53 protein-coding genes (1 of these 53 running past the window's edge) are annotated in these 57,671 nt (G+C 38.3%); 44 read left to right on the top strand and 9 right to left on the bottom strand.

Going from position 1 to position 57,671, the window contains the following annotated elements:
- Positions 1-5 precede the first annotated feature (5 nt).
- The 10 genes from CA265_22045 to CA265_22090 all read left to right on the top strand — a co-directional run bounded on the left by CA265_22045 (position 6) and on the right by CA265_22090 (position 9,665).
- Positions 6-680 (top strand): hypothetical protein, encoded by a 675-nt coding sequence (locus CA265_22045; GenBank protein ID ARS42191.1) that lies wholly within the window; start codon positions 6-8, stop codon positions 678-680.
- Between the two features lie 47 nt (positions 681-727).
- Positions 728-1,333: a hypothetical protein gene (locus tag CA265_22050; GenBank protein ID ARS42192.1), complete on the top strand. Its 606-nt coding sequence runs from the start codon at positions 728-730 to the stop codon at positions 1,331-1,333.
- Positions 1,334-1,779: 446 nt separating this feature from the next.
- Positions 1,780-2,184 carry a hypothetical protein gene (locus tag CA265_22055; GenBank protein ID ARS42193.1) on the top strand — a complete coding sequence of 135 codons (405 nt, stop codon included), beginning with the start codon at positions 1,780-1,782 and terminating at the stop codon, positions 2,182-2,184.
- Positions 2,185-2,216: 32 nt separating this feature from the next.
- A complete protein-coding gene (locus CA265_22060) occupies positions 2,217-3,062 on the top strand; it encodes a hypothetical protein (protein ARS42194.1) in 846 nt (281 codons plus the stop codon).
- A gap of 493 nt (positions 3,063-3,555) precedes the next feature.
- Positions 3,556-3,972: a hypothetical protein gene (locus CA265_22065; protein ARS42195.1), complete on the top strand. Its 417-nt coding sequence runs from the start codon at positions 3,556-3,558 to the stop codon at positions 3,970-3,972.
- 375 nt (positions 3,973-4,347) lie between these two features.
- Entirely contained in the window at positions 4,348-4,545 is a 198-nt protein-coding gene (locus tag CA265_22070) for a hypothetical protein (protein ARS42196.1), read from the top strand.
- A 519-nt stretch (positions 4,546-5,064) separates the two neighbouring features.
- Entirely contained in the window at positions 5,065-5,484 is a 420-nt protein-coding gene (locus CA265_22075) for a hypothetical protein (protein ARS42197.1), read from the top strand.
- A gap of 127 nt (positions 5,485-5,611) precedes the next feature.
- Entirely contained in the window at positions 5,612-6,028 is a 417-nt protein-coding gene (locus CA265_22080; protein ID ARS42198.1) for a hypothetical protein, read from the top strand.
- Between the two features lie 238 nt (positions 6,029-6,266).
- Positions 6,267-7,790 (top strand): N-acetylgalactosamine-6-sulfatase, encoded by a 1,524-nt coding sequence (locus tag CA265_22085; protein ID ARS42199.1) that lies wholly within the window; start codon positions 6,267-6,269, stop codon positions 7,788-7,790.
- 201 nt (positions 7,791-7,991) lie between these two features.
- Positions 7,992-9,665: a hypothetical protein gene (locus tag CA265_22090; GenBank protein ARS42200.1), complete on the top strand. Its 1,674-nt coding sequence runs from the start codon at positions 7,992-7,994 to the stop codon at positions 9,663-9,665.
- Positions 9,666-9,736: 71 nt separating this feature from the next.
- On the opposite strand, the gene CA265_22095 is transcribed toward CA265_22090, so the two are convergent.
- Positions 9,737-10,876, bottom strand: coding sequence for a hypothetical protein (locus CA265_22095; GenBank protein ID ARS42201.1), 1,140 nt, complete (start codon positions 10,874-10,876; stop codon positions 9,737-9,739).
- 20 nt (positions 10,877-10,896) lie between these two features.
- Positions 10,897-11,790 carry a hypothetical protein gene (locus CA265_22100; GenBank protein ID ARS42202.1) on the bottom strand — a complete coding sequence of 298 codons (894 nt, stop codon included), beginning with the start codon at positions 11,788-11,790 and terminating at the stop codon, positions 10,897-10,899.
- A 117-nt stretch (positions 11,791-11,907) separates the two neighbouring features.
- Between CA265_22100 and CA265_22105 the strand changes: the two genes are divergently transcribed.
- On the top strand, positions 11,908-12,846 hold the full coding sequence (locus CA265_22105) for a hypothetical protein (GenBank protein ARS42203.1): 939 nt from the start codon (positions 11,908-11,910) through the stop codon (positions 12,844-12,846).
- 71 nt (positions 12,847-12,917) lie between these two features.
- On the opposite strand, the gene CA265_22110 is transcribed toward CA265_22105, so the two are convergent.
- Positions 12,918-14,783, bottom strand: coding sequence for a hypothetical protein (locus CA265_22110; protein ID ARS42204.1), 1,866 nt, complete (start codon positions 14,781-14,783; stop codon positions 12,918-12,920).
- Between the two features lie 26 nt (positions 14,784-14,809).
- On the bottom strand, positions 14,810-15,244 hold the full coding sequence (locus CA265_22115; GenBank protein ID ARS42205.1) for a hypothetical protein: 435 nt from the start codon (positions 15,242-15,244) through the stop codon (positions 14,810-14,812).
- A gap of 179 nt (positions 15,245-15,423) precedes the next feature.
- Here CA265_22115 and CA265_22120 point away from each other — a divergent pair, with 179 nt between their 5' ends.
- The 29 genes from CA265_22120 (at position 15,424) to CA265_22260 (ending at position 47,494) form a co-directional block, all read left to right on the top strand.
- On the top strand, positions 15,424-15,945 hold the full coding sequence (locus CA265_22120; GenBank protein ID ARS42206.1) for a hypothetical protein: 522 nt from the start codon (positions 15,424-15,426) through the stop codon (positions 15,943-15,945).
- Positions 15,946-15,993: 48 nt separating this feature from the next.
- The gene (locus CA265_22125) at positions 15,994-16,440 is read left to right on the top strand and encodes a hypothetical protein (protein ARS43092.1); all 447 of its coding nucleotides are present in this window, start codon (positions 15,994-15,996) and stop codon (positions 16,438-16,440) included.
- Positions 16,441-16,470: 30 nt separating this feature from the next.
- A complete protein-coding gene (locus CA265_22130; protein ID ARS42207.1) occupies positions 16,471-17,451 on the top strand; it encodes a PKD domain-containing protein in 981 nt (326 codons plus the stop codon).
- A 42-nt stretch (positions 17,452-17,493) separates the two neighbouring features.
- The gene (locus tag CA265_22135) at positions 17,494-19,869 is read left to right on the top strand and encodes a hypothetical protein (protein ID ARS42208.1); all 2,376 of its coding nucleotides are present in this window, start codon (positions 17,494-17,496) and stop codon (positions 19,867-19,869) included.
- A gap of 5 nt (positions 19,870-19,874) precedes the next feature.
- Positions 19,875-22,391, top strand: coding sequence for a type VI secretion system ATPase ClpV (locus CA265_22140; protein ID ARS42209.1), 2,517 nt, complete (start codon positions 19,875-19,877; stop codon positions 22,389-22,391).
- A 56-nt stretch (positions 22,392-22,447) separates the two neighbouring features.
- The gene (locus tag CA265_22145; GenBank protein ID ARS42210.1) at positions 22,448-22,894 is read left to right on the top strand and encodes a hypothetical protein; all 447 of its coding nucleotides are present in this window, start codon (positions 22,448-22,450) and stop codon (positions 22,892-22,894) included.
- An 18-nt stretch (positions 22,895-22,912) separates the two neighbouring features.
- Complete coding sequence (locus CA265_22150) at positions 22,913-24,301, top strand: type VI secretion system contractile sheath protein TssC (GenBank protein ARS42211.1); 1,389 nt, start codon at positions 22,913-22,915, stop codon at positions 24,299-24,301.
- A gap of 123 nt (positions 24,302-24,424) precedes the next feature.
- Positions 24,425-24,997, top strand: coding sequence for a hypothetical protein (locus tag CA265_22155; protein ID ARS42212.1), 573 nt, complete (start codon positions 24,425-24,427; stop codon positions 24,995-24,997).
- Positions 24,998-25,311: 314 nt separating this feature from the next.
- Positions 25,312-25,707: a type VI secretion system needle protein Hcp gene (locus CA265_22160; GenBank protein ARS42213.1), complete on the top strand. Its 396-nt coding sequence runs from the start codon at positions 25,312-25,314 to the stop codon at positions 25,705-25,707.
- Between the two features lie 131 nt (positions 25,708-25,838).
- Positions 25,839-26,234 (top strand): type VI secretion system needle protein Hcp, encoded by a 396-nt coding sequence (locus CA265_22165; GenBank protein ID ARS42214.1) that lies wholly within the window; start codon positions 25,839-25,841, stop codon positions 26,232-26,234.
- A gap of 345 nt (positions 26,235-26,579) precedes the next feature.
- Complete coding sequence (locus CA265_22170) at positions 26,580-28,445, top strand: type IV secretion protein Rhs (GenBank protein ARS42215.1); 1,866 nt, start codon at positions 26,580-26,582, stop codon at positions 28,443-28,445.
- A gap of 11 nt (positions 28,446-28,456) precedes the next feature.
- Positions 28,457-31,141, top strand: a complete 2,685-nt coding sequence (locus CA265_22175) for a hypothetical protein (GenBank protein ARS42216.1) — start codon at positions 28,457-28,459, stop codon at positions 31,139-31,141.
- An 85-nt stretch (positions 31,142-31,226) separates the two neighbouring features.
- Positions 31,227-32,009, top strand: a complete 783-nt coding sequence (locus tag CA265_22180; GenBank protein ARS42217.1) for a hypothetical protein — start codon at positions 31,227-31,229, stop codon at positions 32,007-32,009.
- Between the two features lie 51 nt (positions 32,010-32,060).
- Positions 32,061-32,906, top strand: a complete 846-nt coding sequence (locus tag CA265_22185) for a hypothetical protein (GenBank protein ID ARS42218.1) — start codon at positions 32,061-32,063, stop codon at positions 32,904-32,906.
- 168 nt (positions 32,907-33,074) lie between these two features.
- On the top strand, positions 33,075-33,932 hold the full coding sequence (locus tag CA265_22190; GenBank protein ID ARS42219.1) for a hypothetical protein: 858 nt from the start codon (positions 33,075-33,077) through the stop codon (positions 33,930-33,932).
- 4 nt (positions 33,933-33,936) lie between these two features.
- Positions 33,937-34,407 (top strand): hypothetical protein, encoded by a 471-nt coding sequence (locus tag CA265_22195; GenBank protein ARS42220.1) that lies wholly within the window; start codon positions 33,937-33,939, stop codon positions 34,405-34,407.
- Between the two features lies 1 nt (position 34,408).
- Positions 34,409-36,670: a hypothetical protein gene (locus CA265_22200; protein ARS42221.1), complete on the top strand. Its 2,262-nt coding sequence runs from the start codon at positions 34,409-34,411 to the stop codon at positions 36,668-36,670.
- 37 nt (positions 36,671-36,707) lie between these two features.
- Entirely contained in the window at positions 36,708-37,373 is a 666-nt protein-coding gene (locus tag CA265_22205; protein ARS42222.1) for a hypothetical protein, read from the top strand.
- Positions 37,374-37,381: 8 nt separating this feature from the next.
- The gene (locus tag CA265_22210; protein ID ARS42223.1) at positions 37,382-38,158 is read left to right on the top strand and encodes a hypothetical protein; all 777 of its coding nucleotides are present in this window, start codon (positions 37,382-37,384) and stop codon (positions 38,156-38,158) included.
- 397 nt (positions 38,159-38,555) lie between these two features.
- Positions 38,556-38,951, top strand: coding sequence for a type VI secretion system needle protein Hcp (locus tag CA265_22215; GenBank protein ID ARS42224.1), 396 nt, complete (start codon positions 38,556-38,558; stop codon positions 38,949-38,951).
- Positions 38,952-39,095: 144 nt separating this feature from the next.
- Positions 39,096-39,491, top strand: coding sequence for a type VI secretion system needle protein Hcp (locus tag CA265_22220; GenBank protein ID ARS42225.1), 396 nt, complete (start codon positions 39,096-39,098; stop codon positions 39,489-39,491).
- A gap of 105 nt (positions 39,492-39,596) precedes the next feature.
- Positions 39,597-40,148, top strand: a complete 552-nt coding sequence (locus CA265_22225; GenBank protein ID ARS42226.1) for a hypothetical protein — start codon at positions 39,597-39,599, stop codon at positions 40,146-40,148.
- A gap of 1 nt (position 40,149) precedes the next feature.
- The gene (locus CA265_22230; GenBank protein ID ARS42227.1) at positions 40,150-40,737 is read left to right on the top strand and encodes a hypothetical protein; all 588 of its coding nucleotides are present in this window, start codon (positions 40,150-40,152) and stop codon (positions 40,735-40,737) included.
- A gap of 12 nt (positions 40,738-40,749) precedes the next feature.
- Positions 40,750-42,549 carry a type IV secretion protein Rhs gene (locus tag CA265_22235; GenBank protein ID ARS42228.1) on the top strand — a complete coding sequence of 600 codons (1,800 nt, stop codon included), beginning with the start codon at positions 40,750-40,752 and terminating at the stop codon, positions 42,547-42,549.
- 1 nt (position 42,550) lies between these two features.
- Entirely contained in the window at positions 42,551-43,354 is an 804-nt protein-coding gene (locus CA265_22240; GenBank protein ID ARS42229.1) for a hypothetical protein, read from the top strand.
- A 3-nt stretch (positions 43,355-43,357) separates the two neighbouring features.
- On the top strand, positions 43,358-45,010 hold the full coding sequence (locus tag CA265_22245; GenBank protein ARS42230.1) for a hypothetical protein: 1,653 nt from the start codon (positions 43,358-43,360) through the stop codon (positions 45,008-45,010).
- A gap of 11 nt (positions 45,011-45,021) precedes the next feature.
- Complete coding sequence (locus CA265_22250) at positions 45,022-45,468, top strand: hypothetical protein (GenBank protein ARS42231.1); 447 nt, start codon at positions 45,022-45,024, stop codon at positions 45,466-45,468.
- 621 nt (positions 45,469-46,089) lie between these two features.
- Positions 46,090-46,932, top strand: coding sequence for a hypothetical protein (locus tag CA265_22255; protein ID ARS42232.1), 843 nt, complete (start codon positions 46,090-46,092; stop codon positions 46,930-46,932).
- A 16-nt stretch (positions 46,933-46,948) separates the two neighbouring features.
- Positions 46,949-47,494, top strand: coding sequence for a hypothetical protein (locus CA265_22260; GenBank protein ARS42233.1), 546 nt, complete (start codon positions 46,949-46,951; stop codon positions 47,492-47,494).
- 54 nt (positions 47,495-47,548) lie between these two features.
- Here CA265_22260 and CA265_22265 read toward each other — a convergent pair whose 3' ends face one another.
- A complete protein-coding gene (locus tag CA265_22265; protein ID ARS43093.1) occupies positions 47,549-48,442 on the bottom strand; it encodes a transcriptional regulator in 894 nt (297 codons plus the stop codon).
- A gap of 76 nt (positions 48,443-48,518) precedes the next feature.
- Here CA265_22265 and CA265_22270 point away from each other — a divergent pair, with 76 nt between their 5' ends.
- Together CA265_22270 and CA265_22275 are read left to right on the top strand one after the other, a co-directional pair.
- Complete coding sequence (locus tag CA265_22270; protein ID ARS42234.1) at positions 48,519-50,054, top strand: histidine ammonia-lyase; 1,536 nt, start codon at positions 48,519-48,521, stop codon at positions 50,052-50,054.
- Between the two features lie 18 nt (positions 50,055-50,072).
- Positions 50,073-52,079: a urocanate hydratase gene (locus CA265_22275; GenBank protein ARS42235.1), complete on the top strand. Its 2,007-nt coding sequence runs from the start codon at positions 50,073-50,075 to the stop codon at positions 52,077-52,079.
- A 132-nt stretch (positions 52,080-52,211) separates the two neighbouring features.
- Here the strand turns inward: CA265_22275 and CA265_22280 are convergent, their stop codons facing one another.
- Positions 52,212-54,707, bottom strand: coding sequence for a hypothetical protein (locus CA265_22280; protein ARS42236.1), 2,496 nt, complete (start codon positions 54,705-54,707; stop codon positions 52,212-52,214).
- Between the two features lie 96 nt (positions 54,708-54,803).
- A complete protein-coding gene (locus tag CA265_22285; GenBank protein ID ARS42237.1) occupies positions 54,804-55,706 on the bottom strand; it encodes a LysR family transcriptional regulator in 903 nt (300 codons plus the stop codon).
- 99 nt (positions 55,707-55,805) lie between these two features.
- Here CA265_22285 and CA265_22290 point away from each other — a divergent pair, with 99 nt between their 5' ends.
- Positions 55,806-56,435, top strand: coding sequence for an NADPH quinone reductase MdaB (locus CA265_22290; GenBank protein ID ARS42238.1), 630 nt, complete (start codon positions 55,806-55,808; stop codon positions 56,433-56,435).
- On the top strand, positions 56,407-56,691 hold the full coding sequence (locus tag CA265_22295; GenBank protein ID ARS42239.1) for a hypothetical protein: 285 nt from the start codon (positions 56,407-56,409) through the stop codon (positions 56,689-56,691). Before CA265_22290 ends, CA265_22295 begins: the two co-directional genes overlap by 29 nt.
- Here the strand turns inward: CA265_22295 and CA265_22300 are convergent, their stop codons facing one another.
- Both CA265_22300 and CA265_22305 read right to left on the bottom strand, forming a co-directional pair.
- Complete coding sequence (locus tag CA265_22300; protein ID ARS42240.1) at positions 56,692-57,543, bottom strand: EamA family transporter; 852 nt, start codon at positions 57,541-57,543, stop codon at positions 56,692-56,694.
- A gap of 116 nt (positions 57,544-57,659) precedes the next feature.
- On the bottom strand, positions 57,660-57,671 hold the end of the coding sequence (locus CA265_22305; protein ARS42241.1) for a hypothetical protein. The gene runs 336 nt beyond the window's last position; the window shows 12 of its 348 coding nt (coding positions 337-348); the start codon falls outside the window, past its right edge; it ends in the stop codon at positions 57,660-57,662.

Consider the following 57,671-nt stretch of genomic DNA (forward strand, 5'->3'; position numbering starts at 1 on the left):
ATAAGATGAAAATAAACAGAAATAAGTTTAAGAAAGAAATTGAGCAAGGATTAGTGTCACTTGGTTATAGAAAGGTGATTCTGGGTTCATCTGTTGCAGATGCCCTCTATCTAAAGGTTATTGACAACGAACTCTATCTTACCCTTGGCTTTACCTACTCTAATTTTAACGTAGGAAAATTTACAGCCGCTTTCTATCTTTCTAAAGTTACTCTTTGGGGTGCGGTATGGGATGACATCCCTCCTGAATCTTATGAAAGGATTGGATCTTTTTTAGAAGATCCGGAGCGACTTGAATTACTAGGAGAGGAGTATAACGTTAAGGGGGTTGCTGATTCTTGGTGGGATATGAATGATATTAGCGCATTAGATAAATTCTTAAAAGCTGTGCAGATTACTGAGAATAGATTTTTGGCTCAACCAGACATGATTTTGAAAATAGAACAGAGTAAAGCTGTAAATGAGCTTTCCAGATTATCCCTTCTTGTTATTAATGAAGTTGCCAACAATGATGATACATTCAAGTATAAATTTACCCCCAAAAAAGCAAATCCCGAAATCGGAGACAAATGGTTTAAGGCTGCTGAGAGGATATTAAGTTATGAAAAATCAGAAACCAATGTTAATATCGTAGCTAGGTTAGCTTATGATGCCTTTAGGCAAAGTGAAGTGGGTGATTGATTAGTTTTTATAATAAATTACTAAAAGTCCTAGATAATAATTGCAAAATGTTTAAGAAAACAAATGTAAATTCTATAAAAGAATTTTGGAAATGGTTTGCTTCGATTTGCCAAGATTTCGGAGAGGCATTTGATAATTACGACTTAATTGATGACTTGGATAAAAGAATTCGTTCGCTTGGCGATTTTACCTGGGAGTTAGGCCCCGGAATTAATTCGAGCAACATGCTGGTTATTTCTCCAGGTGGTGAGTTAAGTTTATTAGAGAAGACCAAAAAAATTATTTCGTATTCTATAAAGTGCAAAGGGTGGGATTTTTTTTATGCTAAGCCACCAAAGGAATGGGATCTTATTTTTGATTTCTATAGATATTCAGGAGAACAGATTGAAGTAAACGCAAATACATGGGAATATGTCTTGTTAAAATATGATGATGGTGTATTTGAAATATTGATTAAGTGTGAAAATGTTGATAGCCGCCTATCTATTGATGAAAAACAAATTGCCTGTGAGATACTTTTAGATGGGATCTTAGGAGAGGAGTTAAGAATTTTAAGGTTTGAAATTATCGAGGTTGTCGATAGTTTCGAAAGGAAATATCAGAACAAAGTTTTAAATATTAAATCTCTTTCCAGTCGGAGTATTGCGGTATGACACAATTGTTAACTGTAAACAGCAAAACCCATCAGAAATGTTGGGTTTTCTGTTTCTATGAATGCTGGTGCAAGAGTTATTTTTTCGTTGGGATAAAATGCAATATAATGATGATTGGGCATTTTGGCAAAAACCGCAATTCGTCCGCATTTAAACCGTGAGCACAACGCCTGCAGATGAGGTATTTAGACAAGGCCTATAAATAAATTGCATTAGATAGAATTAATATTTCCTTTACTATAGTCATTTATAGTCAAATATATGCAGAAAAAAGGTGAGCATGTAGTGAGCAGGCTACATCGGTATAATTTAAAAAGCTAACTGTCAAAGATATATGAGTAGGGTTCGAGTCCCGTCCATTCCGCAACAAAAGCCTTAACTTGAAAAAAGTAAGGGTTTTTTTTTTTTTGTGGAGTCCTAAAAAAGGTTGACCAAATCTTAACAAAATGGTCAATAATAATTTAAAAAAATTGCAACGTTCACCCCGGAGTTACAGTGAAAGTTTCAAGCGATTAGTGGTAGAGGAGTACGAGAACGGTCATTTGAATAAAGACCAGTTGCAACGTAAATACGATATCCGCGGAAATCAGTGTATTCAGAATTGGTTACGAAAATATAGTAAATTAGCCTATCCAAGATATAAAAGCATTGGCAGGCCTATGAAGGACAACGATCAACAGCGACTCAAAGAGCTTGAGTTCGAGTTAAAGCAAGAGAACAAGGCATTGGAAAAGAAGTTAAGGGAAGCAGAACATCAGCTTTCCATGTACAAGAAATTTGTTGAGATCGCGGAGCGGGAACTGAACATCGAGATCCGAAAAAAGTCTGGCGCCAAGCAGTTCAAGAAATAGCACTTTTATCCAGTAAGAACACTATTACTAAGTTGTGCAAGCTGTTTGGCTACACGAAACAGGCTTTCTATAAGGCAAGATCCAATAGCTCAAAAAAGACTGTTGCAGAGCAGGAGATCAAAGAGATGGTCCTGAACATTCGACATAAGCTACCGCGGACCGGGGTCCGTAAGCTGCATGTGATGTTACGGGAAAGCATGTCCCGCAAGAACATGTGGGTTGGACGCGACAAACTTTTTGGGATATTAAGATCACAGCATCTGCTGGTCCAACGGAAACGCAAGTATACCAGAACAACTGATTCGAAGCACTGGATGAGGAAATACCCCAACCTAACTAAGGACCTGGAACTAACCATGCCTGAACAGCTATGGGTTTCAGATATAACATACCTACAAACGGTTGCAGGAAATGAATATCTGCATCTGGTTACCGACGCAGGCTCGAAGCTAATAATGGGGTATGAAGTCTGTGGCGATATGAAGGCTGTGTCTACGAAAAAGGCATTGGAGATGGCCATAAGCAAGAGGGAGTATGAGCATCAGCTCATCCACCATTCTGACAGGGGACTACAGTATTGCAGCTATGATTATATCAGGCTTTTATCGCATAACAACATCACAATCAGTATGACTGAAAATGGTGATCCATATGAAAATGCAGTCGCAGAAAGAGTCAATGGGATTTTAAAGGACGAATTTGGATTGGATGCAGTCTTTAAGGGGAAAGCCCAATTATATAAACAAGTGCACCAGGCGATTGAATTATATAACCAGATGAGATTACACTCTTCAGTAAATATGTTAACGCCGAGGCAAGCGCACTCAAAACCTAAGATATTTGTAAAACGGTGGAAGAAAAAAGAACCATCAAAATAGATTTTAATGGTTCTTTTATTTTTATAATTTAGTAAAATAAATAGTCAACTTTTTCAAGGACTAGACATTTCGATCATTATAAGCCTTAAGCCCGATTCTTTGTAGCGTTTTAATCGCTTTGACCATCTAGTCTTAGCGTCTCGCTAAGGCCAAAACGGAGGCAACAAAAAACTGAATATGTAATAAAACTGCCCTCATTTACAAACATCAAATAAAAGGTGGATCTTGCATAAGAAAAAAACAGAGGGCTTAGAAAGTTTTTGATAAAGGAAGTATTATTCCTAGAAATTGGTTGTTATTTTTTTCTAATTATTGGTGTAGTATATTTTTTTAAATTTATGAGTTTTCAGATTTTTATTGGTTTTTTGGCACCAGTCTTAATTATTTTTTTAGGAATATTGCTTAGGTTTTCCATAAATGATGGCTGGTCGTCTTACAGAAAATATTGGCTGTTTTTCGTTGTTATTGGTATACTTTTATTTGTCTATCAATTATGTTGTTAAAAGGGTTTAAACCAGAAGAGCTAATATTTGGAGGAATAGCTATTTCATCAATTATATTAGAAACAGGCTCTGTTGTTCCAGCACTAGTATCTTGTTGCTTGTTGAGTTTTTATTATTTGGCTTTTTGTTGGTATTTGTTCGCTGTGAAAAATGAAAAAAGGATTTTTCGCTCAATATCATTTGGGATCTTATATGCTTTAATCTGGTTAATTATTGGTGCTTGTACAGTTAAAATGTTTGGAGAACTGGGCTGGTTCTTTTATCTTATAGAAGCCTTACTGATTTTATCTGTTAGCTTGTATATATTTTTAAATAGAAAAAACAATAGTGATGTTTTTAATTCAACAAATTATTGGAGAATATCTGTAATTATAATCCTTAATATTTTTATTCTTATTTTTAAATAATAGAATTAATCTCCAATCTGGCGCAAGTGTTAAGTGCAGGGTGACTTCTGCCTAAGACAAAATCAAAGTCCAGCAGTTTAAAACTGTTGGGCTTTGTTATTTTTGTAAGAGTTCCAGTTTGATTAGCCTGGCTTTGAGGCTCCATATGTTCGGGAATATAGTTTGGCGAGTTGGGTGCCTTTCTGGTCTTAGCGTCCCCATCTAGTCTTAGCAGGCAGAGCCTGGTAGAAGATGGTCACCATATAACTATGGATTTGATAATCCTATTAAGTTTACTAATCCTGATGGAAGGTGGTAACAATTTCTTAACAGGGGGGCAATAAGTGGCAAAAAGCATGTCTGAAGAATTGATGAAAAAGAAAGACAAAAATTAATATGAATATTCAATTTTTCATAGTTGGTATTATAGCTGCAATATTGGGCGTGGTTTTGATATTGAACCATAAGTTTTACAAATATAAAACAAGCGATATGCTGTTTGTTGCTAAATTGAGGGTGTTTTTAGGTTCTTCAGTTTTAACCTTGTTTGGGCTGTTGGTTTTATATGATGAGCTAAAGAAGGTTGTCAATTAGTATTACTTTAAGCTCGGCAGCCTACCTTATTATGGATAAATAAAGTATGGACATCACACTTTTTTCAATAGGTTTTGTTACCATGATAATTGGAATAATCTTAATGATTAGAAACAGATTCTATAAACATAAATCAAGCGATATGCTATTTGTAGCGGAACTGAAAATATTTTTAGGAGGATTGATTTTAACGGGAATGGGAATAGCAATCTTAATTAATGAGCTAAATAAGATGTGAGTTGATTGTTGCGAAGCCGTTACAGGCCTATGGCTTGTGAAGAATAAAAATAAAATTAGTTTGAATGCCTAGGCGGGTATTCTTGTTTAATGAGCGTATAACGGTGAGTAGTAAAGATTCCCATTTATCATAAGAATCACACTAGCCTTAAGATCTCGCTATGACCTTTTTCGCTCTATAAACAATCATCTAAAGGCATTACAATAATAGCAGGAAAACCTTATTATATTGGTCCGGCAAATCACTTACCTGAACCTTAAATATTGGCGTAGATTTTCAAAATGTTTAAAATACAATACAAAAAACGGGTAGCTCAAACGAATTTGTCAAATACTGACTTAATTAAAAATATATTATTTGAACTTGATAAGTCAGGTTATAATGTAACTAGACAAGATCAAAAGGGTATAGACTTTAAGGATAATATATGGCGATTGGGTTCCCGGAGTGAAACCTTTCGTCGTGTAGACGGAGGAATATTCGAAATTAACCCTGAAGGTGGAAGTATCACTTTTACTTTTTATATCACTTTAACCTTTGAAATCCTATTAACAGGCATTATTGTACTGATTTGTCTTTTTCAGGACCCCTTTATTTTGATTTTTATAGTTTTTATCTGGTTGATGTTTTTGGTAAGGCTATTTGCAGTGAAAGATGCGGGTACAAGAATGCTGGTTAACGTGTTAAAAGCTTCTTGGTGAAAAAGCTATCCGTCACAAATACCCGATACGGCTAGAAATCAAACTATTATTCGAAGGTCATTTTCGTAGCTAATTATTTGTAGCGTTTTAATCGCTTTTGTCGTTTCTCCTTAAAAACCGGAAAACGATGAAAAAAATAACGCTGCTATTATTAATGGGTATGGCCCTGCTTTCGTGCAAAAAAAATAAAACTTCTGATTGTGAAAAGAAAATGTGTACTTACCAGTTTGCCTCGGTAGGGATCAGGTTTGTAAACAACAAAGGCGAGGCTACCGAAGTAAAAGACTTTAAAGTAGTCAACCAGCGAACCGGAGAGAAACTGCAGGCCAATTCTAGCATTTCGATTAATACCATAAAAGGAGCCTTTGTTGTAGTTGATGATGGTAATATTCAAAGCTTGTCTGAAGAAGGGGATGATTTAAAAATTACGGGTACATCAGTAGAAACTAGTCAGACTAAATCTGGTATCATTAAAGTTAGCGGCGGCAAGTGCGCGTGTCACATCGATAAAATCTCAGGTCCGCAACAGATTGCTTTCGATTAACAAGTATTCTTTATAGATTTTGATGGACTTGGCTTTTATAAGCTGAGTCTTTTTTGTTTTGTGATTTTCTACCGGGATTTTATTTTATCAATAATTGAATTAATTTGTTGAGTAACAATAAAATTGGTCAATCGTTTGCGTGATTTTTAGGCTTGATTAAGCAGATTTCTGGTGATACTTTTATTAGAAATCTTTATTGCTGGTTTAAGTGAGAAGCTGGTAATGTAAACCTAAAATTATGACCGGATTAAAAAAGTGTCTGTTTTTTGCTGCTGTAATGATGATGGCGGTATCGGTATTGGCGCAGCAAAAAACAAATAAGGCAGGCAAAAGACTACCTAATATCATTTACATTTATGCAGACGACCTGGGTTATGCTGATATCGGCCCATATGGACAAACAAAAATAAAAACACCTCATTTGGATCGGTTGGCCAAAGAGGGGATGAAATTTACGCAGCATTATACCAGTACGCCCGTTTGTGCACCCGCAAGGTGTATGTTAATGACTGGTAAACATGGAGGGCATTCCTATATCCGCGGAAATTACGAAATGGGTGGTTTTCCTGATAGTTTAGAGGCCGGACAAATGCCTTTGCCCGAAGGCGTTTTTACAATTCCTAAAATGTTGAAGCAAGTTGGTTACGCCACAGCATTAACGGGAAAATGGGGGCTGGGAATGAATAATACCTCAGGTTCGCCCTTAAAACAAGGTTTTGATTATTATTACGGTTATTTAGATCAAAAGCAATCGCATAGCTTTTACCCAACCCATTTGTGGGAAAACGATCAGGTGGTTCCATTAAACAATACATTTATTGATGTTCATCGCCAGTTAGACAGCACAAAAACACTTCATGATGCCGACTGGGATTATTTCAAAGGAAAAGAATACTCGCAAGATCTGATCACTAAAAAAGCGGTCCATTTTATTGAAGGGCATAAGGACGCACCATTTTTTCTTTACATGCCTTATACTATCCCGCATGTTTCGCTACAGGCACCAGAAGCATACATCAAAAAATACATAGGATTGTTTAATGAAAGGCCATATTACGGACAAAAAGGTTATGCCGCTACTAAATATCCCTTATCAACCTATGCAGCAATGATTACGTATTTAGATGATCAGGTAGGCATTATTTTAGCGGAAATTAAGAAGCTGGGGCTTGATGATAATACCATCATTATGTTCTCGAGTGATAATGGGGCTACTTTTAATGGCGGCGTTGATGCGAAATTTTTTAATAGTGTTAACGGTTCAAGGGGTTTGAAAATGGATGTTTATGAAGGTGGAATAAGAGAACCTTTAGTTGCCCGCTGGCCAGGCAAAATCCCCGCAAATTCAGTGAGCGATTTTGCATCGGTACAGTTTGATATGATGGCTACCTTTGCAGAAATAACAGGAACAAAAGCCAATAACACCGATGGCATTTCATTACTGCCAACTTTGTTGGGAACACCTGCCAAACAAAAACAACGCGAATATATTTATTGGGAATATCCCGAAAACGGAGGTCAGCTCGCCATCAGGATGGGTGATTGGAAAGGTGTTAAAACAGCCGTGCGTAAAAACCCGAAAAATACCGCCTGGCAGATCTTCAACATTAAAAATGATCGTTTTGAAGCGCAAGATGTAGCTGCCGAACATCCGGAACTGGCAAAACGGTTTGATGAAATTGTAAAAAAAGAACACCAGGTAGCGCATCTATTAGAATGGGAGTTTCTAGACAACCGCGGGCCTAAAAAAACCGGTAAATAGACCCGTTTAATATAGATATCAGCCGTTATACAGTTTTAAGTTATTTAAGGCGACAATATACCTAACAATTATTGAGTAGTATTAAACACGCTAGTATGTAGTATTTTAAGAAATAAAATTTTGTAATTGTCAATTCGTTTGTTTAGTTTAGTTAAACAAAATTGTATTTTATGTAAACAATATTTTAACCTTAACTTAACTATGAAAACATTAAAACTTTTACCATCCCTAATTTTGTTAACGGCTTTGTCCATCATGTCCTGTAAAAAGGCCGGCACGACAATTCAAGAAGAAAAACAAATTTCAGATGAACAATCTTTAGCAAAGAGTGCATTGGTTGTGAAACCTAAAAAGGTTTTGTTTATTGGTATTGATGGCTGTGTATGGAAAGCAATTACGGCCACAAACGCACCAAACCTTAAAACCTTAATGGATCAGTCGTACACCAGTACCAATGCATTGGCCCAGGTGCCTACATGGTCATCAAATGGCTGGTCGGCATTGTTTACCGGTGTGGGCGTAGCCAAGCACAAAGCATCCGATAATAGTTTTTCGGGTTCTGATTTTGTAAACTACCCGTCTTTTTTTAGGCAGATTAAAACCAGTTTGCCTGCGTTGCGCACCGCATCAATTGTTACCTGGTCTTCAATCAATAGCTATATAGTGGCAACCCCTGATGTAACCGTGAAACAGAACAGCGCAAATGATAATGCTACCGAAACCAGGATTATTCAGGAAATTACCACCAGCAATACCGATGTTGCATTTTGCCATTTCGATAATGTTGATCATGCCGGTCATGCCAGCAATTACAGAACCACAACGCAAATGTACATGGATTCGGTAAAAGCGGTCGATTTGCGCGTAGGAAGGATATTAACTGCTTTAAAAGCAAGACCAACTTATAATAATGAAGATTGGTTAATCGTTGTGGCAACAGATCATGGTGGAGATTTAAGTCATGGTGGTGCAAGTTACCTGGAACAAAATGCATTTATCATTTTAAACAACAGTGCCATTGCTCCTCAATTGGTTAATGCTTTACCAACCACCTCAACAGAATCGACGCCACACAGCATCTCTACTGTTAATTTTAAAACCAATGTTTATGGTCAGTTGCCTACGCTCAGTAGTCTTAATCTTAGCGCAACCAGTAGTTTTACCATCGAGTTTAGGGCAAGGGCAACAACTGCCACAAGCGATCCGGTAATTATCGGAAACAAAAACTGGGCAAGTGGTTACAATAAAGGAATTATCATTGCCAATAGAAACGGGGTAATCAGAGCAAACTTTGGCGATGGCACCCATAGGTTGGATATTGATGGTGTTGATTTAACCGATCAGTTGTGGCACCAGGTGGCGATAGTGGTTAATCGCAGCACGCAGAAAGCAACCATGTACGATGGCGGGGTTCAGGTAGCCGAAGGTAATATCTCGGCAGTTGGCGATTTGCAGAGTAATATTGCCTTTCAGATCGGGCAAGATGGTACCGGAAATTACAGCCCATACTTTACAGGTAATATCTCAGAAATCAGGTTGTTTAAATCTGCACTGCCTGCAACAAGCATTAGCGCTTACAGCTTTACTGCTTTAACTTCAGCACACCCGCAATACGCTAATCTGGTTTTATACACCAAAGGAAACGAAGGAAGCGGAACCACCTATAATGGAAGTTTGGTTACCCCTCAAATTAGCATCCTCACCAAAAACAGCGCAACGGTTACATGGAGTGCTTTAACTACACCTATATTTAAACGTAAAATAACCGATTACCATGGCGCACCTTATTTATATAGCGTGCCACCAACCATATTAAAGTTTTTAGGAATTACTGCGCCTAGCTATTATGATGGGCAAGCCCTGGTTAATTTCTAAATTTATAAGAAAAAAAAGCTGTACCTGGTTATGGGTACAGCTTCATTATCAATTTACTCCGAGAAATAATTTTAATCGAGCAATGTCCAGGTTTTTCTGGCCTGTACCTGCTGTACAACCTGCTGTTCGGCAACCACAATATTTTCTTTGCGCTGGCCAATATATTCTAATCCACTCAACTTATTCCAAAGCGCCACCAGTACATTCATAAACTCGCTGGCCATTAGCATACTGTTATTAATTTGTTTATGATCGTAAACCAGTTCGATGGTTTTGGCTAATAGCTCTTCAAAGTTTCCTGGAGTTACATCTTTCCACTCGTAAAAATACTTAAGCAGTTCTTCTCTTTCACGGGGATCAATCAGTTTAATGGCTGTAAAAAAGATATGAGCCAGACTGGAGAAATAACCGGTTAGAACTGCCGGCGATTCACGGTGTGCAATGTTTCTGTATTCGTAAAATAAACCTGCAATATAATCTACAATTTTCTCCGAGATCAAACGGATATTCTTGCCTAGCGGGGTAATATTATCACGTCCTCCCGTTTTATCAATAATTTTAAAAGCCGCCAGCTGTAAATCATTTAGTAAAACACTAAAAGATTCATAGTATCTGATCAGGGCCGGATGACTGGTTATGGTTGAACTGGGCGGTATATAATTGTTGTTGATCGTTAATCTTCCGTTCTCGTAATAAACCTGCCCGATAGTTAGAAAATAACTGTCGGCAGTTTGTGTGCTTACTTCGCTCTCAGGTAAAACGGCAATGGAGTAGCTTTTTGCCAACTCCGGATAACGGATTGGGCTTTCTTCGGGATTTGGTGTGCCTGTTGGGACGCGGTTAAACGGACTCACCACCAATAAAATAACGTAGTTACGCGGTTCTGACTGACCAAAATAATGGTTGTGTACCAGCGTGTCCATGTTATCTGATTGTACAATATCAATGTGGCAGCCTTCAGGTGTAATGGCATTACAATATCTTACCCTTACCTCGATATGGTTGGTTGCTTTTTCAATAATCTCAATATCATGCGAACTTTTGTAACCGGTAAACGGCGGTAAGAACCCATAATTGCTATTATTTAAATGTATAGATACGGCATCCCGAACAAAATCCTGTAAATAGAGGTCGCTTACTGTAAAATGATCACTAGAAAGCTTCATGCCATTAATCCAGTTAATGGATTTATATTTTAGCGGCTTTATCATGGTAAATGTTTTTATATAGGTTAGATAAAGATAGCACTTTCTCCAACTTCATTAGGCTTATTTACATTTTCTGAAACGCGTTTGGCATAAATCGTCATTTTTTCGGTAATGCCATTTTCTACAATATCCAGATCCGGATCAATAAAAATATTGCGTTTAAAAAAGGAGGTTTTAATAAAGAAAATCCATTTATAATTCTCCTGGTCATCGCCTTTAAACGCTACCGGGCTTTTGGCAAACTTCAGGTTATAATCGTCAATAAACTTATGGAACCAGGTACCAAAATTCATGTTTTCTACCGCTTTAACTTTTACTTTAAGGGGCTCTGGATCGGTACTTTTTTTATACAGTTCCAGTTCCAGTACCAATAGCCTGTTAAAATCGACATGGTCCATATTGATGTCCAGGGGCGTATCAGGATATTTCCAGATTTTATAGATTTCCGAAGGGATGCCGAGCAATGAAACATAAGCCCACCAAAAAATAAGCGGAACAAAAAAGCAGGTGATGCTGCCCGCACCAAACCACCCAAAATTTACTGAGCTTAACCAGTTAAAGGCCAGCTGAAATAAATAAACAGCTAAAATAGCCGAGATTAGTGTGGCGAAAAAGATAAAAACCTTGCGTTCCAGTAGGTCTTTTGGGTAGTATTTAGTTAACAGGTAAACGAAAACTGTACCCATTAAAAGATAAAAAATACAGCAAATAATATAACCCCAGGGCATAAAATTAAAGTTCAGAAAACCCAGGAAACCTGGAGCAGCTAAAATAATACCGATGAGCAGAACACTTACGATAAGTCTTTTGTTATTAAGAAACTGGTTCTTTTTATTAATGATGGAAAGAACCGCCGTTGAGATAAGGAAAATCAGCGGAAATAAGAGAAAGCGAATAAAAAATGATTGAACGTCCATTAATTTTTATAGATGTGATGTATTACAAATATAGTATCTTTAGTATTTGATTATAATCCTATTTTTTTTCGATAATATAAATTTAACCTATAACAAATAAGCAAGCTTAAAGTTTAAATGAAAAAAGGAACTTTGATTAATAACGAACTCTTTACCGATTATAAAGCGGTAGCCCATGCTGCCGACTTAATAGAGCGTGAAGTAATAGATGCTGATCGTGTTGAAGTTATCCCAATAGGGCCAGATAAGCGTGCTTTTGCAAAAGATATTGAAAACACCAGTACCTATTATACTGAAAGAAGAAGGCACGACCGTATCCGCATCAACACCAATAGAGAAAGTTTATATGATATGCTGCCCGAAGGGCTTTTTCATCGGCCGCCAACAGGCAGTGCAGGGATGGATGAGGAGTCGATGATTAAGGATATCAGGGATAGGAGAGAAGAAGAAAAGCAGGCGAGGTTGTTTTTCACCCCCTTTGATGCTGAAATTAATCATGTAAGGATTATGACCGAGCTTTATGAAAACAGGCTCGATAAAAAAACTACTTATTCTGATTTAAGCCAGATATTCGAATTTGGCTGGGGTGAATTTAACCTATTGAATAAAGAACAAAGCATCATCTGGATGCATCTATTGCCCGAAATTCAACTAAAAAGAAATGATATTGGCTTTGTATCTAAAGTGCTTACCGCCTTGTTTAATTTGCCGGTAAACCTTGTTGATACTACGGCTAATATTGGCCCGTTAAAAATTGCAGATGAACTGCAGATGGAGCTTGGCACCAGCGCACTAGGCATTGATACCATTATTGGGGATAGTTTTATGCCAGAACATGAGGCTTATCATGTTAATATTGGTCCCACCACACCACAAGAGCTGATTGGCTTTATTCCGGGTCAAAAGAACAGGGCCATTTTGGATATGGCGCTGAGTTACCTCATGCCGCTTGATGCGGAGGTAAGTGTTGAGCTGCTTACCGCAACCGATTTTCAGGAAACAGTATTGAGTGCAGATGGCGAAAGCGCCTATTTAGGATATACGGTATATATTTAATTGCAGGAAGAAACAAAGAAGCAATTCATTTTTACTAACTACTTACAAACCAGCATATCCATCTTAGCACCTTAAACCATTTTATATACCGTTGGCTTTAATAGTAAGCGGTAATGCACATTCATGGTGCTCCTTAATTTTAATTTAGCCAGGGTAAGGCCAAGCAGTTCTTCCCAGTCTTGCGGCGTAAGGTTTAGGTTATCTGCCGGCTCAATTATAATATCGGTGGTTTTAATAAATCCAGCATTGGGCCTGTTATCCATCACAATACCTTTGGCTAAAGTAATGCCTTTAAGCTTTTGGGCCAATTCGTAACGGCAAAAGTTAATTACATCTGCCCTGGTAATAATTCGATCTGCAGTAGTTAGTCCATACTTGTAAGCCTGAACGCGGTTGGCCGCATTTAGCCGGCTGCGGCCTCCTTTTGTTTGGCTCAATAAAAAAATGCTCTCTGCATTAACTTTGCTATTATCGTAGGTCACTAATCGGCTGCCTGCATTAATGTGGTTAGCCTCTTCGGCCTGTGTAACCCAGATATCCAAAAATAGAATATCGGCATCATCAATCGGTTTTAAAACAATATAGCTGGGTAATTCTTTGATGTCTTTTAATGCCGAACGGCTCTTTTGCTCAATTAGGGCAATGTTTTGCTCTAAATTTTTGAGCACAGTACTTAAAAAATCAGGGCCATAGGCAGAAAAGGAAGCCTTTTCATCTCTCAGCAATTCAAACAAATAATCGACCAGTTCTTTTGCATTTCTCGTATCGAAACGCTCGGTGCCACCATATCTGATTGAGAACGAACCATCACCCTTATCGTTCTCATTGGTGTATGGAATTTCGTTATAACTTTTGCCTTTATTGTCTTTCAGATTTTCTACTGCCAGCATTTGGTCCATCGCTTCGGTTTTAATCGGGATGATGTTATTCATCGTTTTAAGCCGGTGTTTTATCTGGCTTAACCTTTTATTCACCACCGGAAATGCATTGATGTAGATATGAAGTTCGTTCAGCATTTCCTGATTGATGGCCGCAGGAAAAACCACTTTAAGCCATTTCACTTTTTCATCAATCTGGTTTAAGCTGGCTGACTGGAAAATGTTTTCAAAAGCACCTGGCAATTCTTTGCTTTCATCAATGTTAAAGTCGTTGAGATCGCCAAGGGTAATAAACCTGTTGCTGTAAAACTGGAGCACATCAGCCTTAATCAGATTAAGCAGTTGTTTATGCTGAAAAGGCGCCTCTTGTTTTCCTGTTAAAGGCTCGTCCATAAAGCGTTCGGTATAAGCACTAAGCTCATTGTCTTTGTAGAACCATTTCCCTAAGGATAACAGATCGTAAGTATTTTCAGGCACCGAATAATTTTTCCAGTCAAAAAATAAATTCAGTTTATTAAAATCCATCCAGTTTTTTATACCACTAAAACCAATGTAGATGGTATTTTTTTCTATTGCTGAGCCGGGTAAAGTGTTCAAAACAGGTTGCTTGCTCAATTGCTCAACATTAAAAAGGGTATTTCCGGTGGCAATATATTTTACAGCAGCATTTTGAACTTTTACATGGTGTAAGGGACTAAAGAAAATATCGATTTTTTTTGCCTTATCATTTTCTTGCTGAATATTTTTCTTAAAGGCAAATTGTGTATAGGGCGAAAGGTAATCCTCATCTTCGATTGGCCTGGCGTGGATAATCGCATGTGCGGGCAACGATGAGGTTAAATGATCTGGAGCTAAAATGCGGCTGATCTTATCAAAAATTCTATTCTCAAGATTTTTAACATCATTGGCCACATTAAAAAGTTCGTTACTTAAGGCTTCAATAATCAATTTTACAAGCGGATCGAAATCATGACTATCCTTAACGTTCCAAAAATCTTCGGCATTTTTTAAAATTCTGTTCCGGATTTCATCTTTTGATGAATAAAAAACTGGTTTCATGTGTAGAATATTTTGGGCGTTTTAGATTATGTTGATAGTGGGCTAAGAAATAAAGCGGTGTTGAAAAAATATTTTTCTCCTGTGGTTTTTATTAGTGCGCTAACACTAATATCTACCTTTTTTTTAATCTCGGTTATCTTACGCAGTGGGTATACATTTTCGACCTCAGTAATACGTACTTCTACCTCGGTATTATATATCCTGAATTCATAATCAATAATGGATTTTAGCAACGATTTGCGGAATTTTTCCTCCCAAATGCTCTCGCTTACGATTAATTCAAAATCCAGATCCCATATTTCACATCCGAAATCACGATGGAATCTATGCTCTCCAAAACGGGTGAAAATAATCAATTCAATGTGGTTAGAAATCGATTTTCCGAGATTAGTTGCCTGTAGGCCAGCACCTGAAAAGATGGAGTTAAATCTGAAGGGTTTGTTGAAAAAATTTTCAGACATAGATGTTTGGCTTAAAGTTTGTTAAAAGTAAAAGAAATAAAATCGTTTTTAATAACCAAACAACAAATATTAAAAATTGTTATAGTACAATGTTAATTTGAAAAGGTTTGCATGATTTTTAGTGAGGTTGATGTCAGATTAATTATTAGTCAATTGCTATGTGAAACTATTAAATCTATATGAAACCCATTAACGCCACTGAAATTAGGAATTCATATACGAAGTTTATTTTAAACTTTGTTTTCCTAACACTCTTCTCCATTCTTTGTATTTATCTCTTTTTTGCAGCTTCTGATTATGAGTATACTTTACTCGATAAAAAAGTAAAAGAAACTGAAAAACTATCCTATTTACGAAAAGATATCAATACCAATTTCGATCTGATTTTAGTCCGCTTTAAAGAGCTTGCCCAATACCGCGATTATAATGCAAATGAAATGAGCAAACAAAGCATTTTATTGGGCGACATTCAAACCGCCAACAACAGGATAAAAGATTTGATTACCAGGAAAACCGAAGCGAGCCCGAGTTTCGATCTCTACGGAAAACTCAATAATAATGTTGGTGCAATGGCCGATTTACAGGATTCTCTGATCAAATCGAGAGGGGATATTCAAAGATATAAAGAACAAATAAACGACTGCCATCGGGCAAACCAGTCGGCAGCGAACAAAATTAGAAATGGCAGATACGGTCGATAATTAAAGATTATGATAAAACTAAGCATAAAAGAAAGACGGGAACAATTCTTGTTTTTTTTAGCCCTATTTGTTTTTACTGTCGGGCTTTTAAGCTTTGGCATTTTTTACAGCGGTACATCCCGGTACGAAATTTCTAAAGAAGAACTGGAAGTTAAAATTAGTGAAAACGAGGCCTTTGAAAATATGGTAAAAGAAACCATGCCTACGGTTGACACCACCTTTAAACAAATTACACGCTATAACCCAAATGTACAGGCGGTATTTTTAAAGAATGATATTCAGCTTTCGTTAGGCTCCATTAAAGCCGCATTTGATCGCAAAGCATCAGATTCACGATACAAAATCTTCGTTCAAACCTCGCAATTGTACGACAGGTTATTTTACGATAGACAAGAACAAAATAGAAACATAACGGATATCGAACTGCACAAAAGGCAATTAGACGACTGCATTACCAACAGACGTCAGCTGCAGCAAACCATATCTGCAAGATAAACATCCCACAACCTATAAAAAACGCTACCTATGTCTGACACAAACACCAAGCAAGTTAACTCAAATTCGCAAGGCTACGTTATTCTCTACATCCTTTTGGCTGTGCTGCTCTTAACAGGCCTGATTTTTTTATTTAAAAGCTCTTTGTTCGAAAAGAGAGCTATTGATGCACGGATCCTTAAAGATGAAATTTATTTAAACGAGGATTTGGTTTTTACCGACAATACGCCCAAAGCCACTAAATGGTTATGGGAGTTCGGTAACGGCGAAAAAGCAACTACAAAAACAGGCTCCTATCATTACACCAAACCCGACACTTATATTGTACGTTTAACGGTAGACGGCGAACTGCGCCAGGAATTTCCAATAACCGTACGAGATACTGTGAAAGCAGCGGTGATCGATAGCGTACTCACCATAAGCGGGCCAACTGCTGGTCTGGTTAATGAAGAAATCAGGCTGGAGGGCGATGGTGAAGGAAAAGATTTCGAATGGTCTTTTGGCGAAACCGGAAGGGTTGATGTTAAGGGAAAAACCGCCCTATACACTTACCGCGCTCCAGGAAAATATGTCGTTAAACTTCGCTCAGATAAAGCACGTAAGCCTGCTTTTTTAACCATCCTGATTACCGATCCCAATGCGGAAATAGTGGAAGATCTGGTTGCACCCGGCGATGGTGAACGTAAAACCATTGATGATATCAGGGCCCGCTTACAGGCCATTGCAAATGGTGCCGATTTCAACTCCAACTATTATTACCTCATTAACAAATACATGTGCAACAATGAAAAAGTAACGGTAAATGTGGAGATGAACGGAAAGAAAAAGCAGACCGATATTTATTCTTATTGCATGGGGCTAACTTTTGGTGGCGAAATAGCCGTTGATGAAGCGCAGTTAACCATTAAGCCCAATTCTACCTGTGCCAGTTTGTTAAACATTAAACAACATTCGGGAACAGCCCAGCCTGCGGCAACAGCAACTACTGATGCTGCGGCGAAAACAAAATAGATTTAACATCTGAACCTAATTTTAAAGCTCATCTACAATATTATGAAAAAATATTATGCCTTAACCATCCTGTTTTTAGGAATATCCTTTGCGTATGCACAATCGCCCGCATCGTTTGGCAAAAAAGTAAAATACATGCCTAAATCGTATGAAAGGCCAGCCGAAACCATAAATGTTAACGATAATACCAGTAGCAGCAGTTTACCCTGGATTGTTTTTTCCGACCGCGAAGATAATTATACCACTACTGCTCCAGGTGGAAGCCTGATTATGAAAAAAATAAGTTTTATGGAGCCTTTTTATGTTTCAAAAGAAGAAAACGGTTACCTGAAACTAATCAAGTACAAGGCGGGAATGATCAGGGGAAGAAAAATAAACGATAAAAAAAGTGCCATCAGTTATGGTTGGATAGCAAAATCTAAACTGCTTTTATGGCAACGGGCATTCTCTAATCAAAAAACAGGTTATGCCGAAAAAGCCATTGGCATTATCAACGGCAAAAATGCACTAACCGAACCAAAATTCTATTTCGATACCACCGATTCGATCCTGGTTTACAATACTCCTGAGCTTAAAGACAGGCGCACCAAAGTGCGGTTGCACGAAATTGCTTATATCTACAAAAAATCGGAAGACGGTAAAAAATACTTAATCGGATCTGACGATCAGCTGGTTGCAGATACCGCCTTAAAAAGTATTTACGGATGGGTTTCTGCCGAAGCAGTACACAGCTGGGGAGATCGGTTGTATATTACATCTGTTAAGCCTGGTAATTATGATAACGATGATTCTACTTCAACAGCGATTAAAAATGGAATAAACAACGGAACAGCTTTCGTGGTAGATCCTTTGTTACCAAGAGAAAACCTGATTTTAAGAAGTGTTCCTGTGGTTTCTGATGATGCCGGTGCTTATGCGGTGGGTATAGCTGCCGATGTTTACAATAAAAAGGACAACAAAATATTAACCATTAACGGTTCAGCATTATCATATCAGGATTATTTAAAGCTCCGCAAAAATAAAAGCAAGGTAAATGTGGTTTTTGTGGTAGATGGCGGAAGCCCGATGACCAAATATCTTGCGGGAATGACCAATACCATTGCGTCTTTCGAAAGCATAATGGGCGATTTTGGAAAAGGAACCAAAGTAAATTATGGCGGTGTGGTATATCGTGGCGAAACCGGATGCGCCTTGCAGGGAATTTTTGTTAGTCCGATTCAGGATGATTATCGCCAGTTGATGACTTTCCTGTCAAACCAGGCTAAAAATACACTGAGGTGTAATGGCGAAATTACGGAAGAACCTGTTTTTGCCGCGCTAAAAGCCGGATTAAATTTATTTAAAGCCAAAAAGAACGAAACCAATCTAATTATTTTGGTTGGCAGTACAGGCAATGTAGGGGGTACCAATAATTACCTTATTAATGAGCTGAGCGAGCAGGTGGCACTGGCAGATGCCCGGATTTTAGCACTACAGGTTTACAGCGATTTTAACCCGTCATTTAACGATTTTGTAATTCAATCTCGTAAATTGGTATCAGAATCAGCCATCCGCGCTGCTGAATACAGAAAAAACACGATGGTTAAAGGCGAGGGTTTAAAAAGCTTCCAGCCATATAATACCAGCCTTCAGGATTCGATTTCTTACTATTTGGATTATCCTAAAAACAGTTTAATACAAGGTGGAGTGGTTTTTCCCACTAAAGGATCGGTAAACTCGAACCAGAGCATGACCATTGCTTTACGCCGTTTTGTTAAAGAAACCAATATGGATATTTATAACCAGATCAGTTCTTTAGACAGTGCATTCCGTTTAACAGGTATCACACGCAAAAACCTATCAGCTGATGTAGAAGGTTTATTACCTGCGCCGGTTGGAATAGAAGTAGCCGATCGCATGCCACATAACGCCTTTAAATATTACAATACGGCGAACCTGTCGGCCGATGTGGTAAAAAACAATCGTTCTACCTTACAGTATGCCATTGTATTAAATAATATGGAATACAAGCAGATTGTAGATGTTTTTTCTATTATGTTAGGGCAAAACCTGCAGGCCGATCAGTCTTCTTTCAGAAGCAAGCTGGTTAAAAATTACGTTAAAATGCCTAAGCAACTACTGGGCATGAAAATATCATCAGGCGATATTAAAGCGATGACTTTGGCCAACTATATTAAATTGGTAACAGGTTTGCCTTTAAATAACGAATTCTTATCAAAATATGCGGTAAGCGATTTGAAGAACACGTCTAAAATGCCGCTCGATCAGTTCGAAAGTTATATCAAATTGTTAAGCCAATCAGTGCAACAAATTAAAAGGGCTACGCAGATTGAGCAACAATTTGTATCAAACGGAAAAATATATTACTACATCACCGAAAATAATTTTAACCCGGCAGTTTTGCCTACAACCAACTAAGGGATATGGCAATTACAAATTTAAGCGAATCGGTAAAAACAGCCCTGCACATTGCACAGTCTTTAGCAAAAGAATACAGGAACGAAACATTTTCTGCGGCTCATTTGCTCAAAGGCTTAATGCATAAAGATGTGGGTTTACGGTCGTTTATCACTTCCATTGGGAAGGATGAAGAATACATTAGTGAGTGGGCTGAAGTCCGGATTGATGAACAGACCAAATCGGCAAGTTTTAGCGATACCGTTAGTGGTGCACCAGAAATTGCCGTTGTTTTTGAAGAGGCTGATAATGTACGCATTAAACTGGGCTTGGATTTGATTACACCCGTGTGTGTGTTAACTGCATTGGCTAAACCTGGAATCGGTTTTCAACCCGATCAGTTAAAATCTTTTCCGATAAAGGAACGGGAGATTTTGGACCTCTATGTAAAGGATGAAGAAATTTCAAGGGTAGTTTCGCCGGATAAAACAACCGCTGGTGCCGAAAGTAAAAGTACAGGCAATGCACTGCATAAATATTGTATAGACCGGTTACAGCTGGTTCGTGATGGTAAAACTGATCCGATTATCGGCCGCGATAAAGAAACGAGGATGATGATGGAAATCCTTTGTCGCCGCACTAAACCAAACGTAATTCTTACTGGCGATGCCGGTGTAGGTAAAACCGCATTGGTTGATGGTTTTGCCATCGATATTGTCAATCAGAATGTGCCCGAAAACCTTAAACCGGTTCAGCTTTTTGAGTTGGATTTAGGTTCGTTAATCGCAGGCGCATCGTACAAAGGAGAAATAGAAGACCGGTTAAAAAACATCATCAAAGAAATAAAACAGTTTGAAAAAGCGGTGCTCTTTATTGATGAAATCCACACGCTATTGGATAGCAAAGGCCCGTTGGGTGCCGGAATTGGCAATTTACTAAAGCCAGAACTCGCCCGTGGCGAAATCACGGTAATTGGTGCAACCACTATTGACGAATATCGCAAAATTATTGAGCCAGAACAGGCTTTTAGCAGGCGCTTCGAAGTGCTTCAGGTAAATGAGCCAAATGAGGAAAGCACCATAAAAATGCTGCAGAAACTGGCGGTGAAGTATGAAGAGCACCATATTTTAACCATCGAACCCGATGCTTTGGGCGAATGTGTTCGTTTAGCCAAACGTTACATGAAAGACAGGAGGTTACCCGATTCTGCTTTTGATTTGCTGGATAGAACCATGGCTGCAATGAAAATGATGAACGATACCTCCGACGCCGTAATAAATAGCTTGGAAACCGATCTGGAAGCATTAAATACCAATAAAGATCAATCAGAGGCAGAGCGCTTTGCCGATTATAAATGGCTTTTCTCTTTGCTCCAGAATAAATTAAGTCCCGTTTTATTAGGGCGGCTAACCGACGAAACACAAACAGATGCCTTCGAAACAGCCGATGAATATCAGGGTTACATTAACAGTAGCCTGCAGGAACTAAAAAAATACGCTGCCGAAAAAAGCAACCGGATTACCAAACAGGATATTGCTTCGATTGTGGCTTATAAAACAGGTATCCCAATGGGAAAACTGCAGGCAGGTGAAAAAGAAAAATTGCTGAATATGGAGCAATACCTGAAAAAACGTGTGGTAGGGCAAGACCAGGCACTTAAAGCGGTTTCTGATGCGATATTGGAATCGCGCAGCGGACTGAACAAAAAAGGACAGCCCATAGGATCTTTCTTTTTATTGGGACCTACCGGAACAGGTAAAACCGAACTGGCTAAATCAATAGCCGAATTTTTGTTCAACGACGAAAAGGCAATGATCAGGTTCGACATGTCTGAATTTAAAGAAGAACACAGTGCCGCATTGCTATATGGAGCGCCTCCGGGTTATGTTGGCTATGAAGAAGGTGGCTTATTGGTGAACAAAATCAGGCAGCAGCCCTATTCGGTATTGCTATTTGATGAGATTGAAAAAGCACACCCTTCAGTATTCGATACCTTTTTGCAGATTTTGGATGAAGGCCATATGCACGACCGCTTGGGGAAAGAAGGCGATTTTAGTAATTCCCTTATTCTTTTTACCTCAAATATTGGTAGTGAATGGATAGCAGAACAAATTAGCAAGGGTATTATTCCGGCATCAAATCAGTTGATGGAGGTAATGGCAGGGCATTTCCGTCCGGAGTTTTTAGCACGGATTTCAGAAATTGTTCCCTTTGCACCGATTAACGAAAGCAATGTGGTGCGCATTTTCGAAATACAGCTGAGCAGTTTGGTGCAATCGTTGAATAAAATGGGTATCGAATTTGAAATAGCAGATGATGCTAAAAAAATGATTGCTTTAGATGGTTTTACCCCTAAGTATGGAGCAAGGCAGCTATCGGCCGTAATCAGAAATCTTTTACGCAGGCCAATCTCGAAATACATTATTTCAGGCGAACTCAAAAAAGGATCGAAGATACAGGTGAGCAAACATCCTAAAGAAGATACATTGCAATGGAATATTATTCAGCCAGAAGCAGTAACATTGGAACAAAAATTGAGCTAAAACGTTAACTATTATATTATTAGAATAAATTAATCGTAAATCTAAATCTACATACTATGTTTAATTATGAAATTGGTGGTAATGAGCGGAAAATTGATACCTCAGAAGCTTTCGCAGAAATTGCCCACAACAAAACGCTTTTTGTACAAAAACTTACCGATAACGATCCCATTAAGCCCGAAAAGGTAGAAGGATTAAAAACCGTAAAAGAGGTATTTGAACATTATAAACCAAATGTTAAAGTAGCTTTCGAAAAGCAAGATGGATCTACCGTGGGTGAAACCCTGAACTTTAACGATCTGGGCGATTTCGGCGTGAAAAATATTATCAATCAAAGTAACTACCTCACCAATGTCAATATCGAGAGAGAAATGTCTTTGAATGTAATTAAACAGTTAAAATCGAACAAAACCTTAAAAGCTACGCTTGATGATGAAGAAACTAAAGCGGCATTCATAAGTGCTTTGAAGAACTTTGTTGATGAATTGGAGCAAAATAAATAATCTAAACGCTGAGAAAACATGTCAAATCCTCAAGAATTAAAAACAGACCAAAATACAGCTCAGGCAGGGTTTAAACCTGCAGAAGGCAAAACCATAGAAAAAACATCGCTTAAAGATAACTTAGAAAAACTGGCCAGGGTTGGTGGTTTCGATCTGTTAGAAGCAACTGTTGATGGACTTCAGAATTTAAATCCGGAAAGAAAAGCAAGAAAACAGATTTTCTTAACGGGTGATGAAAAGAAGAAGGAACGTGAAGAGTTGAAAAAGAAAATCCAGCTTTGGATAGATGTGCTTGAGTCTTCCACCTCGGTAGCCAATATGGTTGAAAAAAGCACCGAAAAACTCAATGCTGCAGAAGAAAACTTAAATAAAAACATTGGTACAGCGCTCGAAAGTACAAGAGAACTGGAACAGGCATACCGATCGGTTCACTTATTCTATAAAAACACCGAGTCTGATAAACTGAAAAATGTGGTGCTGTTAAATGCATCGATGGATCAGGTAAAAGATCTCGATAATCCACGTTTTATCGAATACGTAGATGATGAATTAAAACAAAACTACGATCGTTTAGATCTCCGTAAAAATTATTCGTTAATGGTTGTTCCCGGTTATATGGGTTCTAACAAAGTGTTAGAAAGATGGGCTAAAATAGCACATAACAATAAAGCGATGCTGGTAACAGATTTTGCCGATTTAGACCAGCCTGATGATGTACTCGATTTATTTACTGCAGCTAATTTTACAGGTGGCGATGCATTTAGATCGAACGTAATTATGACCTGTAACTGGCTGGTAGGTCGTGGTAAGGTAGCAGAAGTAGGTGAGGAAGATGATCTTACCGTTCCGGGATCGGCCGCTCTTGCAGGTAAAATGTATTACACGTTAATGTCGCAGGTTACCGCAGGTAAAAAACATGGTGCAATAAACGAAGTTGACGGTGTAAAATTCGATTTAAAGAAAAGTGAAATCTCTCATTTAGAGCGCGTAGGTTTAGTGCCAATGGTTAACGAATACGGTAAAGTAATGGCTTTTTCGGCTAAAACCTTGTTCAATGGCGACAATATTGGTTTACAGACTTATTCAGTTGTTCGGGTATTCGATTATATCACCAAAGTTTTGTTCGATTTCCTGAACAGAAGGGCCTTCGAAAACTGGACTTCTAAAACAGAACAGGATTTGCGCAGCCAGATTGTTAAATTTTTGGATGGAATCCAGGGTGCAGATCGTTTAATCGAAAGGTTTAAAATCATGCGTTTTGAGAGAGACGAACTTCAAAAAGACAGAATCCACCTGGATATTCACATCACGCCGTATTTTCCGGCTAAAAGTTTTGTCGTAAAACTCGACGGCCATAAGGGTGAAGATGAGAATACCACCTGGAATACAGAGTACAATCAGCAGTAGTTTTTTGAGCGCTGAAATAAAAACCCAACCTTAGCGTTGGGTTTTTTTATGGGTTATGCATAACACTTAACAAATTCTTTATAATTTTGTAATGCATCGGCCAGATCAGATTAATCAAAAAAAATGAAGCAAGTACTTATCCTGAATGGGGATATTGAAAAAAACGCATCTACAAATTTCCTGATTAACGCGTATAAGCAAGGTGCTGAAAGTGCTGGCGCAACGGTAAGAGAATTGGCCATCATCGACCTGATATTTAACTCGAACAAGCAGTTTAATAACAGGCAAATTGCCGAGTTAGAGCCCGATCTGCAAAAAGCTTTAACCGCAATTAGGCAAAGCAACCATGTGGTACTTTTTTGCCCGGTGTATGTAGATCATATTCCGGCAAAGATTAAAGGTTTTTTCGATCGCTTATTTTTGCCCGACCAGATTTTTACTACCCAGCAACAAAACGTAAACAATAACTTTAGTGGCCGTTCGGCGCGGATTGTGTCTATTTTAGATGAAGCAACCTTTAAAGAATGGAAGGCAAATAAAAAAACAACTTATCTCTCGATTAAAAAAGTAGTTTTCGAAAAATGCAGAATGAGCCCCGTGCTCACCAATACCATTGGCGAATTACATTCTCTGGAAAATCATTACAGCCAAAAATGGGTAGCTAAAATGGAAAAATTTGGAGCGCAGCTCATTTAGTCATTCAAACTAAGGTAAATTTTTGTCCTAAAACACTACAACTTGGGTGAAATAACTACAGTTATGTAAGTTATTCATGGGGATGTTGTATGTGTAACACTAAAATTATCTTAAAACTTATCCACACTTTTTCCACAATAATATTTGTTTAACTAAGCGTTTAGTATGATTTATTGATTTTGCCCTGGTTTTAAAAATAAGATTATTCGCTATAGATGAGCGATATAGGGAGTTGTTGGCCTGATCTTTGGTTAAGACATTCGTGTAGCGGAGGCTACAATAAATCAAATTTTTAACCTTTAAATTTTAAAACTATGGCTTTCAAAGCTAGATTAAATTTTTCGGGCAAGGAGTACGATGTGCTTCATTGTGCCTATGCGTTAAACCGCGATGTAGATGCAAAGGGAAGACCTTCTTCCGGAGTTTACGGCGGTACCATCGACATTGAGATCGAATCAACCGAAGACACCTCAATTATCGAGGCGATGGTAAACAACCAATACAAACCCATTACAGGAACACTTCTGATCAAGAAAACAGAGGAAGATGCCAAAATGAAAGAAGTTAACTTCGAGGATGGCTACATTGTTAAGTATTCCGAAGGAATCAACATTGTAGGCGATCACCCGATGACGCTTAAGTTCCAGATTTCTGCAAGAAAGCTTAAATTAGGAAACGCCGAGCACCTTAACGACTGGCCAAAAGCCTAGAGAAAGGTTGAAGGAAAAAAGGTAGAGGGTGTAAGGTTTAGGGCATGAGGTAAATAAATGCCAAACGCCATGCGCTCCACGTCAACCGTCAACCGCAATTCATTCATTTCAAAACATTTAAACTTACTACAATGGCATTCAAAACCCGTTTAAACTTAGGATCAAAAGAATTTGATGTACTACAGTGCAGCTTTTCATTAAATAGAGATGTTGACGCAAAAGGGCGTCCATCATCAGGTGTTTATGGTGGCACCATCCACATCGAAATCGAATCAACCGAAGATACTTCTGTGATCGAATCGATGGTAAACAACCAGTACAAACCGCTTTCCGGAACCTTGGTGTTCAAAAAAGGCGAAGAAGACGCAAAAATGAAGGAACTGTCGTTCGAAGATGGCTACATCATCCAGTATAACGAGGGTATTGCGGTAAACGACAATACACCTATGACATTAAGTTTTGTGGTATCGGCCCGTAAGCTAAAACTGGGCAACGCAGAACATGAAAACGATTGGCCTAAAGCTTAATCGTAATCAAGTATAAAATAAACAAAAGCGACCGGTTTATGCTGGTCGCTTTAAGTTCATCTCCATTTTCATCATCCTAAAATACTAAATAATGCGTTTAGTCTTACAGTCATTAGCTTAAGGCTATCTCAATCAAATTAAAGCTCAACCATGTCTAACCAGTTCAAATATATTGTCGTAAAAAACGATTACCGCCCAGGTAAAGTATTTGGTTTGGTACAAGCACACAATTTTCATCTGAACATGCCGCCCATAAAAATAAACTCATTTTTATGAGGTGGTCATGCAAAAAAACGCCGCATTAGGCTTAGCTAAGGGCAATTGTTGTGATCAAGATTAATCAATATGGAAAAGAAACTCATAGCAGAAATCAATATAGAGGATAAGGGAATTACTCATTTTGCTTCCTTTAGCCTTCAGCAGGCTTTTAACGAACATCATTATTTCGAGCTGCGTTTTAACCACGATCAAATGGGCGCACCGGGACTGATCAGTTTAGAGGATAGCCGGGATTTTGTAGGCAAAACCTTAACCGCATCTTTTGGTCATTCGCCAGAAGGCATGCAAAATTTTGTTGGACTGGTTTCGAAAGTAGAACTGTCTCAAAGCCATGGTTACCATGGGGTTTTAATTGTAAGTGGCTATAGCCCAACGATTTTGATTGACCGCGGACCAGATCTTGGGTCTTATTTGGATAAAGATTTAAATGAGATCGTAAAACTGGCAACAAAAGATACACCTGCCAATGATTTAAAGGTTGTGGCGAATGCAGCCAGAACCTCATCAATCGATTACATCATTCAATATAGAGAAAGCGATTTTGCTTTTTTGAACCGGCTTTCGGCCGAATACCACGAGTGGTTTTTCTATGATGGTAAGCAGCTTAATTTTGGAAAACCCAACACGCAAAAAGAAATAGCTTTATTTTACGGCAGAGACGTTCAGGAAATGCAATATGCAATGGAAATTGCACCGATTAAAAATAAACGCTTTTCTTATAATCCTAAACAGGATGAGATGCTGCAGAGTGAAAGTACAGGAAGTGTTGATGGTACACCCGATTTATCACATGCCGTTAAAGCCTCGAACCTTACTTTTAGTAAAACATTTAATCAGCCTTCAGCCATCCGGGTTGATAACAATAGCGATATTTCAAATCATGTAGAAAATCAGGAAAAAGCAAATGTGAGTGAGTTGCTAAAGGTAACCGCTAAAGGAGATAATGCAGGTTTAAGCATTGGTGGGATTGCCGAAATTACCATGAGCTTACGCAAAGAACTGGCTTTCACATCAGAAAGTTTAGGCAAATTCCTGATTACCAGTATAAAACATCATATCGATGAAAATGGCAAATACCATAACACCTTTGAGGGGAAAATATCGACCACAGAAAGGATACTGGTAAAAAACTTCGAAAAACCACAACCAGATATGCAGCTTGCCGATGTAATCGATAATAACGATCCAAAAGGCCAGGGGCGTATTAAAGTGAAGTTTAAATGGGAGTGCTTAACCAACGATGTTACAGAGTGGCTGCGCGTAGTTACACCAAGTGCAGGTGTAGGCGATAGAGGAAACAACCGTGGCTATTTTGCCATACCAGAAATTGACGATCAGGTGATGATCGCTTTTGAAGAAGGAAATATTGCAAGGCCAGTGGTAATGGGAAGTGTTTACCACAGTGCCAGTGTAGATAGCAGCCCTTTGATTAAAAACCATTTAAAGAGTATTATTACCAGAAGCGGCCACCTTGTTGAGTTTGATGACGATCCGAATACGCAGGGCATCAAAATTACCGACATACACGAAAATATTATCCATATTGATACCAAGGGTAATAATATTACGATAACAGCACTAGAGAACATGACCTTAAACTGTAAAAATATGCAGATTAATGTGCAGGAGAATATGAATACCAAAGTAGGTAAAAATATTGCTGAAAGCGCAGGTGAAAATATTTCTACAGATGCCGGAAACAACATTAGTCAGATTGCTGGTCGTGATATGCAAATCGTAGCCACGGGAGATATTAAGGAAAGTTCTGATAAACGAATGGAATTTGCAGATCAGGAGATCCGCAGGCAATCTGATAACATGGAAACACTTGCGAATAATGGAATCAGCATTTTTAGTGAAAACGATAAAATGACTTTGCAGAGCAAACAGACTGTAGAGCATAATAGTGCAGAAAAATCGATCTCTTTCTAAAGAAATTATTTATGGCCATTACAAAAAGAGCAAAAAATATTTTCATTACTTCCACCGGCGATTATACTGTAAATACCGGAAGTTTAATAGAAATTGCCAATAAGGTAAATATCGAAGCTAAAAATGACGACTTATCGTTTATAAGCCATAAAACAATCCATATTAATGGTGAAGAGGGAATAAAATACAATAAATATGCGCCATCCGATCTGGTGATAGAAAAAAGTGAGTATAAATTAAAAAGTACTTATGCACACGATCAGCTTTGCATTTTAGCCGACGAAATGGGCGAGAAAATGTTTATGTACTGGGCGCTTTATCTTTTTGGCCACGACATTAAACCAGAAGCCTATAGCAAATTATACCGGGCATTAAGTGATAGAAGTTTTCAGGCTCCCGAAATAATTGTGGTAAAAGGTGCAGTTGGGGGGCACAAAGCAGCATATAGCAATAAACGAAAGCAAATTCTGGTTTCGGAAAATGTTTTAAAAGAGGCTGTGGCGAGCAACGATGGCAAAACAGTACTTTTTGCCGCACTGGTAGAAGAGTATGGTCACCACATTGATAATTTATTGAGAACAGACTTTAGTCCTGAACCAATTGCTGATGATGATATTATCGACGAAGGGGCCAGGTTTGCTTATAACTTTTTCACCTTTAACATATTTGAAGAAAGCAGCATTACTTATGCCGAAGCAGAAACACCTGAGTTTAATGGAAAGCTGGTTGTTGACTTTGCTAAGGAACACGAACAGCTTAAAGCTTTTGTAAACGAAGAGCAACAGTACGATGGTATCCCCTTGGCAGATGTAGAATATTTTGGTGCTGGTTTTCTTGATGCGGCACATGGTTATGGCCATGGCACTATAGAGATGGAAGCACTTGCCGGTAGCAAGAGTAAAATATTTAAAAAAGATGAGGTATTGCAGATTTATTTTGGTAACTGGCTACGCGACTATTCGCAAATGATTGTTGGCGCGACTATTAATGCTTCTGGTACAGCAACTACTGCTAGTAAAAAAGTGGCACCTAATAATACCCTAAAAATGTCGCACCAGGGATGGGTTGAGTTATTGGAGATTTTTGCAGCTAAAGAATTTGTATATGATGTGGCTGTAGAAGAAGCGAAAAGAACCAAAAAGCCCGTCACCGAAAACTATCAGGCACACCTCGATGCCTTCAGAAAAAAGTTTAAAAAGCTTACCAAAGAAATTTTAGGCGTTTACCGCCCCGAAGAACATATTGATAATGCTTTTAAACTTCCGGATGAGAGTAAAGCCATTGATCTGGCCTCGAGCAGCGCCGTTGCATTTACATACCAAACACCTGAAGGAAGTATACAGAAAAAACTGTTTTATGGCCAAAGCAGTTCCAGCCCGATCGATCCTGTACGTAACATGAAAAGCTATATTCATGGTAAAGGATATGATGCCGAAAAATCAAATGCCGTAAATCCATCTGCTGTTACCTATATGAAACAGCAGCTGATACTGGCCTGCCGCAAAGGGAAAAATAATGAGGGTTTTATGCATTTTGGTGCGGCCCTGCACGTACTCGAAGATTATTTCTCGCATTCTAACTTTTTAGAGGTTGCCCTGATCAACAATGGTGCTCCTATGGTTTATCCATGGGTAGAAAATAAGCAGGGTAAACCTGCTAAAGATATTCCGATTGTAACCGGCATTTTCTTGTTAGATGATACCGTGGCCAGTGTGGCGCCAAAAATGGCTGAGGCCATGTTCCCGATAAAACCCAGACCTTACGAAACCCGTAAAAAGGGTGAACGTACCTTTCCCGAAGGTTTTATGTTAACCATGCTCACCAATTTATCCAAATCGCAAAAAGGAGATCATACCCAAAATAACGTAACTTATAAAGGGATTGCCGTTAGCGGTTTGTTAAAAAGCTTAAATCTATGGTTAAATTTTGTCGACTGGAAAGCCGACTTTATGGAGAAAAATAAAAATACTCCACTTGGAAAAGGGATGACAGTTATTGATAAACAGATGAATAGTTTGGGCAATAACCTCGCCTTTGTAATGAATGTTTCTTTTAATATTTTTTTGGATGTTACCGATGATGGGATTAGAATTATACAATCACTATCTTCAGGTTATGGCAGCGATCCTACGCATACGCAGATTGCCAAAGATGACCCGAACCATCCATTGCATAAACTGGCCGCAGAGCTGGCCATTATGGCCGTAAAAGATGTTGGTACCAGGTTTAAAAACGGTGCCAGCGGCGAAGCATTGGCCAAATATGTAGCCGATACTTATTTTGTACATCCTGCCCTGGTGAAGAATGAGTGGATTACTCAGGTAAATGATATACTAAAAAAGTGGAAAGAAAAAAATCCTTTGATTATCAATAAACTTAAATTTCCTACCATTTATCATGAACATGCACCTGCGGTAATGAGGGATATCAAGAAATTTGGAGAGACGGTTGACCAAACCTATAATAATGCCAAAAGAGAATTTGAGGCATTTAAAAAGAATCCTACCGGTTATACCCGCAGGCAGGCGGTTGAAGTGAAAAAAACAATTGTAAGGGGTATAACGGAAATGAACGACCAGATGGCGGATAAAATTAATAAAAACCCAACATTAAAGAAAAGTAACGATTGGTTGCTCGAACAGCGGAAGAAAATGGAAAATACCATCGAAAAGATAAAACACATGACACTCGATTAACCAAGTGTTAAATGAAAATCTAAATTTATCTGTCAAAACAAAATAACGGATAAACTTTTTTCATTTAACAGATAAAACTATGCCAATGAAAAAACTACTTATTATAACCTTATCATTATGTACCACGCTTTTTACCAATTGCCAGCAAATGCCAAATAAAGACTTAGCCACTATCGACCTGAAAAATGCTTTAATTACAATTGACGATTGCGGGGTATTGTACAAAGGAAAAAGATTACCCTTCGGCAAGCCCTTAAAAGAATGGGAAAAAGCATTGGGGCAAAAAAGCAGCAGACCTGAAATTGGCATGTTTGACGATTTGGGCGTTGGTTTAAGTGCAGTTGAAGACGAGACAGATTTTTATATTTTTTTCACCAATCTCGATTCTCCGGAAGGTAAAGCTGGTAAATTAAATTTTGCTGCTAAGTACGAATCTGGCGAGCACATAGCTGCGAGAAATATGGAGGGCGGAAAATCGCTAATAAGCGACGAAAAAATAAAAGAATTCAATAAAGAAAATGAACTGACAAAGAAAGAATTCTTTTATCCATTTAAAACCTATCAAGGGGTGGTAAATATCCAGGGGGCTCCGGTAAAGGGTGATATGGATCTGCAAACCATTAATGCCTATAGGGAGCAAACTGAAAAGCTCGATATTTTTACCTTTTGGGATCGGAATGTAAACAGTAAAGATGAAACCTTAACCACAAAAGGAGAAAGAGGCGAATATTTTCAGATTACTGATAAAAAATGTGGTGGCAAACTATACCGGATAGTACTTTTCTTTACCGATTATAAACTGGAATATATTATGGTTTCCAGTTTATCAAAAAGTGAAATGGAAACCTATGATGAGTTAAGGAAGTAACAGGGTATATAGCTGGAGTAAAAATAGAATACATGAGGTAATGCGTGTTTTATGAAAAACAAAATCACTTTTACAATTTTTTTATTAACGGTATGTTTATTTGCCTGCGCACAGGGAGAAGATGACAGATTGTACCCATTTAGATCGCCTGTTACTGGCAAAGTTGGCTACATGAATAGTGAAGATAAAATTATTGTTCCCGCAATATATTCGGCTGCAATTAAATGTAATTTTTTACCATTGGGCATAGTATCTATAGGTGAACCCAATACCGAAGAAGAAAGAGTTGGTTTAGTGAACTTAAAGGGCGAATTCATATTGGATGTTAAGCTTGGTTACGAATTTATTGGTGTAGGCAATTATGAGGACGGGCTCCTTATGGTCGCTAAAAACAATAAATACGGGTATGTTGATTTACAAAATAAAGTTAAAATCCCTTTGGTATATGAAGATTTGGAGATGTTTATAGATGGAATTGCTGCCGCTAAAAAGAACGGAAAATACGGATTCGTAGATTTAAAAGAAAATGTGGTAATCGATTTTAAATTCGATCATGTAAATTCTTTTTCAGGCGTCCAAAAGGATGGTCAGGAATATGCAGCGGTAGAGGTGAATAAAAAATGGGGGTTTATTAATAAAAAAGGCCAATTCATTATTCCACCAACTTACGATTATGCAAGAAATTTTAATAATGGTACCGTAGAAGTAAGAAATAAAGGCAAAGTTGGAAAAATCGATATAGCTGGGAAAATTATTATCCCTCTTAGTTATGATTATTTAGACGAAGAGGAAGTATCTGGCGAAACCATTATTAAGGCGCGCATTGATGCACAACCGCAATATGAGTTTTTGTATCATACTGATGGAAGATTTATAAAAAAGAGAAAAATGTACTAACTCAAGTTCGTCAAACAAGTTTTTATGATTGATCAAGCAGGAATCCATGAACAAAAGACCCAATTAATCGGGTGCCCAAACCTAGTTTTATTAAAACTTAGGCCACCGCATTTCAGCCGATCGTATGGGGTTTTGATTTCGTTTACAACTGCTGGCCAGGTGACCACCATGAAATATGAAATGATGGTAACTTACGTTAAAACATTGGTAGATGAGCAGGTAAGGATTTTCAGTTTAGAACGATTAAGCCCTGTTTATATTAACGATTTAGCACCTGAAAGCACAGTAGATCAACTGGCTTACGAAACGGGAAAAGTTTTTTACCCCTTACTGGTTCAGGTCGGATTTGATGGGGCATTTATCGGGATTTTTAATCATGATGAAATAAAAAAAAGGTGGGTTGAAACCAAAGAAAAAGTGATGGAGTATTTCACTGGGGAAGAAACTGAAAAATATTTAGCTCAAACAGAGCTGATGATCAATGATGACTTTGCACTTGATATCTGTTTCAGGAACGACTGGTTTATTAACACTTTTTTTGCGCCTATTTATAAATCCTATGGCGAGGGGCGTGAGGTAAAAAATGTCAGACGTTTTGCACTTTCACCAAATGCCACCCCAGAGCACTTTGATGTTATCGAAAATATAGATCCTTTTCTGAATCATTACAATGCGATAGAAATACACCATAAGGGAAAGATAGACCAAACAGAGCTAAATCTTTTTAGCGATGGTGAAGATGGAGAAGGCATTCCTGTTGAAGCTATTTATGAAGCCGATATTGTACTTCAGAAAGAAACAAAGTCAATCGATGCAATTATTGCCAATTGGAGCTGGAGCGATGGTCAACAAAAGTCGATAACATTACGTGTTTTCAATATGTTCGACGAGCCAATTGATGCTGATGGGATTAACGATAACCTAGGTAACAATCTCATGTTTTTGGATAAAACCGAAAGCCGTAATGGAAGTGGTTTTGGATACTTTTTCAAATCTATTTTTAAAAAAACGAATACAACGAGCTAAGCATATGGAAAAACATTTGGTCGTTCACGGAGCAACATGTCTGTGCAATTTTGGCACCGCTCCAGATAACCTGGTTGTGTTAACGCACAAAAAAGAATATGCCAATGATAAAGATGGCGCGAAAAAGTTAATTGCAAGTACTAAAGATATTGGTTCTACATTACAAAAGAATTGTTTTGGTTCTTGCTCAAAGAAGAATAATAGTCCCTGTACCGCAGTAATTACCGAATGGGGTGCTTTTTATGATAAAGTTACATTAACGCACGGTGGCAATCTGTTATTGGAAGATAGTAAAGCAACCTGCCCGGTCGGCGGAAAAGACTGCATAAAAGTGCTAAAACATGGTCAACAGGCTGATGTTAGTGCTCAAAATATGAAAAAGGCAGATCCAAACATTCAGCAGGTATTAAACCCCGCAGGTGTTAGTAATCAATCATCTGCTGGTGAAGGAATTATAGTAACTATAACCAACTAATATGGCTAGAGGAATTAAAAGAATTAGTTGTATACGTGGCCTTTATTATCCTAAATCGAGCAGGCCTAATAGTTTGTATGTAGTAAAACCAGATCAAGGGGTAGTTTTTGCTGTTTCAGAATGGTATCCTGATACGACAGCTGCAGATAAAAAGAAAGATATTACCTGGATCATCCAGACTGCCGATAGGAAAACAATATTGAATCAGATTCTTGCCGCGCCCAATCAAAATTTAAACTTTGTTATTCCTAAAAAGTTATGTGGAAATCTTACCTATTATATCGAAGCAAGTTTAACGGGTAATAGAGATAAAGCAGAAACGGGATTACAAGTGCGGGGTTTATGCACACCGCTGATTGTGTCTTCTAAATGGAGTACGCAAGCTGGTGGCGGAAACATCAAAAACCAGGCAGGCATTATCAAATACGGGCATGTTGTTCATTTAAATTTACAAACAGAAGGCTTAAGTCATAAAAAATTAATCATCGATGTTTACAATAGGATCGGCTTAAAAAGAAAGGATTATGTTGTAGGCACCTATACTAATGTAGATTGTATAGATGGCGAAGTTAATTTAGAAATTAGGAATACTTTCAGTTGGATGGCCCTCGTTAAAAACATTAAAACAGACGAAGATTTTTATGTAATGGTGAAGGACGCGGCAACCAATCAATACATAAAAGATAGTTTGGGGCAAGAATTGCATGCCGTATATCTAAAAGTCAGAAATGAGCCAGTTACCACAGTAATTGATGGGGCCAGAAACAATAAGGTGGCCAAGGTTGGCCAGGCACAACCTAATCCCATCAAATACGAGCAATGTAAATTTAATAAAATTGATGTTAGCGAAGTAGAGATTAAGGATGGTAAAGCTAAATCAGACATTACCAACGTATTTAAGGAAGGTGCAGCCAATTCAAAGGGTAGTGGGGCAATAAGCTACAATACGGTAGCACCAGATCGTACAGTAGGTAAAGATGTCATTGTAGATATAGGGGGATTTAATACGCAGAAATGCGGATCGAAAAAGCACCTTGGAAAAAATGTAATCTTTAGGAACGTTGGTCAGGAACTTGGAAAAGATGATAAATCAATAGTAATTAAAGGACAAAGCACGGTTAAAGAAAAAGTATATTCAGATTTATCTAAATTTAATCTTCTTCCGCTACAATACATCTGGCCAAGTAAAACTACACCCAATCAGTTTTGGTATTACATTAATAGTTGCCGGTATTATGACGAACCAACCAGACCTACAGTTATAGTAAATGTTTATCCAGATATTAAATGGACACTAGAATTTAAATGGAACCACAAAATTGCCTTTGCATATACAGCTGGCAATCAACTCCATCCATATGATATCAATACCGGTGCACGAACTGTACTACTTTCCGAAATGGATCGTACATTTTCAAGAGAAGATGGAGAAATGGCCCAGTCTTTTGAGATGTCGCTGGAGGCCAAATGGAATACTGACAAGCAAAAGCTCGAAGTTGGTAAGGAGTGGGGGGAGAAAATAGCAAAAACGCTAAAAATCTTCAACAAAATGAAGGCTGCTACTGATGTGATTGCTAGATCTCCAGTTAATGGTGGTAAACTGAGCTTTGAAATTAAAGCGCCTGTAATTGCAGCTTCATTGAGTTGGTATGCTGAAAAGCTAGAAGGCAAACCAGATTTAGGCACCAATATAACATTAGGTGTCGAATCAAAACCATTGGTTGAGGCCGAAGGGAAAATAAACCTTTGGAAGATTTTTAGAGAATATGGTCCTAATGCAATATGTCCGGGGGCGGGTACTATTATTAATTTTGTGATAGAACATCTTGAAGGCAATGTTGGCATCAGTTTTATCGTAATATTTACAGGTAGCATAAATGTTAAGGGACAAATACAAGGTAATACCGCAGCTCCAAAGGATACCAAAGGTGAATTAGAAATTATAGGAAAAATACAGGTAACTATCGAATTTAAGGCCTGGGCTAAGGGCGATCTTGGTATGGCAGGCTTTGAAGGTTACCTTACCGCAGATGTAAGCACATTTATTTCTGGCGGGTTAAAAGGAGAAATTAGCAAAGATGGGGTTTTAGGCTACCCCGTTTTAGAATTTGGTGGAATTATTGCAAAATACGTAGCGGTAGGTACGGTGAAATTTGGCATTTTTAAAAGAACCTATTCTAAAGAAGGTAAATATGTAATTGTTGAACCAAATAAGTCTGATTTTAAAAAAAGGTACCTTTTAGGACCTTATGCCGATAAATAAATTAAATAACATGAAGCGAACTATAATTTGTCTATGTATGTCTTTGATCATTCTCGAAGGATGTAATTCACAAACACTCGATTTGGATAAGATAGACTTTAATGATAACCCTCACCTGGAAAAATTAAAAATATCGAAGGTAGAAAACCAAAAGGGACATTGGGTTTTAAACCAATCAGGCAGTGATGTTGGTTTATCCCTTTCGGGTGTAGAAAGTAGTGTGCAATATACGCTGAGGACACCAGAAGAGCTTGCCAGGGTAACTTTTAACAATTTACCATTAGATAACATTGGTGCTAAATTGGTAGCGTACAAAGGTAAATTGGCTTTTGCCAGACTTTCTGTAGATAAAAGCAAAACATTCGACTTATTTAACCACCTTAAACAAATGCTGGGGAAACCAGATCAAACATTTGATAATCTGGCCTATGATAAAAATAACGCTGAGGTTAAGCTACTTGAAACAGGTTTAAAAGGAGATGTTAAAATAGTTAAAGATGAGTATGATGATGAAATGATTGCCTATCCCTATCAAAATGTATGGGTTAAGGGCAACCTGATTTATCAATATACGCTGGTAACGGCAAAAGATTCTTTTTCGAACACCTTGGTTATTATTTCTAAAGAAGCGTTAAATGATAAAATTATATTTGGATATCATAACCCTGAACATGATCCAATTTTAAGTAAATACGCAAAATAAACACGATAATGAGATTTGTTGAGCCTTACTATTTGGTAGATTTTGATATGTCAATCTGCAATTTTGAGATATTGATTAATGATATGCCCGCTTTCAGAAATACTGATGGAGGATCATTAAATTCACATGTGCCGATTAATCAGTTAATATTGGCTTCTGGCATTCAAAGAATAGCCTTTCGCATTCTGCCATTAAAAGGAGAAACAGTTTTAAGGAAAGACAGCTACCTTAAAATTAAAATAAATTTATTTGATGCCAACAGCGGCAACTATGATAATCTTGTTGAGGTATTTAAATATGAAACCCCATCCTTTAAAGAAATACAAAGCATTGCCATTGAGGAGTATGGTAACTTTAAAGCCGATGTGCCTTACCGTTTGGATGGATGGAGCAATTCGCAAAACGTAAAGGAAATAGAAGAAATTGAATCCAGGGCTACGGCTTTCCTTAAAAAAGTTCATCAGCAGATGATTATCAATCCTGGTGCTGTATTCAGTATGTTTGAAAAAAAGTTTTTAGAAGTGGATAAATCCCTTTATTTAAATGATGACAATAAAAAGGGTTGGCAAAATTTACTTACCCAACTAAATAAGGAAAATTTTACCTTGCAACCATTTCCAGCCAATACACATGTAAGGTTATATGGAAACAAGAATGTTTTCGAAGTAGTACGTGCAGATGGTTCGGCAATTATTAGCTATAAAAATGAAGCAAACGATGAGTTTGAATTGCCAATTTATATCTGTCATCAAGCTGGTAAAAGCGATTTTGAAATAATTAGATAAATAGAGTGGTTATTGAAATATGCTAGTGTTGTTAAATATCGCAAAACAAAAACAACCAGATCAAAACACTCAGACATATAATAAATGGTGAAAATTACATTTCGCCATTTGTCTTAAATTTCGTTTCAAAAAGTAACATCTTGCCTAAAAAAGCTACAGTATTTTAAGTTATGTGGTGTAGTGGGAATGAGACGTGCTATTATTTCAAAAAAAATACAATTTTTTTCTTGTCAAAATCTGCGTTCTGATAGTCATGGGGGCAATATTTTAGAATTGATGGAGTGTGTTAGTCGTTATATATGAGTTACATACGCAATAATTGGCTTAATATTTGGTTTATAATTAATGTAGCGGAGGCTACGATAAATCAAATTTTTAACCTTTAAATTTTAAAACTATGGCTTTCAAAGCTAGATTAAATTTTTCGGGCAAGGAGTACGATGTGCTTCATTGTGCCTATGCGTTAAACCGCGATGTAGATGCAAAGGGAAGACCTTCTTCCGGAGTTTACGGCGGTACCATCGACATTGAGATCGAATCAACCGAAGACACCTCAATCATCGAGGCGATGGTAAACAACCAGTACAAACCCATTACAGGAACACTTCTGATCAAGAAAACAGAGGAAGATGCCAAAATGAAAGAAGTTAACTTCGATGATGGCTACATTGTTAAGTATTCCGAAGGAATCAACATTGTGGGCGATCACCCGATGACGCTTAAGTTCCAGATTTCTGCAAGAAAGCTTAAATTAGGAAACGCCGAGCACCTTAACGACTGGCCAAAAGCCTAGAGAAAGGTTGATGGTAGAAAGGTTGAGGGTAGAAAGGTAGAGGGTGTAAGGTGTATATCTCCTCTATGCTATTCGCCAACCGCCATGCGCTAAGCTCCAGGCTCGCAAGAATTCATTCATTTCAAAACATTTAAACTTACTACAATGGCATTCAAAACCCGTTTAAACTTAGGATCAAAAGAATTTGATGTACTACAGTGCAGCTTTTCATTAAATAGAGATGTTGACGCAAAAGGACGTCCATCATCAGGTGTTTATGGTGGCACCATCCACATCGAAATCGAATCAACCGAAGATACTTCTGTGATCGAATCGATGGTAAACAACCAGTACAAACCGCTTTCCGGAACCTTGGTGTTCAAAAAAGGCGAAGAAGACGCAAAAATGAAGGAACTATCTTTCGAAGATGGCTACATCATCCAGTATAACGAGGGTATTGCGGTAAACGACAATACACCTATGACATTAAGTTTTGTGGTATCGGCCCGTAAGCTAAAACTGGGCAACGCAGAACATGAAAACGATTGGCCTAAAGCTTAAAATTTTCAGTAGACCAGGCCATAGATTTCTATGTGTGGCCTGGTCTTATGTTCTTTCCTTTAATCAAATGGAATAGAAACGCAATAAACATTAAATACCCTCCTCATGGCAGATGTATTTGCTTTTAAAATCAATAAAATTATACGGAGGCTAACAAAAAGATATGTGTATATCTTAATATGGGCTCTTTTAGGCATAGGTTTCGCCGCATGCCAGCAAAATAATAAAAAGCAGAGTGTTTTATCAACTACCGTTAATAAAGATTCTTTGGCTTTAGTCAACACAAATAAGCACCTGGAAGGCGAAAAAAATCAAGATCCGCCAAAAGAAATGGTGCATGAGCTTAAAAAGGAAGCAGGGTACATCCTGCTGGTAAATATTACCAGGGTTGACTCTGTTTACAATGCTGAAAAAGTTTTTAGTGCGAAAATATTGAAATCGTTTAAGGGGAAGCTAAAACCTATGGATAGCCTGAAGTATATGGTAATGAGTGACTTAAAATATATTAAATACCCAAATGATACGCTGATTGTTTTTCTCCAGAAGGCTAAATCATCGCTTTCATTTTCCGGAAGCAAGGATGTGTTTTTCTATGCACTCGAAAATGCATCATTTACAAGTACTAAATATCTTGATTCACTTCTAACCAAAAAATAGCATGCCACTTTCATTGCCAAGTTTTACCGATTTAAGGATAAATTACCCCGCAACAAGTAGCGAACTGGTAAAGGCAACAATTGGTGGTGCTGTTAATGCAGCGTACATTACCAATACCTGTGTGGTGAGGATGAGCAGGGCATTTAATTATCTGGGTATTAATAACAAGGTTTTTAGCCTAAGCCTGCCTAGCTGGAAATATACCACAAAACAGGATTTTCTAGCCCAGGAAAAGGTGAAAATCCATGCCATACCCAGTCGATATCCGTATACTAAAAAGTTCGAAACTATTGCTGGAGCTGATCAAAAGCGCTATTGTTTTCGTGTGAGTGAATTTTTCGACTACCTCAACCATAAATATAAAAAACCTGATATTAAAGTGGAAAAAGGAGTTAGAGAGAAATGGATAGCACATCATGATTTAAGGGCGTTTCAAAATAAAATAGACGGCGTATCGGGGATCATCTGCTTTAAAACCCAGTTTAGTGATGCAACTGGCCATTTTACCTTGTGGGATGGCTATAAATGTTTATATCAGGATTATTTCTTAGACCCAAGAACCAGCGGAATTTATTTGTGGATTTGCTAAAAGATCGAATTTATGGAAAAGAAACTCATTGCAGAAATTAACATAGAAGATAAGGCAATTACCCATTTTGCCTCATTTAGTTTAAAACAAGCTTTTAATGAACACCATTATTTCGAGCTGCGGTTTAATCATGATCAGATGGGTTCGCCAGGGATGATCAGTCTAAACGACAGCCGCGATTTTGTAGGTAAAACTTTAACCGCATCATTTGGCTACGATTCTGGCAATTTGCAAGGTTTTGCTGGTTTGGTAACTAAGGTAGAGCTTGCACAAAGCCATGGGTACCATGGTGTGCTGATTGTGAGTGGTTACAGTCCAACCATTCTGATCGATCGCGGGCCAGATCTGGGTTCTTATCTTGATAAAGATTTAAATGCGATTGTCAACCTTGCCACATCTGATGTGCCTTCAAATGATATTAAAATAGTAGCGAATGCTGCAAGAAAGGAACCTATTGATTATCTGATTCAGTACCGCGAGAGTGATTTCGATTTCCTGAACAGGTTATCGGGTGAGTACCACGAATGGTTTTATTATGATGGTAAACAGTTAAATTTTGGCAAGCCGGATGATCAGAAAGAAATTGCATTGATTTATGGGCGCGATGTACAAAACCTGCAGTATGCCATGGAAATTGCGCCCATCAAGAATAAACGTTTTGCCTATAACCCTAAACAGGATGAGATGCTGCAAAGTGAAAGTAGTGGGCAAAGTAATGGATCACCAGATTTAGCGCATGCCATACAGGTATCAAATGCCATGTACAGTAAAACTTTTAATCAGCCATCACTTATCCGTGTAGATAATAGCAGCGACATTAAAAACCACGTGCAGAACGAAGAAAAAGCACATATCAGCAATCTTTTAAAGGTAAATGCCAGTGGCGATAATGCTGCTTTGAGTATAGGCAGTATTGCCGAAATTACAATGAGTATCAGAAAAGAGCTTTCTTTTAATACAGAAAGCCTTGGTAAATTCCTGATCACCACCATTGATCACAATATCGATGGTACAGGAAAATATTACAACACCTTCGAGGGTGTGGTAGCCACAACAGAACGCCTTTCCGTAAAAAATTACAGGAAGCCCAATCCAGATATGCAACTGGCAGATGTAATTGACAATGCTGACCCGCAAGGACAGGGGCGCATTAAAGTAAAATTTAAATGGGAATGTAAAACCAATGATGTAACCGAATGGCTGAGGGTAATTACGCCAGATGCCGGAAGCAGCGAAAAAGTGAGTAAAAACAGGGGTTTTGTTTTTATCCCCGAAATTGGCGATCAGGTCGCTTTAACTTTCGAAGAAGGCAATATTGCAAGGCCAATTGTATTGGGATCGGTATTTCATGGCAAAAGCGGTAGTGGCGGTAGCGCCAGCAATAACAGCAAAAGTTTAACCTCTAAAAGTGGACATACCTTAACCATGGATGATGGTGGAGGGATGCTGCTAAAAGATAAAACTGGTTTAAATCATATTTCAATTGATGGAAAAAATGCTATCGTGGTTACAACAGATAATAGTATTAAACTTCAAACAGGAAATGTGATGATTATTATGGATAAGGAAACAGATAAGATCATTATTCAGGCTAAAAATATAGAAATCCGTGCAGCAGATGATTTTAAGTTAACTGGAGATGGCGCACCAAGTAAAAACGGAAGCATGGAGTTCGAAACGAAATTATCTATTGTCTCTAAAAACGAACTTTCGCTAAATGGAGAAAGCGCCGCGAGTTTAAACGGAAAAGATGTGAATATTGTAGGGAGTAAAACCGTTATCGATGGTTCACCGGTTAAAATAAATTCTTAATATGGAGAAAGTATTTGAGAAAAATTATCAATTACAGGTTAAGGGAAACGTTAAAATGCTAACCATGATGGATAGTTTTTCTACCATAGGAAAGTATATATTATCATATTTTGGGCAGAATTCCATTAAACCAGAGCTACAAGATTATTTAATAGAAGAAAAAGAAGTTGAGTTAACCGAGTATTATGATCCAAACACGTTTCAGCTGATAGAATATGTAAATAAGCTCGCCTATATCTACAGTAGTCAACAGGTTTGCATAAATAGTGATGGAAATATAAAAGGATTGTTAAATCTCCCTGAGATTAAATCAAAATGGGATAAGCTTAAAAAGGAATTAATGCAAACTAACCCTATTGCAGCATTTGAGATTATCAGACATAAAGAAAGAGAACTATCAAATCCGCCAGAGCTATTAGAAAATTTAGAAAATACTCATTTTATGCATTTATTTTTATATGCTTTCAACTATACTGCTGATGGCGTTGAGTATCAAAAAAAAAGAAGTGTTAGAGACCGGATGGGGATAGGTTTTTTAATTCCGGTAAACCAAACTTTTTCTTCAGAAGTGATTGAAAATGGTTATGTGATCAATGCCGAAGCTACATTAGATGATAGGGGTAAGATAGATACACAGATGATAGCAAAGGTTACCGGGCAAAAAGACTTTGATATTAAGCACTACACACAGGCATCATTTACTTATAATGTATCTGGTATCTTGCAAAATGCTGAGATGAAAGTGTTTGAACAGATAAATAATGATTATAAATCAGATTTATATTTAAATCTGAATAGCATTTAGTTTATGGCTGATGAAGATTTACAATGGCTAACTGAAAAGCATTACCTGGTTTGTCCCAAGGGCGCTATGTTTAAACAAATGAAGGTTACCAGTCAGGATCAGGTAACCTTTAGCGGCAATAAGGTAGCTACAACAGCAGATACCATGAAGGCCAATGTTTTTATATGTTTGGGCAGTATGGCATTTATGGCAGGTGCTATAGCAGGCCTATTAGTGGCGGCTCTGGCCTTGTTGGCCGTACCGGTTGCTGGATGGGCATTAGCTTTAATTATTGGTGGTGCTTTATTGCTCGCTATTGGGGCAGGATATATGAAGTGTAAAACCAACGCTGCAGCCAGAATTTGGGTAAATTCTTCTCCAAATCTCATCATTCATAAAAATGAAGGTTTGGTTGTTGGCCAAAGCCAGTTAAGCTGCCCGCCAGAAGGTGCACTGATCGATATTAAGGAAACGTTTTGGGAAGCCATGATGAGTACCACCATGAATAATGTTGGGCACATAGCAAACTTTGCCTTTGGCTTTTTGGCAGGCCGCGGTATGGGTAGTATGGCCGGTACATTGGGCTCGCAGGGAATAAAAGCAGCGGGGGCAGAGTTTCTTGCTGTTGCCCGTACAGAAATGGGTGCCATGTTTAACCCTGCCTCGTTATTTGGTAAAATGAGCTGGTTTTGCAGAGCTATGCGGGGTTTAGGAATGTTTGGAGCCTACAAAGGGCAGTACGACATTTGGACTAACGAAGAAATGAGTGTTACCGATAAGTTGCTGGCCAGTGGGCAGGAACTTATTTTAGCAGTTTTTGCTGCAAAAGGAGCTTCGCTGGTTTGTTTCCCGGCAGGTACAACCGTGCATACCGGCAACGGCTTAATGTATATTGAAGATATTGTGGTAGGTACTTTAGTGTGGACGGTAAGTGAAAAAAGTGGACAAAGAGAATTAAAGCCTATTACACAAACACATCGCCGTACCACATTAACCATGATGGTTGTTGAACTGCAAAATGGAACTATATTTGAGGTAACCCCAGAGCATCGTTTCCTTGTAAATGAGGAATGGAAAGAAATCCAATCTATTTCTGTTCTGGATGAGTTGGAACTGGTTGATGGTGAGAAAATTGCAGTCAAAAATATCGGTTTCATCAGCAAAAGTGCTGTTGTATACAATTTTGATGTGCAGGATAATGAAAATTATTTTGTTACAGAAGCTGGGGTGCTGGTGCATAATGGGTATAAGGGGCTTGAACCCGGTACGCCAGAGCATAAACTGGCGAGATGGGAAGAATATCAGCAAAATGGTGGTAAATGGGATTATGATCGTTGGAGTAAAACTTACGATGCCAATTTATTAAATGCTAAAAAAGGAAACGCGGCAGCAGATGCATATCATCAAGAACTTGGTTGGGGAAAAAGGGAGGTAACGGTTGATGTTGATGGCCAGGCAAGAAGATTGGATATTGCTGATGTAGATGACATGAGAGGTGTGGAAGTAAAATCTGGAAATTATTTCTCAAGAACTGAGGAAATTCGATCAGAAATAGCACGTGATAAAAAGCTTGTGGAACAAGGGTGGGATATTGAATGGAGAATAGAGGGAGGGGCAAGCCAGCCACTATTAGACGATTTGCGTGAAGCCGGAATAACTGTAACACAAAAACCATAAATAATAAACAAATGAGTGAACAAAGACTTAAGCTAACTAGAGATGATTTTGAAGAATGGTTGTTTTCCCTTCCAGATAAACAACAAGAATTTAAGACCTTATTTTTTGATAAGACAGGTGTTAAACTTGATTACTCTATAGAAGCTCTTGATGATATTGAAGCTTGGTTACTTAATAGTTTCGAAAAGAAAGAAGACTTATTAAAGGAGGACAATAAACATTTGTTGGATTTGATTGTAAGTTATGTGGGCGGGATTTTTAGGGAAAATCTGAATGCTAAGTGGGATATTGACTTAGAAAATGAAAAAAATGCATATTATAGGCTACCCATAATCACGAATGATCAGATGTCAGTTCCGGTATCTCCACATACACTTATTACCGCATCAATAGGAAGAAAAAAGGGTAATTTTATATCTACTGTACTCAAAAACACAATTAAAAATCTAAATAAGTAAAAGCCTTAATTGGCAATTTGCATAATCTTTTAATACATTATTTGATATTTAATATGAAACGAAGAGGATTATAGCACTGAGCGTATTAAAATGGTATTTGAACAAACAGAAGCTGGGATTTAAGTTTTGAGAATTTAATTAATTACGAGCTTCCAAACGATTTTATTAGACATTATTTGTTATACAAGGGGAGGATAAGCCTCAATTGAAAAAGTAAAAAGGGGTAACCATGAAATTGAGATGCGAGATAATTCTGTTAAAGATATCCGTGTTGAGATTCTGATGTTAGGAGATGGTAGGCTAGATAAATGGGGGGATATATTATCGACTACCGGTTTTTATGTTACAAAAAATCATTGGCCTGCTGAACCAAGAACGGTTTTAAAAATATACTAAATGAGTATATTCCAGAAATCAAACTCCCACATATTTACCCGCCCATTTCCTTGGGGAGAGAAATTACAGATTCAATTATATTGGAAAATAAAAAGATACATTTTCTATTAGCAACCATTTCAGATACAGCATCAGATTTCTCAGAGCAAAAGGGATACACAGCATCAGAAGAATTTTATATTGAGCATAACATTGATATCCTAAGAACTGGAAACAGAAATAATAATGGGCCACGAAAAGCTAATTCAAAAATTTAAAAAACAAATTAAAGATTTAAAAACTGAAGCGTTTACGGAGGCCTCTTTAAAAAAAGTTTTTGATGATATAATCAGGTATATTGATGAAGACGTTAAGGATAAAGCGTTTGATAGATTAGCATCAAATCTCACCATGGGATTAGGTGTACATGCTGGCGATTATCCCAAACATCTAATCTTAAATGGAGATAAGGATGGCTGGAAATACATTACCAGATATTTATTGTGGCAAGATCATATCCTGTATAAGCTTTTCAATTACAAAGAAGTAAGCTCTAGATCGGTTGGCTGTATTATTGCCCTGGCTACAATATGGAAAATGGAAAAACTGGCTCAGTTATCAAGAGATTATTTCCAGCTTTTATTTAATCAAGATAAAAAAAGTTATACGCATGATGAAACCCATCATTTGTTTGTGGCCACACTTTTTGATCTATACTCAACCAAAAGCATCAACCAGGATTTTTATGATACGCTTCCCAAAGAACATGTCTACAAAAAGTTTCTAGATCATTGGAACACAGAAAATCTGGAAGTGTTAGCCACTATAATTTTTGATATCTGTGATATGCACATCTACAGTGCTTTAGATCTAAAAGATAAGTTTAGTGAAATATTATCATTAGATCTCATTCCCTATGAAATCAGACTAATTCAGGTATTGAGAGAACAAAACGGATTAGCTATGCCAAAAGTGTCGCACCCGCTTTTAGAAACTCCTCTCGCTGAAATTCCTGCTGAAAAACCAGAATGGGATTTATCTAAAGATCAGGTGTTTCAATATCTGATTTCGAAAGAAAAGGCAGATTAAGATAAAAATAAAAACTATGAGTTATTCGGTTCAATGTTATCTCTGTGAGGCCATTAAAATAAAAGAGCTCTATGCCAGTAAAAATCAGGCATCTTTTGAGAAACTTTCACGAGCGCTTTCTGAAGAACTGAATGGCTTAGACAACGATTTCGAAGATGAAATCGACTCCCGGAAAAATGCCAAGGAAATTCTGAGAGATTTTATTAATGGAGAGGTTAGGTTCCCTGATTTAGCTTTTATGTATGGCTATGTCTACGAAAAAATTTGTGAATACTATGGTGAACTAATTTCACCGCCTAGTGGTGATTTTTCCACTGCTTATTATTGGTCATTAAATAAAGAAACGTATAAAATATTTGTCCCGATTCCAACACCAGAAGATTTTCCAGAGATCTACAGTATTTCTACATCAGAATTGTTAAATGAAAGTTACAGATTCCTATCTGGGCCGAAGCGTGAAAATATTGATCAGGAATACCTGGAAAGTGAAAAAGAAGATTTTAGATTCGCATTCGACAAGGCCATTCAACAAAATAAGGATTTAGTGTTTTTTTTATACTAGACCCCAATTATGATGTCGAGACCTTCATTATTATTGCCAAAATATGGGTGTTAGCTAAACCTTATCCTGCAACAATAGTTTAATTACATTTTTTAGGGCGGGGTTTCGGTTAGACTCTTTCCAGATCATGTAGAGCTCGGTTCTTTGCGGAATATGCGTAAGCTCTACAAACTTTACGTTTTCCTGATAACCGTATTGCAAGGCGGTGGGCACAATAGCGATGCCCAAACCTTCTTCTACCAGCTTGTAAATGGTGAGCGCATTAACCGATTTATGATAAGTTTTGGGTTTAAAACCATGGTCCTCGCAAATACTCATCATCAGGTCATAATAAAAGGGACTGTCATCACTCGAGAAAAAGATAAAAGGTTCTTCGCCTAATTTTTTTACTGCTTCAAAATTGGCCTTTTTCATGGGGTGGTTTTTAGGCAATACCAATGAAAAAGTGTCCTGGTGAATCATGCGTTTAGAGATACCCGGTTTAAACTGTTGCATTCGCACAAAACCCACATCAAGCATATCTTTTTCCAGTAGTTCGATCTGTAGCTTATTGGGCATTTCATCCAGATTGGTTCTGATCTCCGGAAAATCTTTGTTAAGTTTAAAAATAACTTCGGGTACGATTTTTTGCGCCGCTGAACCTAAAAAACCAATGCGGAGTTCGCCCTGTTTTCCTTCGGTAATATTGCTTAATTGTTTTTTGATGTTCTCGATATGGCTAAACAGAAAATCTACCTCATCTTTAAGGTATAGGCCTGCCGCGGTAAGTTCCACCTTTTTCTTGTTGCGATCGAACAGTGGTGCATTAAAAATTTCCTCCATCTGTTTAATCTGCCGGCTTAGGCCAGGCTGGGAAATAAAAAGGCGGTCTGCGGCTTTTCTAAACTTCAGTTCCTCGGCCAAAACCTGAAAATATTTTAAGTGTCTAAGCTCTATCTGATAACTCATGGTTATTACATGATGATGTAATTGGTATTTATAGGTATCAAATATAGGGCTTATTTTTGTGTAAAACCTTTCTAACATGAGCGAGCAACAGATTTTTAATTACGGAACAGATCATTTAACCGCTAAACTGGCTTTAGCCATCAGTAATGGCCAAATAAAAGGTGTATTGAGTCAAAGTACCCGCGATAAAGTGCTGGAAAGTAGCCAGGTGGTTGAACGTATAGCGGTTTCCGGTAAAGCCGTTTATGGCATCAATACTGGTTTCGGACCACTATGCACGTCCATGATTTCGGCGATTGATACCCGTAAATTACAAGAAAATATTCTGAAAAGCCATGCTGTTGGTGTAGGTGAGCCGATAGATAGCGAAATATCAAAACTGATGCTGGTTTTAAAACTGCAGGCTTTAGCGCAGGGATATTCAGGTATTAAAATCGAAACACTCGATCGAATGATCTGGTTTTTAGAAATAGGTGCCACACCGGTAGTACCCAAACAAGGTTCTGTTGGTGCTTCAGGCGATCTTGCCCCTTTATCTCATCTCTTTTTGCCTTTAATTGGCTTAGGAAAGCTTCATTACAAAGGCGAAATTATTGCTACAGCTCAACTTTTACAAGAATACCAGATGAGTCCACTGCAATTGGGACCGAAAGAAGGCCTGGCTCTAATTAACGGCACGCAGTTTATCGCTGCACACGCCGTTAAAGTGGTGCAAAGGTTGGAAAATGTATTGGATTCTGCCGATATCATTGCGGCAATGATGATTGAGGGCCTACAAGGATCTGAAAAGCCCTTTCATGCACAGCTTCACCAGTTGAGGCCTTATCCGGCAAATATTGCGGTTGCAGAGCAGGTGCGTAAGCTGTTACAAGGTTCTGAAATTATGAAATCGCATGCCGATTGCGCCAAAGTACAGGATCCCTATTCGTTAAGGTGTATTCCGCAGGTACATGGTGCTTCCAGAACCGCATGGTTACATTTAAAGGAAGCTTTAGAAATTGAACTGAATTCAGTAACCGATAACCCGGTCATATTTAATGATGATTTAACCATTAGCGGGGGTAATTTTCATGGTCAGCCATTGGCTTTACCGCTCGATTATGCCTGTTTAGCTGCTTCGGAAATCGGGAATATCAGCGATAGACGGATTTATCTTTCACTGGAAGGAAATACTCCTGGCGTGCCGAAACTGCTGATGAAAGAAACGGGATTAAATTCAGGATTTATGATTGTACAATACACTTCGGCAGCTTTGGCCAGCGAAAATAAAGGACTTTGTTTCCCGGCCAGTGCCGATAGTATCCCAACTTCTTTAGGTCAGGAAGATCATGTGAGCATGGGCTCGATCAGCGGACGTAAAGCCCTGCAGGTGATCGAAAACGTAGAGAAAATTTTAGGTATTGAACTATTCTGCGCAGCGCAGGCTGTTGATTATCATCATCCGTTAAAACCCGGAAAAATATTGGCTGCTGTACACGATTTTGTTCGGACTGAAATTGATCATTTTGAAGAAGATCAGATTATGTACGACAGGATGGAGAATGCCATTCAAATGGTACAGCAAGGTAAAATTGTAGCCGTTGCAGCTGAGGCAGAATCAACATTAACTTAGAATTTAAAATTGCAAAACATGGATTTTAAAGCACAGCTATTGGCAGGTATTCCTTCAACATTACCTGCAAAAAAACCCAGAAATACAGAATTAAGCCACGCACCCGTAAGAAAGGATGTTTTAACAGCTGACGAAAAAAAACTGGCTGTTAAAAATGCTTTGCGTTATTTCCCAAAAGCGTGGCACCAGGAACTTGCACAGGAATTTTTAACTGAACTGGAAAACTACGGACACATTTATATGTACCGTTTTATGCCCGATTATGCCATTTATGCAAGAGACATCGCTGCATATCCATGTCTTACCGTTCATGCTGCGGCAATTATGCTCATGATTCAGAATAATTTAGATCCGGCAATAGCGCAGCATCCTGAAGAACTGATTACTTATGGGGGAAATGGAAGTGTATTCCAGAATTGGGCACAGTATCTTTTAACCATGCAATACCTTGCTACAATGACCGATCAGCAAACGCTGAATATTTATAGCGGGCATCCGCAGGGATTATTTCCATCAAATACCGCTGCGCCTCGGGTAGTGGTAACCAATGGCATGATGGTGCCAAATTATTCTTCGCCTGAAGACCTGGAAAAGTTTAACGCTTTAGGTGTAACCCAATATGGGCAGATGACGGCGGGTTCGTACATGTACATCGGGCCTCAGGGCATTGTTCATGGCACAGCCATTACCTTAATGAATGCTTTTCGCAAAAAGGGTTTTTATGGAAAGGATACTGCAGGCAAAATTTTTCTTACTGCAGGATTAGGTGGCATGAGCGGCGCGCAAACCAAGGCGGGCAATATTGTGGGTTGTATTACGGTGTGTGCTGAGGTAAATCCAAAAGCTGCAACTAAAAGACAACAACAGGGTTGGGTAGATGAGCTGATTGATAATTTAGATGAACTGATTAACCGTGTGATCGTTGCCCAAAAAGAAAAAGAAACGGTATCGCTGGCTTACATCGGTAATATAGTTGATGTTTGGGAACGGTTTGATCAGGAAAATATTGAAGTGGCCATTGGCTCTGATCAAACTTCGCTACACAATCCATATTCAGGTGGTTATTACCCGGTTGGTTTAAGTTTCGCTGAAGCAAACGAAATGATGGCCGGTGCACCTGGCCAGTTTAAAGTTTATGTTCAGGATTCGTTAAAAAGGCAAGCCGCAAGCATTAATAAACATACCGGCAAGGGAACTTATTTTTTCGATTATGGAAATGCTTTTTTGCTGGAATGCAGTAGGGCAGGTGCAGATGTAATGTCGCCTAACGGGATAGATTTTAAATACCCATCTTACGTCGAGGATATTTTGGGTCCATTGTGTTTTGATTACGGTTTTGGTCCGTTTAGGTGGGTTTGTGCCTCAGGTAACGAAAATGATCTCGATTTAACCGATCAAATGGCTAAAGAAGTAATGGAAGAGATTAAACTGAGTGCCCCGGCAGAAATACAACAACAATTGCAGGATAATATCAACTGGATCAGTGCGGCAAAAGAGAATAAACTGGTGGTCGGCTCAAAAGCCCGGATTTTATATGCTGATGCAGAAGGAAGGGCAAAAATTGCCTTACGTTTCAATCAGGCCATCAAAACAGGCGAATTATCGGCGCCGGTTATTCTGGGCAGAGACCATCATGATGTAAGCGGAACAGATTCTCCTTTCAGAGAAACGAGCAATATTTACGATGGAAGCAGATTTACTGCCGATATGGCTATCCACAATGTAATTGGCGATAGTTTTAGGGGTGCCACATGGGTTTCGATACATAATGGCGGCGGTGTTGGCTGGGGAGAAGTGATAAATGGTGGTTTCGGAATGGTATTGGATGGAACTGAACAAGCTGCTGAAAAACTACAAAATATGCTCTTTTATGATGTAAATAATGGAATTGCCAGAAGAAGCTGGGCGCGTAACAAAGAAGCCCGTTTTGCCATCGAACGCGAAATGGAACGGACTGGTACTTTAAAAATTACGTTGCCAAATTTGGTTGATGATGAGGTATTGGATGGATTAGAGATTGACTAAGTTTTTTACCTTGATTGGGAATCACGATTCATCGAAGATAATCGTCATGCAATGCGCTTTAAGATTCCCGCCTGCGCGGGAATGACGATGCATTACAAATCTTAGCCCACTTTGCGGTTAAAATGCAAACGATTAGCTCAATGGTAAAGTAAAATGAAAAACAGAACCTTTGCCTTCTTCACTTTCCGCCCAAATCCGGCCACCATGCCTTTCAATAATTTCGGCACTTAAATAAAGCCCGATGCCAAAGCCCGAAATGGTATGATTGCCCTGCACGCGGTAATAACGTTCGAAAAGTTTATCAATATCGCCAGGTTTTATGCCTATTCCTTCATCTTTAATCTGAATTTCAACTTCAGTATCATACAATTTGCAGGTAACCTCGATACGTGTACCATTGTCTGAATATTTTAGGCCATTGCTAATCAGGTTCGAAATGACATTGCCGATTTTATTCCGGTCGGCATTAATGTTAACCTCGCATGTGGGGTTTAATATAATTTGATGCGACGATTGTGAGACATAAGTTTCTTCGATGGTTTCTTTCAGCAGTTCATCCAGGTTGAAGTTTGTTTTTTCGATCAGCAGTTTCCCCGACTCTAAACGGGATACATTTAAGAACCCATTAATCATTGTGGTCATTTTTCTGATCTGATTATGCGCTTTATCTAAAGCGATAACGGAATAATTATCTTCGTCTTTTTTAGCCTTACGCTGCAAAACCTGTACAAAACCATTGATCGCGGTGAGTGGTGTTTTTAACTCGTGACTGACCATTCCGATGAAGTCGTTTTTTCGAAGCTCATCTAATTTTTGTTCAGTAATATCAATAAAAAGACCAGAGTATTCTGTTGCATTTCCGTGCTGATCTAAAAATACACGTCCGGTTGCCCTCACCCATTTTTCCTCGCCATCGATTAAATTGTTAATGGGATATTCCGTATCGCTGGGTAAATGGTTTTTGATGGCATTATCAAGCGCCGAAAAAAGCATATCATGGTAATCCGGATTCACCGCCTTCATAATCATATCCATTTCTGCAGGTTGATCCAATGGCAGTCCCAGTAACTCCTTAACAAAGCCAGACATGGTAACTTCGAGCGTTTTCGGATTAATGCTCCATGTGCCCATTCTACCGGTTTCTATCGCTTGTCTGAGTTTTTCTTCACTGTCTGATAGTCTGTTGGTATATTGAATAAGATCATCATGCGTTTGAGCAAGCTCTTCATTTGTAGTGGCCAGCTCTTCGTTTGCTGCTGCCATTTCCATGTTGATACCTTGTAATTCTTCCTGATAAAGTTTTCGTTCTGTAATATCAGGACTTACCGTCGCAATGGCAATTACTTCATCGGTTTCTTCATTTCGAATAGCAAAGCCATTCCATTCAATCCAAAAGGGCTTTCCTGTTTTTTCATTCCAGAACCGAATCTCCTGTCTGAAAGTATTATTCTTCAAAATGCCTGGTATAATCTGCTCCGCCAGCAATCGGTCTTCAGGAAAAACACAATCCAGGATTGTTCTGTTTGAGATGTTAAGCCAGCCTAGTTTTTTTAGTGCGGCGGGATTTAGGTATTGGATTGACATATCCAACTCGGCAATGCCAATAAATTCTGAACTTGCCTCGATCAGTTTGTTCAGGTTCAATCGCTCTATTTCAATTAATTTCCGCTCCGTAATGTCAATACAAGAACTAATGTAACCGGCAAACGAGCCATCGGCATGAAAACGTGGGGGACCACTGGCAAGCAACCACCTGTAATCACCTTTTTTGGTCAGTATTCTAAATTCGCCGGCAAAAGGTTTTTTTTCGGCAAGGGCCGAAAGGTAAATATTGACATACCTATCCCGGTCTTCAGGATGAATCAAATCTGCCCAGCCAAAGTCGAGCAGGTCTTTCATTGACCGGCCTGTAAGTTTTACCCACGGTTTATTAAAATATATGGCTTTTCCACTTTCATCCCCAACAGCAATAAAAATGTCGGTACCCTCGGCCATGGTTTTGAACCGTTTTTCGCTTTCCGAAAGTTGATTAAAACGTTCAACAACCCTTAATTCCAGCTCGTTGTTTAAAACGTGTAGTGTTTCTTGTGTTTCGTGTAGTTCTTCATTTGTGGCAACAAGCTCCTCATTGGTTGAGGCCAGTTCTTCTACTGTTGCCGCCAATTCTTCATTTAAAGTTTGTTCGCGTTGTAGCGCTTCTTCTTTTTCAAGCGCCCGTTCTACAGCTTCGCGCCGCAGTACCCTTTCGCTTACATCGATTGCGGTATGTAAAATACAGATTGTTTTTCCCTGATCATCCTTGATGGCCCTATACTCAAAATCAAAATAGAAAGTTTGCAATTTACCATCAATGATGATATCAGCAGCAGTATCCTTGCCTGAAATGACCAACCCTTCCAGCCATACTTTGCGGAACATATCGATAAAAGGCTGACCTTTTAATTCAGGCAAGGCATCTTCGAGTGATTTTCCGATCACGCTTCTGTCTTTTCCCCAAATTCTCAGCATGGCATCGTTTGCCGTCTGAATTATAGCCGTTTCGCCAATATGTACGGCAGTGGCCGTATGTGTTAAATTAAAAACTTCCAATAATTGCTCATGGCTTAAAAAAGGGCTTGATTGACTCATGTTGCGGTTTAAGGAATGATTCTAAAATAAATATTTTAACTAATTTTCAAGATAAATTTAAATCATGTATCTAAACATGATCATTTTTGATATAAACTATATACTAACCATAACCTCCTTAAAAAGGTTTTTAATTATATGAATTTCTGATGCATATTGGGTATTTTTTCTACAACCAAAATATAAAGTGTTGGTGAGTTTTGACGTGCCTTCCCAAATTACCTTTACCTTTCCTTCTTCAACTTCTTTTTTGCAAAGAAAATCGGGGATAATAGCCAGGCCTTTTCCGCCAGATAAGCAGCGTACAATCGAATTGAGGTTAGGCACGATATAATTGGGGCGGAAATCGGCATGTTTGCCAAAGTTAAGCTGCCAGAAACGTAAAAGATGCTCCATATCGCCGGCAGTTCCATACCATTTTTGCTGTTTTAACCAGGTTTCCATGCCGGCTAAATCTTTCTTTTTAACCAACGAATCAAAAGTTTGCCCATCTGTTTCTATTCCGCCTACCAACACGATGGTCTCGGAAGAAAAAGCCTCATGCTCTACATTAGGCGAATTGCCTTTTTGTGGGGTAATAATGAGGTCTAAAATACCTTTATCCAATTGATCGAGCATTTCAGGGTATTCGCCAAAACGGATAATTACATTAAAAGGAAGTGTAGAAATATATTGTTCGAGCGTAATCTGAAAAGTCTCAAAACACATACCCACGCTGATGGTTGGGGTGTGTTTCTCCGTGCTTTTTTGAAAATGTTTTTCGGCATCTTCCAGTTTTCCAAGCGGCTCTACAATAAAATTGTATAACACTTTCCCTTTTTCGGTAGGAATCATTTTCCTGCCCGTACGCTCGAAGAGTTTGTAGCCGACATAACTTTCTAAAGAACTTAAATGTAAACTTACCCCAGGCTGCGAAATAAACAGATTTTCTGCTGCACCGGTTAAGGTTCCGGTTTTATAAATCGCCTTAAAACTTCGATACCATTCTAAATTAACCATTCTTTTAGTATTATAATTCTGATACAAAGCTATGAATTAACTTGTTTTAATAATAGGTTCAAGCGCAGTAATTTTGTCTTATCAAAATAGAAAAACGAAATGACAAAAATATTCATCATTAATGGAGGACAAAAGTTTGGTCACTCCGGAGGAAGATTTAACGAAACAATAGCGGATGCAACAGCCGATTTCTTTTCCTCATTACCTGGTTTTGAAGTCAAAACAACCAATATCAATCACGATTACGATCCGCAAGCAGAAGTAGAAAAATATGTCTGGGCAGATGTTGTAATTTATCACACGCCCATTTGGTGGTTTCAGTTGCCGCATGAATTTAAAAAATACATTGATGTGGTATTTACCGAAGGACATAAAAAAGGAATCTATATCAGTGATGGCCGTAAAGCCGATAATCCGACAAGAAACTATGGTACTGGCGGAATGTTACATGGCCGTAAGTATATGGTCACCTCATCGTGGAACGCGCCAAAAGAAGCATTTACCTTACCTGAAGAGTTTTTTATGGAAACCAGTGTAGATGATGGCGTATTGTTTGGTTTCCACAGAATGAATGCTTTTACCGGAATGGAAAGGATAGATGGCATCCATTTTCACGATGTAGAAAAGAACGCCGATATGAGGAGCGCACTTACATTGCACCAGGAACATTTGACCCAAAATTTTTTAAATACTGAAGTATATGAGCATTTATCTAACAGCAATAGTTAAGAGTAAAAAAGAAACCATAGCCGCACTAAGGGCTGTGTTATTGGATATGGTAGCCAATTCGCGTAAGGAAGAAGCCTGCATTCAGTATGATCTGCACGAAGCTGCAGGCGATGGTACTTTTATTTTTCAGGAGGAATGGAAAGATCAGGCCAGTTTAGATCTGCACAATGAGCAGCCTTATATTTTAGCCTTTGTGGCACAAGCTGATCAGTTGACAGCTGAAATTGTAATTTATAAAACAGCCAAACTGGCTTAATTATAGTTTTGCACGCCTGGCTGTTAACGAAGAACCTGCAGAAGCAATGACAACAAAAGCCACTGCAAAACACTCTTTTAGAGTGAGGTATTCTTGTAAAAAAACGAGTGCAGCTAAGGAAGCCATGGCAGGTTCGAGGCTCATTAAAATACTGAAAGTCCGAGCAGGAAGCTGCTTAAGGGCTCTCATTTCGAGGGTAAACGGGATAGCGCTTGATAGTAGCGCAAGCGCTGCTCCTAAACCCAATAACTGCGGATTTAAAACGCTTAAACCACCACCAAAAATGCCAAATGGCAAAATGACCAGGGTAGCGAATAACATTCCAATGGCCACAGCATCGCCACCTTTCATTATTTTTGAGATCCTGCCGCCCAATATGATATAGGCTGCCCAAAAAATGCCAGCTAAAAGTGCCAGTAACACACCCGCAACGTTTAATCCTGTACTTGTCCATGGGGCAATTAGCGCAATGCCGGCTGCGGCCAGTATTACCCAAAGAAAATCTACCGGTTTTTTAGAGCCAAAAATGGCCAGCCCTAAAGGGCCAACAAATTCTAATGTTACGCCTAAGCCAATCGGAATTCTTGCTATAGCCATATAGAATACCATATTCATTACCCCTAAACAAACCCCATACAGCACAACATATTTCCATTGCTTGGCGTTTAGTTTAAACAGGTTTGGCCTAAAGGCAATTAATAAAATCACTGCAGATAAACCAATCCGTAACGAAGCTGTAGCAGCAGCACCAATTTGTGGGAAAAGCCCTTTTGCAATTGCCGCCCCACACTGTACACTAATAATAGAGAGTAAAACAGCTGGTATGGGTGGAATATTGATTTTGCTTTTCATTTGGTGCTCGTAAATGAGGCGCAAAATTACGGAATTATACCCTGCTAATCTTTTAAAATAAAAAAAGGGAGAATCAGATTACGCTAATTCTCCCTTTTCAATCAGATTTTAGGTTATTAACAAAACAG

The sequence above is a fragment of the Sphingobacteriaceae bacterium GW460-11-11-14-LB5 genome (assembly GCA_002151545.1).
GTDB lineage: Bacteria > Bacteroidota > Bacteroidia > Sphingobacteriales > Sphingobacteriaceae > Pedobacter.

What these genes read in the sequence shown, in the direction of transcription:
- CA265_22220 (ARS42225.1), top strand. Translation starts at nt 39,096, where the DNA reads ATGGCATTCAAAACCCGTTTAAACTTAGGATCAAAAGAATTTGATGTA.
- CA265_22225 (ARS42226.1), top strand. Translation starts at nt 39,597, where the DNA reads ATGGCAGATGTATTTGCTTTTAAAATCAATAAAATTATACGGAGGCTA.
- CA265_22210 (ARS42223.1), top strand. Translation starts at nt 37,382, where the DNA reads ATGAGATTTGTTGAGCCTTACTATTTGGTAGATTTTGATATGTCAATC.
- CA265_22205 (ARS42222.1), top strand. Translation starts at nt 36,708, where the DNA reads ATGTCTTTGATCATTCTCGAAGGATGTAATTCACAAACACTCGATTTG.
- CA265_22285 (ARS42237.1), bottom strand. Translation starts at nt 55,706, where the DNA reads ATGGTTAATTTAGAATGGTATCGAAGTTTTAAGGCGATTTATAAAACC.
- CA265_22065 (ARS42195.1), top strand. Translation starts at nt 3,556, where the DNA reads ATGTTGTTAAAAGGGTTTAAACCAGAAGAGCTAATATTTGGAGGAATA.
- CA265_22105 (ARS42203.1), top strand. Translation starts at nt 11,908, where the DNA reads ATGAAAAAAGGAACTTTGATTAATAACGAACTCTTTACCGATTATAAA.
- CA265_22280 (ARS42236.1), bottom strand. Translation starts at nt 54,707, where the DNA reads ATGAGTCAATCAAGCCCTTTTTTAAGCCATGAGCAATTATTGGAAGTT.
- CA265_22275 (ARS42235.1), top strand. Translation starts at nt 50,073, where the DNA reads ATGGATTTTAAAGCACAGCTATTGGCAGGTATTCCTTCAACATTACCT.
- CA265_22230 (ARS42227.1), top strand. Translation starts at nt 40,150, where the DNA reads ATGCCACTTTCATTGCCAAGTTTTACCGATTTAAGGATAAATTACCCC.
- CA265_22235 (ARS42228.1), top strand. Translation starts at nt 40,750, where the DNA reads ATGGAAAAGAAACTCATTGCAGAAATTAACATAGAAGATAAGGCAATT.
- CA265_22160 (ARS42213.1), top strand. Translation starts at nt 25,312, where the DNA reads ATGGCTTTCAAAGCTAGATTAAATTTTTCGGGCAAGGAGTACGATGTG.
- CA265_22250 (ARS42231.1), top strand. Translation starts at nt 45,022, where the DNA reads ATGAGTGAACAAAGACTTAAGCTAACTAGAGATGATTTTGAAGAATGG.
- CA265_22200 (ARS42221.1), top strand. Translation starts at nt 34,409, where the DNA reads ATGGCTAGAGGAATTAAAAGAATTAGTTGTATACGTGGCCTTTATTAT.
- CA265_22155 (ARS42212.1), top strand. Translation starts at nt 24,425, where the DNA reads ATGAAGCAAGTACTTATCCTGAATGGGGATATTGAAAAAAACGCATCT.
- CA265_22045 (ARS42191.1), top strand. Translation starts at nt 6, where the DNA reads ATGAAAATAAACAGAAATAAGTTTAAGAAAGAAATTGAGCAAGGATTA.
- CA265_22300 (ARS42240.1), bottom strand. Translation starts at nt 57,543, where the DNA reads ATGAAAAGCAAAATCAATATTCCACCCATACCAGCTGTTTTACTCTCT.
- CA265_22185 (ARS42218.1), top strand. Translation starts at nt 32,061, where the DNA reads ATGAAAAACAAAATCACTTTTACAATTTTTTTATTAACGGTATGTTTA.
- CA265_22090 (ARS42200.1), top strand. Translation starts at nt 7,992, where the DNA reads ATGAAAACATTAAAACTTTTACCATCCCTAATTTTGTTAACGGCTTTG.
- CA265_22260 (ARS42233.1), top strand. Translation starts at nt 46,949, where the DNA reads ATGAGTTATTCGGTTCAATGTTATCTCTGTGAGGCCATTAAAATAAAA.
- CA265_22100 (ARS42202.1), bottom strand. Translation starts at nt 11,790, where the DNA reads ATGGACGTTCAATCATTTTTTATTCGCTTTCTCTTATTTCCGCTGATT.
- CA265_22085 (ARS42199.1), top strand. Translation starts at nt 6,267, where the DNA reads ATGACCGGATTAAAAAAGTGTCTGTTTTTTGCTGCTGTAATGATGATG.
- CA265_22135 (ARS42208.1), top strand. Translation starts at nt 17,494, where the DNA reads ATGAAAAAATATTATGCCTTAACCATCCTGTTTTTAGGAATATCCTTT.
- CA265_22165 (ARS42214.1), top strand. Translation starts at nt 25,839, where the DNA reads ATGGCATTCAAAACCCGTTTAAACTTAGGATCAAAAGAATTTGATGTA.
- CA265_22055 (ARS42193.1), top strand. Translation starts at nt 1,780, where the DNA reads ATGGTCAATAATAATTTAAAAAAATTGCAACGTTCACCCCGGAGTTAC.
- CA265_22140 (ARS42209.1), top strand. Translation starts at nt 19,875, where the DNA reads ATGGCAATTACAAATTTAAGCGAATCGGTAAAAACAGCCCTGCACATT.
- CA265_22265 (ARS43093.1), bottom strand. Translation starts at nt 48,442, where the DNA reads ATGAGTTATCAGATAGAGCTTAGACACTTAAAATATTTTCAGGTTTTG.
- CA265_22130 (ARS42207.1), top strand. Translation starts at nt 16,471, where the DNA reads ATGTCTGACACAAACACCAAGCAAGTTAACTCAAATTCGCAAGGCTAC.
- CA265_22290 (ARS42238.1), top strand. Translation starts at nt 55,806, where the DNA reads ATGACAAAAATATTCATCATTAATGGAGGACAAAAGTTTGGTCACTCC.
- CA265_22240 (ARS42229.1), top strand. Translation starts at nt 42,551, where the DNA reads ATGGAGAAAGTATTTGAGAAAAATTATCAATTACAGGTTAAGGGAAAC.
- CA265_22245 (ARS42230.1), top strand. Translation starts at nt 43,358, where the DNA reads ATGGCTGATGAAGATTTACAATGGCTAACTGAAAAGCATTACCTGGTT.
- CA265_22150 (ARS42211.1), top strand. Translation starts at nt 22,913, where the DNA reads ATGTCAAATCCTCAAGAATTAAAAACAGACCAAAATACAGCTCAGGCA.
- CA265_22120 (ARS42206.1), top strand. Translation starts at nt 15,424, where the DNA reads ATGAAACCCATTAACGCCACTGAAATTAGGAATTCATATACGAAGTTT.
- CA265_22075 (ARS42197.1), top strand. Translation starts at nt 5,065, where the DNA reads ATGTTTAAAATACAATACAAAAAACGGGTAGCTCAAACGAATTTGTCA.
- CA265_22050 (ARS42192.1), top strand. Translation starts at nt 728, where the DNA reads ATGTTTAAGAAAACAAATGTAAATTCTATAAAAGAATTTTGGAAATGG.
- CA265_22295 (ARS42239.1), top strand. Translation starts at nt 56,407, where the DNA reads ATGAGCATTTATCTAACAGCAATAGTTAAGAGTAAAAAAGAAACCATA.
- CA265_22095 (ARS42201.1), bottom strand. Translation starts at nt 10,876, where the DNA reads ATGATAAAGCCGCTAAAATATAAATCCATTAACTGGATTAATGGCATG.
- CA265_22110 (ARS42204.1), bottom strand. Translation starts at nt 14,783, where the DNA reads ATGAAACCAGTTTTTTATTCATCAAAAGATGAAATCCGGAACAGAATT.
- CA265_22195 (ARS42220.1), top strand. Translation starts at nt 33,937, where the DNA reads ATGGAAAAACATTTGGTCGTTCACGGAGCAACATGTCTGTGCAATTTT.
- CA265_22070 (ARS42196.1), top strand. Translation starts at nt 4,348, where the DNA reads ATGAATATTCAATTTTTCATAGTTGGTATTATAGCTGCAATATTGGGC.
- CA265_22180 (ARS42217.1), top strand. Translation starts at nt 31,227, where the DNA reads ATGAAAAAACTACTTATTATAACCTTATCATTATGTACCACGCTTTTT.
- CA265_22270 (ARS42234.1), top strand. Translation starts at nt 48,519, where the DNA reads ATGAGCGAGCAACAGATTTTTAATTACGGAACAGATCATTTAACCGCT.
- CA265_22170 (ARS42215.1), top strand. Translation starts at nt 26,580, where the DNA reads ATGGAAAAGAAACTCATAGCAGAAATCAATATAGAGGATAAGGGAATT.
- CA265_22190 (ARS42219.1), top strand. Translation starts at nt 33,075, where the DNA reads ATGAAATATGAAATGATGGTAACTTACGTTAAAACATTGGTAGATGAG.
- CA265_22175 (ARS42216.1), top strand. Translation starts at nt 28,457, where the DNA reads ATGGCCATTACAAAAAGAGCAAAAAATATTTTCATTACTTCCACCGGC.
- CA265_22215 (ARS42224.1), top strand. Translation starts at nt 38,556, where the DNA reads ATGGCTTTCAAAGCTAGATTAAATTTTTCGGGCAAGGAGTACGATGTG.
- CA265_22080 (ARS42198.1), top strand. Translation starts at nt 5,612, where the DNA reads ATGAAAAAAATAACGCTGCTATTATTAATGGGTATGGCCCTGCTTTCG.
- CA265_22115 (ARS42205.1), bottom strand. Translation starts at nt 15,244, where the DNA reads ATGTCTGAAAATTTTTTCAACAAACCCTTCAGATTTAACTCCATCTTT.
- CA265_22145 (ARS42210.1), top strand. Translation starts at nt 22,448, where the DNA reads ATGTTTAATTATGAAATTGGTGGTAATGAGCGGAAAATTGATACCTCA.
- CA265_22255 (ARS42232.1), top strand. Translation starts at nt 46,090, where the DNA reads ATGGGCCACGAAAAGCTAATTCAAAAATTTAAAAAACAAATTAAAGAT.